The 57671-nt window shown below is 51.1% G+C and carries 57 protein-coding genes, 2 tRNA genes and 1 other annotated feature (1 of these 60 running past the window's edge); of the genes, 36 read left to right on the top strand and 23 right to left on the bottom strand.

The genetic code is table 11. The features are described 5' to 3' along the window. On the top strand, window positions 1-75 hold the final stretch of the coding sequence (rplT, locus tag GN208_RS11530) for a 50S ribosomal protein L20 (protein WP_004235362.1). It extends 282 nt beyond the left edge of the window; the window shows 75 of its 357 coding nt (coding positions 283-357); its start codon lies beyond the left edge, outside the window; the stop codon is at window positions 73-75. Window positions 76-149: 74 nt separating this feature from the next. Here rplT and GN208_RS11525 read toward each other — a convergent pair whose 3' ends face one another. Then, window positions 150-434 (bottom strand): hypothetical protein, encoded by a 285-nt coding sequence (locus tag GN208_RS11525; RefSeq protein ID WP_004235364.1) that lies wholly within the window; start codon window positions 432-434, stop codon window positions 150-152. Next, window positions 221-343, top strand: a sequence feature (Phe leader region). Its footprint overlaps the gene before it by 123 nt. Here GN208_RS11525 and pheS point away from each other — a divergent pair. The 16 genes from pheS to sodC all read left to right on the top strand — a co-directional run bounded on the left by pheS (window position 433) and on the right by sodC (window position 17733). Beyond that, on the top strand, window positions 433-1416 hold the full coding sequence (pheS, locus tag GN208_RS11520) for a phenylalanine--tRNA ligase subunit alpha (RefSeq protein WP_004235365.1): 984 nt from the start codon (window positions 433-435) through the stop codon (window positions 1414-1416). The two genes, GN208_RS11525 and pheS, sit on opposite strands and share 2 nt — an antisense overlap. 14 nt (window positions 1417-1430) lie before the next feature. Then, the gene (pheT, locus tag GN208_RS11515) at window positions 1431-3818 is read left to right on the top strand and encodes a phenylalanine--tRNA ligase subunit beta (protein WP_004235367.1); all 2388 of its coding nucleotides are present in this window, start codon (window positions 1431-1433) and stop codon (window positions 3816-3818) included. A 4-nt stretch (window positions 3819-3822) separates the two neighbouring features. After that, complete coding sequence (gene ihfA, locus GN208_RS11510) at window positions 3823-4119, top strand: integration host factor subunit alpha (RefSeq protein WP_004235369.1); 297 nt, start codon at window positions 3823-3825, stop codon at window positions 4117-4119. 111 nt (window positions 4120-4230) lie between these two features. After that, entirely contained in the window at window positions 4231-5241 is a 1011-nt protein-coding gene (btuC, locus tag GN208_RS11505; protein WP_004239981.1) for a vitamin B12 ABC transporter permease BtuC, read from the top strand. Further along, window positions 5241-6014 carry an ATP-binding cassette domain-containing protein gene (locus tag GN208_RS11500; protein WP_004235372.1) on the top strand — a complete coding sequence of 258 codons (774 nt, stop codon included), beginning with the start codon at window positions 5241-5243 and terminating at the stop codon, window positions 6012-6014. Before btuC ends, GN208_RS11500 begins: the two co-directional genes overlap by 1 nt. Window positions 6015-6157: 143 nt before the next feature. Continuing rightward, complete coding sequence (gene arnB, locus GN208_RS11495) at window positions 6158-7303, top strand: UDP-4-amino-4-deoxy-L-arabinose aminotransferase (RefSeq protein ID WP_004235375.1); 1146 nt, start codon at window positions 6158-6160, stop codon at window positions 7301-7303. Further along, window positions 7304-8293, top strand: coding sequence for an undecaprenyl-phosphate 4-deoxy-4-formamido-L-arabinose transferase (gene arnC / locus GN208_RS11490; RefSeq protein ID WP_004239985.1), 990 nt, complete (start codon window positions 7304-7306; stop codon window positions 8291-8293). Then, window positions 8293-10278, top strand: coding sequence for a bifunctional UDP-4-amino-4-deoxy-L-arabinose formyltransferase/UDP-glucuronic acid oxidase ArnA (gene arnA / locus GN208_RS11485; RefSeq protein ID WP_243828376.1), 1986 nt, complete (start codon window positions 8293-8295; stop codon window positions 10276-10278). The genes arnC and arnA overlap by 1 nt, the downstream gene beginning before the upstream one ends. Beyond that, entirely contained in the window at window positions 10278-11171 is an 894-nt protein-coding gene (gene arnD, locus GN208_RS11480) for a 4-deoxy-4-formamido-L-arabinose-phosphoundecaprenol deformylase (RefSeq protein WP_004235382.1), read from the top strand. The genes arnA and arnD overlap by 1 nt, the downstream gene beginning before the upstream one ends. Window positions 11172-11177: 6 nt before the next feature. Further along, window positions 11178-12839: a lipid IV(A) 4-amino-4-deoxy-L-arabinosyltransferase gene (arnT, locus tag GN208_RS11475; RefSeq protein WP_004235384.1), complete on the top strand. Its 1662-nt coding sequence runs from the start codon at window positions 11178-11180 to the stop codon at window positions 12837-12839. A gap of 6 nt (window positions 12840-12845) precedes the next feature. Continuing rightward, window positions 12846-13196 (top strand): 4-amino-4-deoxy-L-arabinose-phosphoundecaprenol flippase subunit ArnE, encoded by a 351-nt coding sequence (gene arnE / locus GN208_RS11470; RefSeq protein WP_004235386.1) that lies wholly within the window; start codon window positions 12846-12848, stop codon window positions 13194-13196. After that, window positions 13193-13588, top strand: coding sequence for a 4-amino-4-deoxy-L-arabinose-phosphoundecaprenol flippase subunit ArnF (gene arnF, locus GN208_RS11465; RefSeq protein ID WP_170950674.1), 396 nt, complete (start codon window positions 13193-13195; stop codon window positions 13586-13588). The genes arnE and arnF overlap by 4 nt, the downstream gene beginning before the upstream one ends. Before the next feature lie 194 nt (window positions 13589-13782). Then, the gene (arnT, locus tag GN208_RS11460; protein WP_243828375.1) at window positions 13783-15480 is read left to right on the top strand and encodes a lipid IV(A) 4-amino-4-deoxy-L-arabinosyltransferase; all 1698 of its coding nucleotides are present in this window, start codon (window positions 13783-13785) and stop codon (window positions 15478-15480) included. 91 nt (window positions 15481-15571) lie between these two features. Continuing rightward, window positions 15572-16057, top strand: coding sequence for an NlpC/P60 family protein (locus GN208_RS11455; protein WP_004235392.1), 486 nt, complete (start codon window positions 15572-15574; stop codon window positions 16055-16057). 56 nt (window positions 16058-16113) lie between these two features. Next, a complete protein-coding gene (locus GN208_RS11450; RefSeq protein WP_004235393.1) occupies window positions 16114-17130 on the top strand; it encodes a lipoate--protein ligase A in 1017 nt (338 codons plus the stop codon). A gap of 75 nt (window positions 17131-17205) precedes the next feature. Beyond that, on the top strand, window positions 17206-17733 hold the full coding sequence (gene sodC / locus GN208_RS11445) for a superoxide dismutase family protein (protein WP_004235395.1): 528 nt from the start codon (window positions 17206-17208) through the stop codon (window positions 17731-17733). 52 nt (window positions 17734-17785) lie between these two features. Here sodC and GN208_RS11440 read toward each other — a convergent pair whose 3' ends face one another. Further along, entirely contained in the window at window positions 17786-18154 is a 369-nt protein-coding gene (locus GN208_RS11440) for a helix-turn-helix domain-containing protein (RefSeq protein WP_004235398.1), read from the bottom strand. 241 nt (window positions 18155-18395) lie between these two features. Here GN208_RS11440 and GN208_RS11435 point away from each other — a divergent pair, with 241 nt between their 5' ends. Beyond that, a complete protein-coding gene (locus GN208_RS11435; protein ID WP_015422757.1) occupies window positions 18396-19022 on the top strand; it encodes a hypothetical protein in 627 nt (208 codons plus the stop codon). On the opposite strand, the gene GN208_RS11430 is transcribed toward GN208_RS11435, so the two are convergent. The 7 genes from GN208_RS11430 to GN208_RS11400 all read right to left on the bottom strand — a co-directional run bounded on the left by GN208_RS11430 (window position 19019) and on the right by GN208_RS11400 (window position 25259). Then, window positions 19019-19819, bottom strand: a complete 801-nt coding sequence (locus GN208_RS11430) for a heme ABC transporter ATP-binding protein (RefSeq protein ID WP_004235402.1) — start codon at window positions 19817-19819, stop codon at window positions 19019-19021. The genes GN208_RS11435 and GN208_RS11430 overlap by 4 nt on opposite strands. A gap of 1 nt (window position 19820) precedes the next feature. Then, complete coding sequence (locus GN208_RS11425) at window positions 19821-20813, bottom strand: iron ABC transporter permease (protein WP_243828374.1); 993 nt, start codon at window positions 20811-20813, stop codon at window positions 19821-19823. Continuing rightward, on the bottom strand, window positions 20810-21640 hold the full coding sequence (locus GN208_RS11420) for an ABC transporter substrate-binding protein (RefSeq protein WP_004235406.1): 831 nt from the start codon (window positions 21638-21640) through the stop codon (window positions 20810-20812). The genes GN208_RS11425 and GN208_RS11420 overlap by 4 nt, the downstream gene beginning before the upstream one ends. Next, window positions 21637-22704 carry a hemin-degrading factor gene (locus GN208_RS11415; RefSeq protein WP_004235408.1) on the bottom strand — a complete coding sequence of 356 codons (1068 nt, stop codon included), beginning with the start codon at window positions 22702-22704 and terminating at the stop codon, window positions 21637-21639. The genes GN208_RS11420 and GN208_RS11415 overlap by 4 nt, the downstream gene beginning before the upstream one ends. Before the next feature lie 107 nt (window positions 22705-22811). Continuing rightward, window positions 22812-23000 carry a hemin uptake protein HemP gene (locus tag GN208_RS11410; RefSeq protein ID WP_004235410.1) on the bottom strand — a complete coding sequence of 63 codons (189 nt, stop codon included), beginning with the start codon at window positions 22998-23000 and terminating at the stop codon, window positions 22812-22814. A gap of 199 nt (window positions 23001-23199) precedes the next feature. Further along, window positions 23200-24249, bottom strand: a complete 1050-nt coding sequence (locus GN208_RS11405; RefSeq protein WP_004235412.1) for a 3-deoxy-7-phosphoheptulonate synthase — start codon at window positions 24247-24249, stop codon at window positions 23200-23202. A 146-nt stretch (window positions 24250-24395) separates the two neighbouring features. Further along, window positions 24396-25259, bottom strand: coding sequence for a pyruvate, water dikinase regulatory protein (locus GN208_RS11400; RefSeq protein ID WP_004235416.1), 864 nt, complete (start codon window positions 25257-25259; stop codon window positions 24396-24398). A gap of 218 nt (window positions 25260-25477) precedes the next feature. On the opposite strand from GN208_RS11400, the gene ppsA reads away from it, so the two are divergent. Then, the gene (gene ppsA, locus GN208_RS11395; RefSeq protein WP_004239083.1) at window positions 25478-27856 is read left to right on the top strand and encodes a phosphoenolpyruvate synthase; all 2379 of its coding nucleotides are present in this window, start codon (window positions 25478-25480) and stop codon (window positions 27854-27856) included. 474 nt (window positions 27857-28330) lie between these two features. Here the strand turns inward: ppsA and ydiK are convergent, their stop codons facing one another. Next, the gene (gene ydiK / locus GN208_RS11390) at window positions 28331-29446 is read right to left on the bottom strand and encodes an AI-2E family transporter YdiK (protein ID WP_015422756.1); all 1116 of its coding nucleotides are present in this window, start codon (window positions 29444-29446) and stop codon (window positions 28331-28333) included. A gap of 209 nt (window positions 29447-29655) precedes the next feature. Between ydiK and GN208_RS11385 the strand changes: the two genes are divergently transcribed. The 9 genes from GN208_RS11385 to GN208_RS11345 all read left to right on the top strand — a co-directional run bounded on the left by GN208_RS11385 (window position 29656) and on the right by GN208_RS11345 (window position 40327). Next, window positions 29656-32724: an FAD-binding and (Fe-S)-binding domain-containing protein gene (locus GN208_RS11385; protein ID WP_243828373.1), complete on the top strand. Its 3069-nt coding sequence runs from the start codon at window positions 29656-29658 to the stop codon at window positions 32722-32724. A gap of 34 nt (window positions 32725-32758) precedes the next feature. After that, the gene (locus GN208_RS11380; RefSeq protein WP_015422754.1) at window positions 32759-33184 is read left to right on the top strand and encodes a hotdog fold thioesterase; all 426 of its coding nucleotides are present in this window, start codon (window positions 32759-32761) and stop codon (window positions 33182-33184) included. 338 nt (window positions 33185-33522) lie between these two features. Next, window positions 33523-33903, top strand: coding sequence for a Fe-S cluster assembly scaffold SufA (gene sufA, locus GN208_RS11375; protein ID WP_004235425.1), 381 nt, complete (start codon window positions 33523-33525; stop codon window positions 33901-33903). A gap of 15 nt (window positions 33904-33918) precedes the next feature. Further along, the gene (gene sufB, locus GN208_RS11370; RefSeq protein WP_004235427.1) at window positions 33919-35403 is read left to right on the top strand and encodes a Fe-S cluster assembly protein SufB; all 1485 of its coding nucleotides are present in this window, start codon (window positions 33919-33921) and stop codon (window positions 35401-35403) included. Window positions 35404-35454: 51 nt separating this feature from the next. Beyond that, window positions 35455-36201: a Fe-S cluster assembly ATPase SufC gene (gene sufC / locus GN208_RS11365; RefSeq protein WP_004235432.1), complete on the top strand. Its 747-nt coding sequence runs from the start codon at window positions 35455-35457 to the stop codon at window positions 36199-36201. Beyond that, entirely contained in the window at window positions 36176-37480 is a 1305-nt protein-coding gene (gene sufD, locus GN208_RS11360) for a Fe-S cluster assembly protein SufD (RefSeq protein WP_243828372.1), read from the top strand. Before sufC ends, sufD begins: the two co-directional genes overlap by 26 nt. Next, complete coding sequence (sufS, locus tag GN208_RS11355) at window positions 37480-38718, top strand: cysteine desulfurase SufS (protein ID WP_004235437.1); 1239 nt, start codon at window positions 37480-37482, stop codon at window positions 38716-38718. The genes sufD and sufS overlap by 1 nt, the downstream gene beginning before the upstream one ends. An 8-nt stretch (window positions 38719-38726) precedes the next feature. Next, window positions 38727-39146 (top strand): cysteine desulfuration protein SufE, encoded by a 420-nt coding sequence (gene sufE / locus GN208_RS11350; RefSeq protein WP_004235438.1) that lies wholly within the window; start codon window positions 38727-38729, stop codon window positions 39144-39146. Window positions 39147-39244: 98 nt separating this feature from the next. After that, window positions 39245-40327, top strand: coding sequence for a L,D-transpeptidase family protein (locus GN208_RS11345; RefSeq protein ID WP_004235440.1), 1083 nt, complete (start codon window positions 39245-39247; stop codon window positions 40325-40327). Between the two features lie 140 nt (window positions 40328-40467). Here GN208_RS11345 and GN208_RS11340 read toward each other — a convergent pair whose 3' ends face one another. The 5 genes from GN208_RS11340 to GN208_RS11320 form a co-directional block, all read right to left on the bottom strand. Further along, window positions 40468-40704, bottom strand: a complete 237-nt coding sequence (locus GN208_RS11340; RefSeq protein ID WP_004239093.1) for a major outer membrane lipoprotein — start codon at window positions 40702-40704, stop codon at window positions 40468-40470. 325 nt (window positions 40705-41029) lie between these two features. Continuing rightward, window positions 41030-42442: a pyruvate kinase PykF gene (pykF, locus tag GN208_RS11335; RefSeq protein ID WP_004235443.1), complete on the bottom strand. Its 1413-nt coding sequence runs from the start codon at window positions 42440-42442 to the stop codon at window positions 41030-41032. Between the two features lie 388 nt (window positions 42443-42830). Further along, window positions 42831-42907: transfer RNA gene (locus GN208_RS11330), tRNA-Val, on the bottom strand. 29 nt (window positions 42908-42936) lie between these two features. Then, a tRNA-Val gene (locus GN208_RS11325) sits at window positions 42937-43013 on the bottom strand. Between the two features lie 146 nt (window positions 43014-43159). Further along, window positions 43160-44533 (bottom strand): MATE family efflux transporter, encoded by a 1374-nt coding sequence (locus GN208_RS11320; RefSeq protein ID WP_004239095.1) that lies wholly within the window; start codon window positions 44531-44533, stop codon window positions 43160-43162. A 212-nt stretch (window positions 44534-44745) separates the two neighbouring features. On the opposite strand from GN208_RS11320, the gene GN208_RS11315 reads away from it, so the two are divergent. Continuing rightward, window positions 44746-45411 carry a riboflavin synthase gene (locus GN208_RS11315; RefSeq protein WP_004235447.1) on the top strand — a complete coding sequence of 222 codons (666 nt, stop codon included), beginning with the start codon at window positions 44746-44748 and terminating at the stop codon, window positions 45409-45411. A gap of 82 nt (window positions 45412-45493) precedes the next feature. On the opposite strand, the gene cfa is transcribed toward GN208_RS11315, so the two are convergent. Together cfa and punC are read right to left on the bottom strand one after the other, a co-directional pair. Next, complete coding sequence (gene cfa / locus GN208_RS11310; protein WP_004235450.1) at window positions 45494-46657, bottom strand: cyclopropane fatty acyl phospholipid synthase; 1164 nt, start codon at window positions 46655-46657, stop codon at window positions 45494-45496. Between the two features lie 265 nt (window positions 46658-46922). Further along, window positions 46923-48134 carry a purine nucleoside transporter PunC gene (punC, locus tag GN208_RS11305; RefSeq protein ID WP_004239098.1) on the bottom strand — a complete coding sequence of 404 codons (1212 nt, stop codon included), beginning with the start codon at window positions 48132-48134 and terminating at the stop codon, window positions 46923-46925. 121 nt (window positions 48135-48255) lie between these two features. On the opposite strand from punC, the gene punR reads away from it, so the two are divergent. Beyond that, a complete protein-coding gene (punR, locus tag GN208_RS11300) occupies window positions 48256-49158 on the top strand; it encodes a DNA-binding transcriptional activator PunR (protein WP_004235453.1) in 903 nt (300 codons plus the stop codon). Window positions 49159-49161: 3 nt separating this feature from the next. On the opposite strand, the gene purR is transcribed toward punR, so the two are convergent. Then, a complete protein-coding gene (gene purR, locus GN208_RS11295; protein WP_004235455.1) occupies window positions 49162-50187 on the bottom strand; it encodes an HTH-type transcriptional repressor PurR in 1026 nt (341 codons plus the stop codon). Between the two features lie 445 nt (window positions 50188-50632). Next, window positions 50633-51211 carry a superoxide dismutase [Fe] gene (gene sodB / locus GN208_RS11290; RefSeq protein WP_004235459.1) on the bottom strand — a complete coding sequence of 193 codons (579 nt, stop codon included), beginning with the start codon at window positions 51209-51211 and terminating at the stop codon, window positions 50633-50635. A gap of 399 nt (window positions 51212-51610) precedes the next feature. On the opposite strand from sodB, the gene GN208_RS11285 reads away from it, so the two are divergent. Together GN208_RS11285 and GN208_RS11280 are read left to right on the top strand one after the other, a co-directional pair. Next, window positions 51611-51919 carry a hypothetical protein gene (locus GN208_RS11285; protein WP_004239103.1) on the top strand — a complete coding sequence of 103 codons (309 nt, stop codon included), beginning with the start codon at window positions 51611-51613 and terminating at the stop codon, window positions 51917-51919. Between the two features lie 69 nt (window positions 51920-51988). Further along, window positions 51989-52528 carry a DUF2058 domain-containing protein gene (locus GN208_RS11280; protein ID WP_004235472.1) on the top strand — a complete coding sequence of 180 codons (540 nt, stop codon included), beginning with the start codon at window positions 51989-51991 and terminating at the stop codon, window positions 52526-52528. 23 nt (window positions 52529-52551) lie between these two features. Here GN208_RS11280 and GN208_RS11275 read toward each other — a convergent pair whose 3' ends face one another. Beyond that, on the bottom strand, window positions 52552-53250 hold the full coding sequence (locus GN208_RS11275; protein ID WP_032098093.1) for an RluA family pseudouridine synthase: 699 nt from the start codon (window positions 53248-53250) through the stop codon (window positions 52552-52554). Window positions 53251-53391: 141 nt separating this feature from the next. Between GN208_RS11275 and GN208_RS11270 the strand changes: the two genes are divergently transcribed. After that, window positions 53392-53850 (top strand): anti-virulence regulator CigR family protein, encoded by a 459-nt coding sequence (locus tag GN208_RS11270; protein WP_015422752.1) that lies wholly within the window; start codon window positions 53392-53394, stop codon window positions 53848-53850. Between the two features lie 63 nt (window positions 53851-53913). On the opposite strand, the gene rhtB is transcribed toward GN208_RS11270, so the two are convergent. Further along, a complete protein-coding gene (rhtB, locus tag GN208_RS11265) occupies window positions 53914-54534 on the bottom strand; it encodes a homoserine/homoserine lactone efflux protein (RefSeq protein WP_004235477.1) in 621 nt (206 codons plus the stop codon). 283 nt (window positions 54535-54817) lie between these two features. Between rhtB and GN208_RS11260 the strand changes: the two genes are divergently transcribed. Together GN208_RS11260 and GN208_RS11255 are read left to right on the top strand one after the other, a co-directional pair. Beyond that, window positions 54818-55159, top strand: coding sequence for a Grx4 family monothiol glutaredoxin (locus GN208_RS11260; RefSeq protein WP_004235478.1), 342 nt, complete (start codon window positions 54818-54820; stop codon window positions 55157-55159). 81 nt (window positions 55160-55240) lie between these two features. Continuing rightward, entirely contained in the window at window positions 55241-55978 is a 738-nt protein-coding gene (locus GN208_RS11255) for a hypothetical protein (RefSeq protein WP_225903345.1), read from the top strand. A 67-nt stretch (window positions 55979-56045) separates the two neighbouring features. Here the strand turns inward: GN208_RS11255 and rnt are convergent, their stop codons facing one another. Together rnt and gloA are read right to left on the bottom strand one after the other, a co-directional pair. Further along, entirely contained in the window at window positions 56046-56693 is a 648-nt protein-coding gene (gene rnt / locus GN208_RS11250) for a ribonuclease T (RefSeq protein WP_004235480.1), read from the bottom strand. Between the two features lie 109 nt (window positions 56694-56802). Next, window positions 56803-57210, bottom strand: coding sequence for a lactoylglutathione lyase (gene gloA, locus GN208_RS11245; protein ID WP_004235481.1), 408 nt, complete (start codon window positions 57208-57210; stop codon window positions 56803-56805). Window positions 57211-57362: 152 nt separating this feature from the next. On the opposite strand from gloA, the gene GN208_RS11240 reads away from it, so the two are divergent. Continuing rightward, window positions 57363-57599 carry a DUF1289 domain-containing protein gene (locus GN208_RS11240; RefSeq protein ID WP_004235482.1) on the top strand — a complete coding sequence of 79 codons (237 nt, stop codon included), beginning with the start codon at window positions 57363-57365 and terminating at the stop codon, window positions 57597-57599. The last annotated feature ends 72 nt before the right edge of the window (window positions 57600-57671 follow it).

The raw sequence follows: 57671 nt of genomic DNA, 5'->3' as shown, positions 1-57671 counted from the left end.
TTAGCCGATATCGCTGTATTCGATAAAGCCGCATTTACTGCGCTGGTCGAAAAAGCAAAAGGCGCTCTGGCGTAATTGTTCAGACAGAAGAGGGAGCTTGCTCCCTCTTTTGCTATCCGGCAGAAAAAATCTGCGGAATGAATAATTTGTCATTGTATATCCGCATGTTTTTCGCGTAATATGACAAAATACATCCGGTTAACTGATAAATAGTTGAGAAAATGAATAATATCGTTTCTTTCCGCTTCTTTTTTTACTTTAGCGCCTGAACTCAGGGGGCTTTGCGCGTAAAAAAGAAACGAAAAGTAACGCCGTAAGCCTCCAGTTTGGAGGCTTTTTTGTTTCAGGGGCTTGCCGGAACGGGTGAGATAATCACGTCCGGCAGCACCGTCGTCATAATTGAAGACCACAGGGTCAGAGGAATAGGAAAACATGCCACATCTCGCTGAACTGGTTGCTCAGGCAAAAGCAGCCGTCGAAGAGGCAAAGGATGTTGCAGCGCTGGAATCGGTACGTGTTGAATACCTGGGTAAGAAAGGGCATTTAACCTTACAGATGCAATCGCTGCGGGATCTGCCGCCGGAAGATCGTCCTGCTGCGGGTGCAGTGATTAACGAAGCCAAACAGGAAGTTCAGACCGCACTGAATGCCCGTAAAGATTCTCTGGAATCTGCGGCGCTGAATGCCCGTCTGGCTGGAGAGCGGATTGATGTCTCTCTGCCGGGACGCCGCATGGAAAATGGCGGTCTGCATCCGGTCACCCGTACCATTGAGCGTATCGAAACCTTTTTCGGCGAACTGGGCTTTTCTGTTGAATCCGGCCCTGAAATCGAAGACGACTATCATAACTTTGACGCACTGAATATTCCGGCACACCATCCGGCGCGTGCTGACCACGATACCTTCTGGTTTGATGCCAAACGTCTGCTGCGTACGCAGACCTCCGGCGTGCAGATCCGTACCATGAAAGATAAACAGCCGCCAATCCGCATTATTGCGCCGGGCCGTGTTTACCGTAATGACTACGACCAGACTCACACCCCGATGTTCCATCAGACAGAAGGTCTGATTGTGGATACTGATATCAGTTTCACCAATCTTAAAGGCACACTGCATGATTTCCTGAATCATTTCTTTGAAGAAGAAGTGCAGGTGCGTTTCCGTCCGTCCTACTTCCCGTTCACTGAACCGTCAGCGGAAGTGGATGTAATGGGTAAAAACGGCAAATGGCTGGAAGTGCTGGGCTGCGGGATGGTACATCCGAATGTGCTGCGCAATGTCGGTATTGACCCGGACATTTACTCCGGTTTCGCCTTTGGTATGGGGATGGAGCGCCTGACTATGCTGCGCTACGGCGTGAGCGATTTACGCGCATTCTTCGAAAATGACCTTCGTTTCCTCAAGCAATTCAAATAAGGCGGGATACTCTCATGAAATTCAGTGAACTCTGGTTACGCGAATGGGTAAACCCGGCTGTCAGCAGCGACGCGTTATCTGATCAGATTACGATGGCCGGCCTGGAAGTGGACGGCACAGAAGCCGTTGCCGGTCAGTTTAACGGTGTGGTTATCGGGGAAGTGGTTGAGTGCGGACAGCACCCGAATGCCGATAAACTGCGTGTGACAAAAGTGAATACCGGCGGTGACCGCCTGCTCGATATTGTCTGCGGCGCACCAAACTGCCGTCAGGGGCTGCGTGTGGCTGTTGCGACAGTCGGAGCGGTCTTACCGGGCGATTTTAAAATCAAAGCTGCCAAACTGCGCGGCGAGCCGTCAGAAGGTATGCTCTGCTCATTCTCTGAGCTGGGTATCAGCGCTGATCACAGCGGTATTATTGAATTACCGGCAGATGCGCCAGTCGGTACCGATCTGCGCGACTATATGAAGCTGGATGATACCGCGATTGAAATCAGCATCACGCCGAACCGTGCGGACTGCCTGAGCATCCGTGGTGTGGCCCGTGATGTGGCGGTTCTCAATAAGATGGATTATCAGGCTCCGGATATGTCCCCGGTCGCCGCTGTCCATCAGGACACGTTCCCTATCCGTGTTGATGCGCCGCAGGCGTGTCCGCGTTTTACCGGACGTGTGATTAAAAACGTCGATGTGACAGCAAAAACTCCGCTGTGGATGGTGGAAAAACTGCGCCGCGGCGGTATCCGCTCTATCGATCCGGTCGTGGATATCACCAACTACGTCCTGCTGGAGCTGGGTCAGCCGCAGCATGCTTATGATCTGGATACCCTTGAGGGTGAGCTGATTGTCCGCATGGCAGAGCAGGGTGAGAAACTGACGCTGCTGGACGGCAACGAAGTCACACTGACAGATAACATTCTGGTGATTGCAGATCGCCGTGGTGCGCTGGGTATGGCCGGTATTTTCGGCGGCGAGCACTCTGGTGTGTCTGACACCACTAAAAATATCCTGCTGGAAACCGCATTCTTTAACCCGCTGGCTATCACCGGCCGTGCACGTCAGTATGGTCTGCATACCGATGCTTCACACCGCTTTGAGCGCGGCGTGGATCCGCAGTTACAGCGTATCGCGGCTGAGCGTACCACCCGTCTGATTCTGGATATCTGCGGCGGTGAGCCGGGCGAAATCATTGAAGTGGTTTCTGAAGCAGATTTACCGAAAGCGGCAACGATTACACTGACCCGTAACAAGCTTGACCGTCTGATCGGCCATTATGTGGATGATGCGCAGGTAACGGATATCCTGACCCGTCTGGGCTGCGATGTGAAAATTTCTCAGGATCAGTGGCTGGTGACTGCGCCGTCATGGCGTTTCGACATGGAAATTGAGGAAGATCTGGTGGAAGAAGTGGCCCGTATTTACGGCTACAACAATATCCCGGATGTTCCGCTGCGCGCTGACCTGATTATGACCTCCCGTCACGAAGCACATCTGCCGCTTAAGCGTGTGAAAACACTGCTGGTTGACCGTGGCTTCCAGGAAGCTATTACTTACAGCTTTGTCGATCCGAAAATCCAGACCCTGCTGCACCCGGGTCAGGACGCGATTATTCTGCCGAACCCGATTTCTGCAGATATGTCAGCCATGCGTCTGTCATTGCTGACCGGCCTGTTAAGCACTGTTGTGTACAACCAGAACCGTCAGCAGAGCCGTGTCCGTCTGTTTGAATCCGGTCTGCGCTTTGTACCGGATGCGGCCGCAGACCTCGGGATCCGTCAGGAAACCATGCTGGCAGGCGTTATCGCCGGTAACCGTAATGAAGAACACTGGTCATCGGAAAAACAGGTCGTTGATTTTTATGATTTAAAAGGTGATCTGGAAGCCATTTTGGAATTGACTGGCAAATTAGATCGTGTATCGTTTAAAGCAACGACAAATCCGGCCCTCCATCCGGGACAAGGTGCTGAGATTTATCTGGAAGATGAGCATATTGGTTATATCGGTGTGGTTCATCCGGAACTGGAGAAAAAACTGGATCTCAACGGCCGTACGGTTGTCTTTGAAATCCGCTGGGACGCACTGACAAACCGTATTATTCCTGAGGCTGAAGCAATTTCACGCTTCCCTGCGAACCGCCGGGATATCGCCATCGTTGTGCCGGAAAACGTCGCTGCACAAGACATTCTGAACGAATGTAAAAAAGTTGGCGTAAATCAGTTAGTTGGCATAAACTTATTTGACGTGTACTGTGGTAAGGGTGTTGCTGAGGGTTATAAGAGTCTGGCGATCAGTCTGACCTTACAGGATACAGAGCGTACACTTGAAGAAGATGAAATTGCAGCAACCGTAAACAAATGCGTTGCCGCGTTGCAACAGCGATTTAAAGCATCCTTGAGGGACTAAACCTATGGCGCTTACTAAAGCTGAAATGTCAGAAAATCTGTCGGAAAAACTGGACCTGAGCAAACGCGATGCGAAGGACCTGGTAGAACTGTTTTTTGAAGAGGTACGCCGTTCTCTTGAGAATGGTGAGCAGGTGAAATTATCCGGTTTCGGAAACTTTGATCTGCGGGACAAGAATCAGCGTCCGGGCCGTAACCCTAAAACGGGTGAAGATATTCCTATCACAGCCCGTCGTGTTGTCACTTTCCGTCCGGGGCAGAAACTGAAAGCCAAGGTCGAAAAATCGACACCGAAAGAGTAAGACCTGAAACGACCTCTTATGAGGTCGTTTTCTTTTCTGTGGTTTGTCAGACATTAACCTCCTTCTGACTCAGGTATACTATCTCCCGTCTTGATTAATGACAGGGATCTCATGCATATTCACAACCCCATCACGAAGCTGGTACAGACGCGGAAAAAGCGGGATGTACAGCGCATAATTCTTCTTTCTGTTACCTTGCTGATAATGATCGCCGTTGCACTGTGCGCCGGTGAGATGTGGATTTTACCGGACCAGTGGTTATCTGAAACCGCGCAGTTATTTGTCTGGGATCTGCGTTTCCCGCGTGTGCTGGCGGTGATTGCGGTGGGGGCCGGGCTGGCAATGGCCGGTGCGGTGATGCAGGCCATTTTTGAAAACCCGCTGGCGGAACCGGGGCTGCTCGGCGTGAGTAACGGTGCCGGGGTGTTTGTTGTCTTTATCGTCCTGTTTTTCAAAGGCATGCCGCCGCTGTGGGTGCTGGGGGGCGGGGCGGTGATCGGGGCGACACTGCTGACACTGATTTTACTCTGGTTTGCTCATTTCCGGCGGCTGAGTAACAGCCAGTTGCTTCTGGTCGGGGTGGCTCTCGGGGTTATCTGCGGTGCATTTATGACCTGGATGGTGTATTTCAGCACCAGCCTGGATTTACGTCAGCTGATGTACTGGATGATGGGAAGTTTTTCCGGGGCGGACTGGCGGCTCAGTCCGCTGCTGGCAGCGATAGCCGTAGTGGCTGTGTGGCTGCTGTGGCAGGCACCGGTGCTTAACTATCTTGCACTGGGCGAGGTTAATGCCCAGCAACTGGGGGTATCGGCACACCGCTGGCGCAATGTGTTTATTATTGCGGTCGGGTTGCTGATCGGCCTGAGTGTGGCGGTGGCCGGCGCTATCAGCTTTATCGGGCTGATTATCCCGCATATGCTGCGGCTGATGGGTATTACCGATCACCGGACATTATTACCTGCCTGTGCATTATTCGGCGCCGTCAGTCTGTTGCTGGCGGATTTATGCTCACGGCTGATTTTATCCAATGCCGAAATTCCGATCGGCGTGGTGACCGCAACCATCGGCGCGCCGGCCTTTATTTATCTGCTGACCCGGCATCACGGAGGACGCCGCTGATGAATAATCTGTTACTTGATGTCAGCGGGATCCACATCGGCCGCCGTCTTACCTGTGATGCCCTGCAATTTTTTGCCGGACAGCAAATCCATCTGCTGGGACCGAACGGCTCCGGCAAGAGTACTCTGCTGGCCGCACTGGCGGATGCTGTGCGTTATGAGGGGCAAATCCGCTACCGCGGTACGGACTTAAAATCGATCCCCAAACGGCAGCAGGCACAGTTCCGTGCGTATCTGACCCAAACCACCGATTGTGTCCCGGTGATGACGGTGTTTCAGTATCTGCAGCTCTATATGCCGGCGGTGCAGGAAAATACACAGCTTATTTATCAGTTGTGCGGCGATTTTCAGCTGGAGCTGTTACTGCCGCGTATGCTGATGCAATTATCCGGCGGTGAATGGCAGCGGGTGAAAATAGCGGCGATATTTCTGCAATTATGGACAACGGATGACTTGTCCGGGAAATACTTATTACTGGATGAGCCGCGTAACCACCTGGATATTACCCAGCAGGCGATGCTGGATAAATGGATAGCCCGGTTTTGTGAACAGCAGGGAACGATTATTACCAGCGGTCATGATTTAAACCACAGTTATCTGCATGCCGATGCGGTGGTGTTACTTAAAGCCGGTCAGTTACTTGCCGCCGGTGAAACTCAGATAATTATGACTGAAGATATCTTGAGCGAACTTTTTCAGTCTGAAATAAAAAGTATCAGACCAATACAAGAAACACAGTGGCAAATAACAGATTGGCATCAACAACGGCGCTGATTTTTGTTATGCTGTCACATATATTTGTTGTTATGTAGTCGCTGTAAAGATTAAGAATTGTTTAAACGAAGCCCTGGTGTTGAGCGTCAATTGAATCAATTCAGGATATAATCATCACTTCCGATTCTTATTAGGTTGTATTTATGCTTGAGTTTCTTCCGTTTTCCCGGCCAGCTATCGGCGAGTCAGAGATCGCGGCTGTTGAAAAAGTACTGCGTTCCGGCTGGATCACCACCGGCCCGCAAAATCAGCAGCTGGAAGCGGATTTCTGTCAGCGTTTCGGCTGTAAACACGCCATTGCTCTGGCATCCGCAACTGCCGGTATGCATGTTGCGCTGATGGCACTGGGTGTCGGCCCGGGAGATGAAGTGATCACGCCTTCACAGACCTGGGTTTCCACCATCAATATGATCGAGCTGCTCGGCGCGGTACCGGTGATGATTGATGTTGACCGCGACACACTGATGATTCAGCCGGATGACGTCCGTACGGCGATTACCCCGAAGACCAAAGTCATCATTCCTGTTCATTATGCCGGAGCGCCCTGTGATTTGGTTGCTTTACGTGCTATTGCGCAGGAACACAATATTTTCCTGCTGGAAGATGCCGCACATGCCGTTGGTACCCGTTACCGTGACGAGTGGATCGGCGAAAAAGGCACCGCTATTTTCTCTTTCCACGCGATTAAAAACGTCACCTGCGCGGAAGGCGGATTAATTACTACAGATAACGATGAACTTGCACAGCGTATCCGCTGTCTTAAGTTCCACGGGCTGGGTGTGGATGCGTTTGACCGTCAGATGCAGGGCCGCAAACCGCAGGCAGAAGTGGTCGAACCGGGGTTCAAATATAACCTGTCAGATATCCACGCCGCGATTGCGGTGGTGCAGCTGAGCCGGATGGACGAACTGAACGCACGCCGCGCACACCTGGCACAGCTTTACCGTGAAGCCCTGGAGGGGCTGCCGGTTAAATTGTTATCCGTGCCGGATTACCCGCATCTGCATGCCAATCATCTGCTGATGATTCGTGTGGATAAAGCGGTCTGCGGCATCGATCGCGATACCTTTATGGAGCAGTTAAAAGCGGTCAATATCGGGACAGGTCTGCATTTCCGTGCAGCTCATACCCAGAAATATTACCGGGAACGGTACCCGTCATTATCACTGCCGAATTCGGAGTGGAACACCGCGACATTATGTTCGCTGCCGTTCTTCCCGGATATGAAAGACAGTGATGTGACCCGTGTGACAGACGCAATCAGAGCTATTCTTGCGGAGCAGAAATAAGTGTCATTTAACGAAATTAAGAAAGTCTCAGTGGTAATTCCGGTTTACAACGAGGAAGAGAGTCTCCCTCAGTTGCTGGAACGTACAATCAAAGCCTGTCAGTCGCTGAAGCAGGCGTATGAAATTGTGCTGGTGGATGACGGCAGCCGTGACCGTTCAGCAGAAATGCTGACGCAGGCGGCAGAGATCCCTGAAAACCATGTGGTTGCTGTCCTGCTGAACCGTAACTACGGCCAGCATTCCGCAATTATGGCGGGTTTCAGACAGGCCGGTGGTGATCTGGTGATCACCATGGATGCGGATTTACAGAATCCGCCGGAAGAGATCCCGCGTCTGGTTGAAAAAGCAGAAGAGGGCTATGACGTGGTCGGCACACGCCGCGCAAACCGTCAGGACTCCTGGTTCCGCAAAACCGCCTCAAAAATGATCAACAAAATGATCATCGCCGCAACCGGCAGCGCTATGGGTGACTACGGCTGTATGCTGCGTGCGTACCGCCGTCATATCATCGATGCGATGTTACAGTGCCATGAGCGCAGCACCTTTATTCCTATTCTGGCAAATACCTTTGCCCGTAAAACGATTGAGATTGATGTTAAACACGCAGAACGTGAGTTCGGGGACTCAAAATACAGTTTCCTCAAACTGATCAATCTGATGTATGACCTGCTGACCTGCCTGACTACCGCGCCGCTGCGCCTGTTAAGCATTGTCGGCAGTATCATCGCGGCGTCCGGTTTCCTGCTGGCGCTGTTACTGATTATTCTGCGCGTGGCTTTCGGCGCGCTGTGGGCGGCAGAGGGAGTGTTTACCCTGTTCGCCATCTTATTTATGTTTATCGGCGCACAATTCGTGGCAATGGGTCTGCTCGGGGAATATATCGGGCGGATTTATAACGATGTTCGTGCACGTCCCCGGTATTTTATTCAAAAAGTGGTCGGCGCTCAGGCGAAAGAGACCAGTGAAACTGAAACTCAGGAAAAAAACTAATGAAAGCAATCGTATTTGCCTACCATGATATTGGTTGTGTCGGATTGAAGGCCCTGAAAAAAGCGGGCTTTGATATTCAGGCCGTCTTTACCCATACGGACGACCCGGGTGAAAACCATTTCTTCTCATCGGTGGCCCGCGTCAGCGCGGACATGGAATTGCCGGTTTATGCCCCTGAAAACGTTAACCACCCGCTGTGGGTGGATCGCATCCGTGAACTGAAACCGGATGTTATTTTCTCTTTCTACTACCGCGATATGCTGAGCGAAGAAATTCTGGCGCTGGCACCGAAAGGCGTATTTAACCTGCACGGTTCTCTGCTGCCGAAATACCGCGGCCGCGCACCAATCAACTGGGCTGTGCTGAACGGTGAAACCGAAACCGGTGTTACCCTGCACAAAATGGTTGCCAAAGCCGATGCCGGCGATATTGTCGCACAGGAAAAAGTCACTATCGGTGGTGACGATACTTCCCTGATTGTTCACGGTAAAGTCCGTGAAGCCGCAGAAACACTGCTGAACAAAACTTTACCGCTGATTGAGGCCGGTACTTATAAAACCACCGCTCAGGATGAATCTCAGGCAACATACTTCGGCCGCCGTTGTGCGGAAGATGGTCTGATCGACTGGAATCAGCCGGCTGCACAGATCCACAACCTGGTCCGTGCGGTGACAGAACCGTATCCTGGTGCATTCACCTTCCTGGGTGAGCGCAAAATGATCATCTGGCGCAGCCGCGTGCTGGCCGATAACAAAGGCAAACGTCCGGGAACCGTTATTTCTGCGGAACCGCTGGTGATTGCCTGCGGAAACGGCGCGCTGGAAGTGATCAGCGGCCAGGGGGAATCCGGCCTGTATGTGCAGGGTGCCCGTCTGGCAGCGGAAATGGGTATCGTAACTGATGTCCGCGTCGGCCCGAAAGCCACTGCACAGGTTGCCCGCCGTAAGCGTGTGCTGATCCTGGGTGTGAACGGTTTCATCGGTAACCACCTGACAGAACGTCTGCTGGAAGACGGCAACTACGATATCTATGGTATGGATATCAGCTCTTCCGCGATTGATCGTTTCATCGGTGACGAGCGTTTCCACTTTATTGAAGGCGATGTCAGCATTCACACCGAGTGGATTGAGTATCACATCAAAAAATGTGATGTCATTCTGCCGCTGGTGGCGATTGCCACACCAATCGAGTATACCCGTAACCCGCTGCGCGTGTTCGAGCTGGACTTCGAAGAAAACCTGAAAATCGTCCGTTACTGCGCGAAATACAACAAACGTATCATCTTCCCGTCCACCTCCGAAGTGTACGGTATGTGTGATGACAAAGAGTTTGACGAAGATAATTCACGCCTGATTGTCGGCCCGATTAACAAACAGCGTTGGATCTACTCCGTTTCCAAACAGCTGCTTGACCGGGTTATCTGGGCATACGGCGCGAAAGAAGGTCTGAAATTCACGCTGTTCCGTCCGTTCAACTGGATGGGACCGCGTCTGGACAGCCTGAACTCCGCGCGTATCGGCAGCTCCCGTGCTATCACTCAGCTGATCCTGAACCTGGTGGAAGGTTCGCCGATTAAACTGGTTGACGGTGGTGAGCAGAAACGCTGCTTTACTGATATCCATGACGGTATCGAAGCCCTGTTCCGCATCATTGAAAACCGTGACGGCAAGTGTGACGGCCAGATCATCAACATCGGTAACCCGGTGAACGAAGCGAGTATCCGCGAACTGGCAGAAATGCTGCTCGACTGCTTCGAGAAACATCCGCTGCGTGATAACTTCCCGCCATTTGCCGGCTTCCGTAAAATCGAAAGCAGCACTTACTACGGTAAAGGTTACCAGGACGTGGAGCACCGTAAACCAAGCATCAAAAACGCTGAGCGTTTACTGGGCTGGAAACCGACTATCGATACCCGCCAGACTGTGGAAGAAACTCTCGACTTCTTCCTGCGCGGTGCGGTTGAAGAGCTGAGGAACGACGAGTAATGAAAAATGTCGGCCTGCGGGTTGACGTGGATACTTACCGCGGCACACTGGAAGGTGTGCCGCAGTTACTGAAGGTATTTGCGCAGCACGATATTAAAGCCAGTTTTTTCTTCAGCGTCGGGCCGGACAATATGGGGCGTCACTTGTGGCGCCTTTTGCGTCCTAAGTTTCTGTGGAAAATGCTGCGCTCCAATGCGGCTTCATTATACGGCCTGGATATTCTGCTGGCCGGTACAGCGTGGCCGGGTAAGAAAATAGCCCGTGACCTGGGTTACCTGATGAAACAGACGCTGGATGCCGGTCATGAAGTCGGCCTGCATGCGTGGGATCACCAGGGCTGGCAGGCGAAAATCGGCCGCTGGACACCGGCACAAATCACAGAGCAGATTCGTCTGGGTACCGATGCCTTATCACAGGCTACCGGGCAGCCGGTGCAGTGCTCTGCGGTGGCGGGCTGGCGCGCGGATGAACGGGTGATTGAAGCTAAACAGGCATTTGGTTTTGCCTACAACAGTGATTGCCGCGGAACGCATCCGTTTCGTCCGCTTCTTGCAGACGGGACTACCGGAACCGTGCAGATTCCTGTTACACTGCCGACCTATGATGAAGTGGTGGGGCCGCAGGTGGCTGATGCGGATTTTAACGACTTTATCCTCGATGCAATCAGACGGGATCAGGGCGTACCGGTCTATACTATCCACACAGAAGTGGAAGGCATGTCCAAAGCCGCACAGTTTGAGGCATTGCTGGATCGGATTAAAAACGAGGATTTCCGCTTTTGTCCGCTCAGCGAACTGCTGCCGTCTGATTTATCAACATTACCGACAGGCAAAGTGGTACGGGGTGATTTCCCCGGCCGGGAAGGGTGGCTGGGCTGCCAACAAGAGGGATAGCATTACATGCTGAATAACCGGGCGAGTAAAATCGGAGCCTTTCTGCTGGCTCTTTTTTTCGTGTTAACTTACCTTTTCCCGATCAATGATCGTCTGCTCTGGCATCCGGATGAAACCCGGTATGCGGAAATCAGCCGTGAAATGGTGACACAGGGTGACTGGGTCGTTCCCAAATTACTCGATCTGCGTTATTTTGAAAAACCGGTGGCCGGTTACTGGGTGAATAACGTCAGCCAGCTGGTCTTCGGTCATACCAATTTTGCTGTCCGTGCAGGTTCTGTCTTCAGCATCCTTATCAGCACTCTGCTGGTTTACTGGATGACCCTCCTGATGTGGCGCAACCGTCACACGGCATTTGTTGCGTCGCTGGTCTTTGTCTCCATGTTTCTGGTGTTCAGTGTCGGCACATACAGTGTGCTCGACCCGATGTTTGCCATGTGGGTGATTGCCTCGATGGCCTTCAGCTTCAGGGCACTGAAAGCCGAAAATGTGAAAACCAGAATAACCTCCTGGTGCCTGCTTGGTCTGGCCTGCGGTATGGGCTTTATGACCAAAGGCTTCCTTGCGCTGGCGATCCCGGTGGTGGCTATGCTGCCGGTGATGCTGTACCAGCGGCGTTTCCTTGAGTTACTGAAATTCGGCCCGCTGGCGGTTTTCTGCGCAGTGCTGATCAGCCTGCCGTGGGCGATTGCGGTTCATCAGCAGGAGCCGGATTACTGGCGCTATTTCATTGTGGTGGAGCACTTCCAGCGTTTCTCAGGTGAAGATGCCCAGCACGCCTCGCCGGTCTGGTACTACATCCCGGTGATCCTGCTCGGTTGCCTGCCGTGGCTGGCGTTACTGCCCGGCGCATTGTTTAAAGGCTGGAAAGAGCGGCGCAATAATCCGCCGATGTTTTTCCTGTTCTGCTGGTTTGTTGCCCCGTTCCTGCTGTTCAGTATTGCCAAAGGTAAACTGCCGACCTATATGCTGCCGCTGATGGCACCGCTGGCTGTGATGATTGCCAAATACGGCGTTGACTGTGTGCGTAAACACCGGATGAAAGCATTACAGGCGAACGGTATTCTGAACCTGACCTTTGGTGCAGTGGCGGTCGCCGGGCTGATCGTTGCCAGTTATCTGGTGAAAAAACCAATCTATCAGCCGGATGAATGGTCCAAAGTGGTACTGGGCATTGTCGCCTTTACTATCTGGGGCATAATCGGGTATCTCTGTTATCTGCTGAAAGCAAAACACTGGCTGTGGGCGGCTTCCTGCTCACTGGTGATCAGTCTGACATTCGGCAGCGCGGTGCCTGATCGTTCCGTGGATTCCAAACTGCCGCAGGCGTTTATCCGCCAGAATATGACTGATCTGGAAAAAAGTCCGTTTATTGTCAGTAACAGTGTCGGCATCGGTGCCGGGCTGGCCTGGGAACTGAAACGCGGTGATATTTATCTGCTGAATAATTCCGGTGAGCTGACTTACGGCCTGAAATATCCGGACAGCGAATACCGGTTGCTGAATGATGCGACGTTCGCTGACTGGCTGGCGGAAACCCGCAAAAAAGGGCAGGTCGCACTACTGGTAACAGATAAAAATGACACCTACGATGCCAAACTGCCGCCGGCGGACAAACGGACTGAAAACAGCCGGATGACCCTCTATATCTATGATAAACAGCCATAAGGTGTGATGGTGTTCGGGCAAATTGTTTTACTGATTATTGTCAGTTTTCTTACCTGCGGCGGCCAGATCTGCCAGAAACAGGCGGTGGATGTCTGGCAGGCGGCGCAGGAAAATGCAAAACGCAGAGGCCTGTACTGGCTGGCGCTGGCGGTGTTTCTGCTTGGCCAGGGGATGCTGCTGTGGCTGAAACTCCTGCAGGTGATGCCGCTGAATATCGCTTATCCGATGCTGAGTATCAACTTTGTGGTAGTCACCCTGGTGGCACAGTTTTTATACGGTGAGCGGGTGACCCGCAAGCACTGGTGCGGTGTGGCCGCGATTGTCACCGGCGTGATTCTGATGGGAGCGGGACACTGATGCGCGGATATCTCTGGGTGCTCGGCAGTGTGCTGTTTGTCACCGCCGCTCAGCTGCTGCTGAAACTGGGCGTGACACAATTACCCGATATTGCACTGAGCTCACAATGGCTGGATATCCGCTGGCTGTTATCTCAGTGGCAGCCGTTTGCAGTCGTTTTCGCCGGATTGGCGGGGTATGTTCTGTCAATGGTGTGCTGGCTGCTCGCGCTGCGGGATTTGCCGCTTAATAAAGCCTATCCGCTTATCAGTCTGAGCTATGTGTTTGTCTATCTGCTGGCTGCCTTTCTGCCCTGGTTTAATGAAGGTGTGTCGCTGATAAAAAGCATCGGTATTATTTTTATTCTGTTTGGTGTGCGTCTGATCCACAGCAAAGAGAAGCCGGCCGCATAGTCACGGGGCGGTTTACTGTTTTATTAAGCCGCCATTAACCGTTAAGCCTGAATTAATCCTCCCTTTTATTCTTTCTTGTATAACAAAAATATCCTGTTCTTCCGTGAATTATTCTGCAGGGCTCTGGTCTTAATGGAAGTAACAGAGATGGTTACCTTATTGTTATAAAATTGTATCCTTGTCCGGAGGTTATATTGGACGTTAACAGCCGTAAGTCCGCGTTTAATGTGGCGTATCCGTCTGCCGCAATGTGGGCTGTGTTATTTCTGTTGTTTATTGCAGTGACCTATTTTATTCCTTTGGAATTCCGTGCGTTATGGCAGCCGGATGAAACCCGCTATGCGGAAATAAGCCGGGAAATGCTGGCTGACGGCAACTGGGTGGTGCCGCATCTGCTGGATATCCGCTATTTTGAAAAACCGGTGGCGGGTTACTGGGTAAATAACATCAGTCAGATGCTGTTCGGTCACACACAATTTGCAGTGCGTTTTGGTGTCCTGTTCTCGACGATGATCAGCACATTGCTGGTTTACCGGCTGGCAATGAAAATGTGGGATGAGAAAGTCATCGCCCGTACAGCGGCCTTCCTGTATGCCAGTATGTTACTGGTGCTTGCTCTCGGAACCTACAGTACGCTGGATCCGATTCTGACCATGTGGGTCACACTGGTGATTTACCTCAGTTATGGCCTGACTACCGCACAGTCACGCCGTGCATTGCTGGGCTACTGGATCACCTTCGGGCTGGCCTGCGGCATGGCGCTGATGACAAAAGGCTTTCTGGCATTGGTGCTGCCTGTTATTGCACTGATACCGGTGCATATTTTCTACCATCGCTTTAAAACCATGCTCTGTTATTGCTGGGCGGGAATTGCGGCTGCCGGGCTTATCACGCTGCCGTGGGCGCTGGCGATATATCATGCCGAGCCCGATTTCTGGCGCTATTTTGTGATGGTTGAGCATATCCAGCGTTTTATGAGTAAAGAGGCGCAAAACCTCTCGCCGTTCTGGTTCTTTATTCCGATTCTGTTTGCCGGTGTTTTACCCTGGAGTGGTTTTTTATTCGGGGCATTAAAACAGGGCTGGCAACAGCGCCGTGAAAATAAGCCATTATTCTTCCTGTTGTGCTGGACAGTATTACCGTTCTTATTTTTCAGTATCGCCAAAGGAAAATTACTGACCTATATTCTGCCGGTTATTGCACCACTGACGATCCTGATGGCAGCGTATATCCATACTCTGATTAAGAAACAAGCCGTTTCAATCTTTAAACTGAACGCGGTGATCAATATTATTTTGGGCGGTTGCGCCGTTATTGCCCTGCTGGTAATCAATAATCTGGAAAATACCCTGGTGTATTCTGCCGCTGAGCGCGGTAAATTTATCGGCGCCATTGCGATTTTCCTGTTCTGGATTGTGGTTTCAGCGCTAACCCTGATAAAAGGGTGCCGCTACTGGATGCTCGCGGCATTTTGTACCGTGGCGATCAGTTTATCAGTCAGCTCACTGTTACCGGAGCGGACTGAACGGGCAAACTTACCGCAGATCTTTATTCAGAAGAATGCCGCATTGCTGAAAGATGCCCGTTATATTCTGGTCAATAGTGTTGGCATCGGTACATCAGCAGCATGGGAATTGCAGCGCAGTGATATTTATATGTTTGATCGCCCGGGAGAACTGAAATACGGGCTGAGTGACTTATATCCGGATACCCGGGAAAGGTTCATTTCGCATGATGATTTCGAATCCTGGCTGAAAAATGCTCGTAAAACCGGTAATGTTGCGCTGATTCTGCGTGATCGTCACGGGGTGGATGAGAACGATGTCTCACCGGCCGATGAAATGGTCACTGATGAAAACCTGACATTACTGTATTACCGGAAAATGCCTTAACATCCGGTAAAATACGGCAAATATTGACTTTCACCCGCAGATATTAATACAGTAATGCGGGTTGAAGGTCTGCCGCACCGGGGATAATACAATGAAAATCATATTCCGTTCTCTGCTTTTTATCTGCGTATTAGCCGTTGTCGGCTGTTCATCAACGCCGCGTAAATATCATGCACCGCCGATCAAAACAGAATTATCGGACCCGATTATGGTGATTGCCCAGTTGCGGGAACAATTATCGCAATGGTACGGTACGCCATATCATTACGGCGGAATGGATTTAAACGGCATTGATTGTTCCGGTTTCGTCTACCGGACATTTAATGACCGCTTCGCTATTTCTCTGCCGCGCACCACCAAAGCGCAGACAACCTACGGCACCCGGATCGATGTTGAGGATTTACAGCCCGGTGACCTGGTATTCTTTAAAACCGGCGGTGGCGAGAACGGGTTACATGTCGGCATTTATGATTCTGACCGTGCCTTTATTCATGCCTCGACCAGCAAAGGTGTGATGCGTTCCAGCCTGGATAACGTTTACTGGAAAAAAGTCTTCTGGCAGGCGCGCAGACTTTAAAATCACCGGGATAAATATGCTATCTTATCGGCAGCCTATTTTTTCCGGGGGACAACATGTCGTCACTTCGTCTTTTTATTTCTGATTCCTTTGATCCGTGGTTTAACCTTGCCGTTGAAGAGTGTATTTTCCGGCAGATGCCTGCTGACCAGCGCGTGCTGTTTTTATGGCGCAATAATGACACCGTGGTTATCGGCCGGGCACAAAACCCGTGGAAGGAATGTAATACCCGCAAAATGGAATCTGACCATATTAAATTAGCCCGGCGCAGTAGTGGCGGCGGGGCGGTATTCCACGATAAGGGAAATACGAATTTCACCTTTATGGCCGGGAAACCGGAATATGACAAAACGGTTTCCACCAATATTATTCTCAGTGGCTTATCCCGGCTCGGCATTTCGGTATCGGCATCCGGCCGTAATGATTTGGTGGTTAACTGCGAAGACGGTGAGCGGAAAATTTCCGGCTCGGCATACCGGGAAACCAAAGATCGCGGCTTCCATCACGGCACGGTATTAATTAATGCGGATTTAAGCCGTCTGGCGGATTATCTCAATCCGGATCCGAAGAAATTGCAGGCCAAAGGGATCACTTCTGTCCGCTCGCGGGTGACCAATCTGACGGAAATTATTCCCGGGATTGACCATGAGCAGGTGTGCGAAGCGATTAAAGCTGCGTTTTTCGACTATTACGGCGAAAAGGCAGAGGCGGAACTGATTTCACCGGATTCACTTCCTGATCTGCCGGGATTTGCCGAGACCTTTGCCAGACAGAGCAGCTGGGACTGGAATTTCGGCAATGCACCGGCCTTCAGCCATCTGCTGGATACCCGCTTTAAATGGGGCGGGATTGAACTGCATTTTGATGTGGAGCGCGGCATGATCAGCCGGGCGCAGATTTTTACTGACAGCCTTGACCCGGCCCCGCTGGAGCAACTGGCACAACTGCTGACCGGTCAGCGGTACAGCGCTGATGCTGTAACGGCGGTATTCACTGAGCTGATGGCCGGTTATCCGGACATGCACGATGAGCTAATTCAGTTGCGGGACTGGTTGGTGGCAGAGCTTCAGTAAAATATGCCGTTAATCTGAAAGACAATCCGGGTCGGTGCCGTAGGATAGGTGAGGAATAATAAACTGAAGGAGCATATGATGAAAAAACTCATTCCGTTGTTAATCCTGATGGGGGCATCAACCTCCCTGGCTGCAACTGAGCGCGTTACCCTGCATGAAGCGACAGAAAAAGGTGCCGGTAAGGTTATCGGCACTATTGATATTCAGGAAACGGATTATGGTTTGCTGTTTACACCGGCGCTGAATGGGTTACCGCCGGGCGTGCACGGGTTTCACATCCACGAAAATCCGTCCTGTGATGCTGCAGAGAAAGAGGGTAAACCGGTACCTGCCCTGGCCGCAGGCGGCCATTTTGACCCGGCAGGTACAAAAGTTCATGCCGGGCCATATGCTGACGGCCATTTGGGCGATTTGCCGGCACTGTATGTGACTGATGACGGGAAAGCGACCACGCAGGTGCTGGCACCACGCCTTAAAAAACTCAGAGAGATCAAAGGGCATGCCATTATGGTTCATGCGGGCGGTGACAATCATTCAGATTCACCGGCACCATTAGGTGGTGGCGGCGCTCGGATTGCCTGCGGCGTGATAGCAGCAGAATAAAAAATATCCCCGTTTGGCCGGTTGCGGCAGGCGGGGATATTTTTTCAGCTGTTTAGTGTGAACCGCACTCCATAAAACAGCGCGGTTCCGGCAACTGACCGTGATCACGGAATTTTGCCGGTGTGGTATTGAAATGTTTTTTAAAGATGCGGGTAAAGGTTGCCTGTGAGCTGAAGCCATACTGCAACGCGATATCCAGAATAGACATATCGTTATCGCGCAGAGATTTAGCTGCTTCCAGCAGGCGGCGCTTACGGACATACTCACCTAATGTGCATCCCTTGATATCTTTGAAAATACGCTGGAGATGCCATTTTGAATAACCGCTCTTATCCGCAATAGTATCAATCTTGATCCCTTCATTGCGCTGTAACTGGGTTTCCAGCCATTTGATAATATCGTTCACTACACTTTCTGACATGTTCACCTCCCAAAATCGGGCTTACAATCTATAAATTTTAATAGTCACATATGTTATTAACCATATTTTATGAATTTTCCAAGAATTGTGTAGGCAAATCGTGCCTTTCATGATTGAGAATCATTATCAGACCAATAGATGAAACCAATTGTTTTATTACCAGCATATAGCACCATATGTCACCAATTATAGTTTCAATATCGATAGAATCTTCCGACGATAAATATAATTCAGGATGGTTATGTCACAGCAATTTCGGTTTCTTTTTGGGGCAATGGGACGTTTTTTTATGCTGGCACTGATTATGGCTGCCAGTACAGGTCTGTTGTTTATTGATATTCTGGTTCTTAAGAATGATTTGGGTGAAGACTCGGTGACAGAAATTGTTGCTGAGGTGATGCTGCTGGCAGTGATTGTGCTGTTATTTCGCAAAGGGCTGCGGGAGCCGGAGGACAGGGCGGGCTTTTTTCTGATAGCCGGATTTTTTGCCAGCATGCTGATCAGAGAATTGGATCAGATTTTTGACTATATTTCCCACGGAGCATGGTTCTGGTTTGCTGTCCCGGTCTCGCTGATTGCGATTATCTATGCTTTTCTGCATCCGCGCACGGCGGTTAACGGGCTGTACCGTTTTGTCTCTCATCCGGCATACGGCATGATGGTTACCGGTTTGCTGGTGGTGCTGGTTTTTTCCCGCCTGTTCGGTATGGGAATTTTATGGCGCGGTATGATGGGTGATGATTTTAACCGGCTGGCAAAAAACTTGGCCGAAGAAGGCTGTGAATTACTCGGCTACACCTTATGTCTGCTTTCGGCAATCATGTTTTGCCGCAAACAACGGGTTACGGCAAAACCTGATCAACATTAAGGTGCAAGTAACACAGATGTATTGCCGGTAAGCGGATGGCGGAGCGTTATCAGGTCTGCCTGATAAGTTTCCGCCAGTACCGTTTTTTGCAGCACCCCGGCCGGTGTTCCCTGACGGACAATGCGGCCGTTATTCAGCATTATGACGTGATCAGCATATAAAGAGGCCAGATTCAGGTCATGCAGAATGCAGAAGACCGCCAGGGAGGTTGCACTTACACGCTGTTTCAGCATCCGCATCAGGTGTTGCTGGTGATGAAGATCCAGTGCTGCAGTCGGTTCATCCAGTAATAACAGACGAGGGAGAGGCAGCGGACAGCTTAGTTGCATCAGTGCACGCGCCAGATGAACCCGCTGTTGTTCACCACCGGAAAGCTGATACCAGCGTTTCTCCAGCAGTGGTTCACAGGCCGTCAGGTGTATCACTTCATCTGTGGTTGATTGGTGTATGTACTCTCTGTGCAAATCCCCCAATGCAATAATATCTCTGACCCGGTAGGGGGCAGAGATAACACTTTGTTGTGTCATGACCGCCCTGATTTGTGCCAGTGCACCGGCAGACCAGGACGCCATTGGTTTTCCGCGCAGCATGATCTGACCGCTGTCACAGCGATAATAGCCGCTGAGTAAACGAAGAAAAGTTGATTTACCTGCGCCGTTCGGGCCGGTAACCGCAGTGATGGTTCCGCAGTGCAAAGTCAGGGAGATATCACTGACTACCGGCTGTCCGTGACGGGAAAAACTGACATTCTCTGCAACCAGCACCGGTGGCGGATTATTGACGGTTATACGGGGCATATCATTCCTTCACAGAGAAAATCAGCCAGAGAAAATAGGGTGCACCAAGTAATCCGGTCAGTAATCCGACCGGGATTTCTGCTGGTACCACCAGTGTGCGGGCGAGTGTATCGGAGAGCAGTAACAGCAGTGCACCGGCAAGGGCTGATGTCACCAGCAGAAGCCGGTGGTGCCAGCCGAAAATCATACGCATCAGGTGCGGGATAACCAGGCCGATAAAACCGATAATCCCGCTCAGTGCCACGGCAATCCCGGTGAGCAGGGCACTGATCAGCAGGACACACTGTTGTGTCCGGCGGACATTCACTCCGGCATAATGTGCTTCTTCTTCTCCCAACTGAATCATATCCAGCGGACGTGCCAGTCTGAATGCGGCATAAAACACAGGGAGTGCCAGCACGATAGCAGGCAGAAGCAGAGTCCAGCTGATGTGCCCGGTGCTGCCCATCATCCACAGTGAAAACTGACGTAATTCTTTATCATCACTCAGATAATTGAGCACGCCGACAAAGGACATACTGATTGCGTTAACGGCAATGCCGCACAGCAACAGACGCAGCAAAGGCTGACGGCGGCGGTTGAGCAGAAAAATCAGCCCGCTGATACAAAGTGCGCCGCTGAAGGCAGTAATAATATGCAGATACAGTGTGACTGCACCACTCAGATAAGGCGCGATAAAGACAATCCACAGTGCCACCGCAACGGCTGCGCCGCTGCTGATCCCGAGCAAACCGGGGTCTGCCAGCGGGTTGCGGAATAATCCCTGCAATAATACCCCGGCGGTGGCCAGTGCCATACCCACCAGAACTGCCAGAACAATCCGCGGCAGACGGACAGATAACCAGATCTGCCAGAGTTGCGGGGTTACTTCACCCCGCAGGAATGCGCTGACAGAAACCGGCAGTCCGCCGGTATTCATGGCCGTCAATATCATGATCACCAACAGAAAACAGAGGCACAGGCGGCGCAGATGAAAGGCGGGCGGATTATTCATAACACGGCTGCTGCCTCCATCGCTTCACGTAACTGATGCAGTGTATCCGGGGTTTGTAACCCGAAGCCGAGAAACCCCATATCATCAGCCACCAATACCCGCTTATGTTTTCCGGCAGGTGTCTGAGCCAGCCCCGGTAACTGCCAGAGATTGCCGGTGCTGCCGAGAGAAGCCAGACCGCTGCGGGTGATCACCACTAAATCGGGCTGAGCGGCAATCATTCCTTCTGCTGACAGCGGGCGATAACGGCGGAAAGAAGCGGCTGCGTTTCTTCCGCCTGCACTGCGGATAAGGCTGTCTGCCGCCGTATCTGTACCGGCTGCCATCGGAGCAGTACCGGCGTGGCTGAGCAGAAACAGTACATTCACCGGCAGTGGTGTCTGCGGTACAGCATCCAGTTTCCGGTTAATGTCAGCGACCAGTACAGCGGCGGCTGACTGTAAGGCCAGAGCCTCCGCAATCTGACGGACTTTCGCGGTAATAGCCGGTAGTTCTGCCGCAGCACTGACAGTGACGACAGGGATACCCGCCGCGCTGATCTGCGATAAAACGGCAGAAGGATAAGCCAGTTCACTGGCGAGGATCAGTGAAGGCTGAAGCGACAGCAGACCTTCCGCATTCAGAAGCCGCAGATAGCCGACATCCGGCAACTGAGTGACCTGCGGCGGATGCTCGCTGGTGGTATCACGGGCAATTACCCTGTCACCGGCACCGAGAGCAAAAACAATCTCCGTGACATCACCGCCAAGGGTAATAATGCTGCCCTGCATACTGCGTGCAGACGGAAAAAAACAGAGCAGCAGTAGCAGGAGGACATATTTTTTCATGCCGCCGCCTCACCGCTGCAGTCTGTCAGCAGGGCATTAATCTGACTGCGCCAGATCGTTTGTTCCGGTTCACCCTCGGTGCGCTGTCCGAACAGCTGGGCGATAGCCTGACCGTTTTTATCAAATAATTCCAGGCTGGTGACAATACCGTCTTTGGTGGGTTTGCGGGTAATCCAGGATTCCGCAACAGCCGATTCGATCAGATGGAGAGTGAACGACGGATTGAAAATATTGATCCAGTGCTGTCCGTCGCGGGGGCTGATATAAGGTTCAACCCGGCCAATGGCGCCGGTAAAAATCTGTACACAGCCCCGGTTGGCGACAAAGATCATAATGTCATTCTGTTCTTCCGTACACTGAGTGAGCAGGCGTGATAACGCGCTGTTATCCACCCGCTGTGCCAGGGTGTTATCCACACAACGGAATGCCTGCAAGCGGCTGATATTAAATATTTTTAACAGAACAAAAAATTGGTGAACATCCGTCATTTGCTGCCAGTGACGGGTAAATTCAGCCTGCTGCTCCGGTGTCAGTGATGTGCAGGCCGGGATGACGGCCGGTTCCGGAACAACCTGCGGGTTATCATACGCGGCGAACTGTGCTGTCAGGTGATGCCAGACCCCCATATCGGTATCAGCGGTGGTATAAATTTTGTGGACGGCATCTCCGTGGCGGTCAAAAAACTGAAGGCTGTGGCGCAGACCGCGCGGAGTATTTTCCGCGAAGGCAAATACTGTCTGCCACTGAGACAGAAAAAAGCGTAAATCCAGCCCGTACGGGTTCAGCAGCAGGCAGGCGTGTTCCCCGAATTCAGCATTATCATAGGTGCCGGTATGTTCATGTACCGCGTGGTCATTGCGGGTGATGCCTTTCAGCTCCCCGGCGGTACCCAGCATCCGGAAAATGGCGGGGATATCCCGGGTGAGGCGGCAGGCGTCATAACCGGCCCGGCAGTGTGCCAGTTCTGCCTCGGATATGCCCATCTCAGCGGCGATATCACGGGCGTGGATAAGATGTCCCTGTTCTTTCAGGGCAAGGTAACGGGAGAGTGTTTCACTGTGCATAGCAGATCCTTACTTTTTCGTGATCTGCACCAAACCGGCGCAGACCGGATAACCGGTATTAAAAAGTAAGCTGGCTGCCTTAAGGAAACAGGTGGCTGGCCTGTGTGTTATTTGGTCAGAATAAGTTTTCCGTTTTTAGTCCTGCGCAGGTGATATTCCTCATTCTGATGGCGGATAATAATCCGCTGCTGCGGCCCCAGGAGTGCTTCACTGCTGATAACCGTGATTTTATCTGTTGCTGTATTTTTATATCCGGTAAGTACGGATATCACATAATTCTGATTATTTTCAGTCATATAATTTTATTTGATATCAATTCGCATTCGCAAATTATTATCAGCAGCTGACGAGAGTGGTTCAAGTGATTTTTTCCGAGAGAGGGAATTTACACGGAAAAAGTGAGCGGCATCTCAACTATATGGGGAAGGAATGATAACTGCGGGTGATGAATAAACAGGATGCGGGTGCATCCTGTTTCGTAACAAGGGAATAGTTTCAGCTGAAACGGGCATCCGCCGCATCAGCCAGAATATCCAGCATGGTGACGGTATCTGCCCAGCTCAGGCACGGATCGGTAATTGACTGCCCGTAAACCGGCGCTTTGTGATTCACCAGTTTTTGTGTGCCTTCCTGAATAAAGCTTTCGGCCATAACACCGGAGATAGCCCGCGAGCCGTCTTTAATCTGCTGTGCGACATCTTTGGCGACATCCAGCTGACGGCGGTGGATTTTCTGACAGTTGCCGTGGCTGAAATCAATCACCAGATGTTCCGGCAGATCAAACTGGCGCAGTTGATCACAGGCGTGAGCAATATCACCGGCAGCATAGTTCGGTGTCTTACCGCCGCGCATAATAATGTGCCCGAACGGATTGCCTTTGGTCTGATAAATCGTCATCTGCCCGTCTTTATCCGGTGACAGGAACATATGACCGGCCTGTGCGGCGCGGATGGCATCAATCGCAATTTTGATATTGCCGTCAGTACCGTTTTTGAAGCCGACCGGGCAGGAGAGTGCGGAGGCCATTTCGCGGTGGATCTGGCTTTCCGTGGTCCGGGCACCGATAGCCCCCCAGCTGATAAGATCCGCAATATACTGCCCCGTGACCATATCAAGAAACTCGGTGGCTGTCGGGACATTCAGTGCATTAACGTCGATCAGCAGTTTGCGCGCCAGCCGGATACCTTCATTGACCTGACAGGAGTTATCCAGACGCGGATCTGAAATCAGTCCTTTCCAGCCGACCACGGTACGCGGCTTTTCAAAATAGGTGCGCATCACAATTTCAAGGCGTGAGCTGTATTTCGGCAGCAGTTCGCTCAGGCGCTGTGCGTAATCCAGTGCGGCGATCGGGTCATGCACGGAGCAGGGGCCGACAATCACCAGCAGACGCGGATCATCGCCGGTTAAAATACGTTCAATGCGGGTTCGTGATGTGGTGACATTCTTATTAATTGCTTCTGTGGCCGGAAACTCACCGGCCAGCGCAGACGGGGTGATCAGTTTGTCTATCGCCCGTGTGCGCAGTTCATCCGTTTTTTCCATAGATTAGTGCTGTCTCTGAATTCGGTCAGTTGCTGTGTTAAACCACAGTGATACCGATCACAATAAACGAAAACGTGATGATTACAAGATACAATTGCAGAAAGTGGATCACCGCGGGAATGTGATCCACTTAACCGTTTCCGCTGTCAGAACATACGGCGGTTTAATCCCAGAGAATCGATGATTTTTGTCGATATCTCTTCCACCGAATAGTTGGTGGTATTGAGGTAGCTGATTTTGTGTTTGCGGTACAGCGCTTCCACCTCTGCCAGCTCCATCCGGCACTGACGGATTGAGGCGTAGCGGCTGTTTTCACGGCGCTCTTCGCGGATAGCAGCCAGACGCTCGGGGTCAATGGTCAGACCGAATAACTTATTATTATACGGCTTCAGGGCCGCAGGCAGCTGCAGGTTATCCATATCATCTGCGGTGAACGGATAGTTGGCGGCCTGGATACCGAACTGCATGGCCAGATACAGGCTGGTCGGGGTTTTACCGCAGCGGGAAACGCCGAGCAGAATAACCTGCGCCTGATCCATATTGCGCAGGGAGACACCGTCATCATGTGCCAGTGCGAAATCAATGGCCGCGATACGGGCATCATACTGGCTCAGATTGCGCTTGGATAAGCCGTGGGTCCGGTTGAATATCGGCTGCGGATCCATCTGAATCTCTTTCTGAATCGGCGCGACCAGGGTTTGCACTATGTCCTGGCAGCAGCCCTGACTGCCGGTGATGGCTTCGCGCACGTCCTGACAGATAATGGAGTAGAACACCAGAGGGCGTAACCCGGTGGTTTCAAAAATGGTATCGATTTTTTGTCTGATTTCCAGCGCGCGCTCGACAGTTGCCACGAACGGCAGGGTGTAAGCGATAATATCAATAGGGAATTGTGACAATACAGCATGACCTAATACTTCCGCCGTAATTGCCGTTCCGTCAGAAATAAAGAAGACACTCCGTGTTTCTTTATTTTGTGTATCAGAAGATGAGCCGGTTGTGATAGACATGTTATTTATTTTCCTATGTTTTTTGCTGAATCGATAATCCGGAGCAACGGCACAAATAAATTAAAACATGATTATAAAGGATAAAAAAATATTGTAATCGGGTTGATCGATTCACCTGTCTATATTCTTACAAACATTGTGATAATCTGTTTCTGATGCTCAGCAGAGCCCGTATTTCCGATTTTACCTTCTTTTGAATGTTAAAAGGATTGCTTGCAATGTCCAACAATGGTCAAACCCCGTGTAATGTACTTTGGTATAACCAGTTAGGTATGAATGACGTACCCCGTGTCGGTGGTAAAAATGCGTCTTTAGGCGAAATGATAACCAATCTTTCCGGATTAGGCGTGTCTGTTCCCAATGGTTTTGCCACCACGGCACAGGCCTTCAATGACTTTCTTGAGCAAAGTGGCGTCAACCAGCGCATTTATGAGCTGCTGGATAAAACGGATGTTGACGATGTCAACCAGCTGGCGAAAGCCGGTGCGCAGATCCGCGCATGGGTAATTGATACCCCGTTCTCCGCGGAATTTGAGCAGGACATCCGTCACGCGTATGAGCAGCTGTCCGAAGGCGAGAAAGGCGCATCTTTTGCTGTGCGTTCTTCCGCAACGGCTGAGGATATGCCGGATGCCTCCTTCGCAGGACAGCAGGAAACCTTCTTAAACGTGCAGGGTATTGATGCGATCATGGTCGCCATCAAGCACGTATTTGCCTCATTATTTAATGACCGCGCGATTTCTTACCGCGTGCATCAGGGCTATGACCACCGTGGTGTTGCACTGTCTGCCGGTGTTCAGCGCATGGTGCGTTCTGACCTCGCGTCTTCCGGCGTGATGTTTACTATCGATACCGAGTCCGGTTTTGACCAGGTTGTCTTTATCACATCCGCTTACGGGTTGGGTGAGATGGTGGTACAGGGCGCGGTAAACCCGGATGAGTTTTATGTCCACAAACCAACCCTGGAAAAAGGCCGTCCGGCTATTGTCCGCCGCACCATGGGTTCCAAGAAAATCCAGATGGTTTATGCGGATGACACCAGCCACGGCAAACAGGTGCGTATTGAGGATGTGGATGCAGAAAAATGCAAACGTTTCTCACTGACCGACAGCGAAGTGGAAGAACTGGCAAAACAGGCCGTTACCATTGAAAAACACTACGGCCGTCCGATGGACATCGAGTGGGCGAAAGACGGTAACAACGGCAAACTGTATATCGTTCAGGCGCGTCCGGAAACCGTCCGCTCTAACCAGCAGGTGATGGAACGTTATCAGCTGAACGGCCAGAGTAATGTGCTGGTTGAAGGCCGTGCAATCGGTCACCGTATCGGTGCCGGTGTGGTCAAAGTTATCCATGACCTGAGCCAGATGGATCGTATTCAGCCGGGTGATGTGTTAGTCACTGATATGACTGACCCTGACTGGGAACCGATCATGAAGAAAGCGGCGGCGATTGTTACCAACCGCGGCGGTCGTACCTGTCACGCGGCAATCATTGCCCGTGAGCTGGGGATCCCGGCGGTGGTTGGTTGCGGTGATGCCACCGAACTCCTGAAAGAAGGCCAGGAAGTGACTGTTTCCTGTTCTGAAGGGGATACCGGTTACGTCTACGGCGGCAAACTGGATTTTGATATCCACTCTTCTGAAATCGATAAAATGCCGGAAGTGGGCACCAAAATCATGATGAACGTCGGTAACCCTGACCGTGCATTTGACTTTGCCTGCCTGCCGCATGAAGGTGTCGGCCTGGCACGTCTGGAATTTATCATCAACCGTATGATTGGTGTGCACCCGCGTGCACTGCTGGAATTTGATCAGCAGACTCCGGAATTACAGGCTGAAATCCGCAGCATGATGCAGGGCTATGATGATCCGGTTGAATTCTATATCGGCCGTCTGGTTGAAGGGATTGCCACTATTGCTGCGGCGTTCTATCCGAAGAAAGTGATTGTCCGTCTGTCTGACTTTAAATCCAACGAATATGCCAACCTGGTCGGCGGGGATATCTACGAACCGCATGAAGAGAACCCGATGCTGGGCTTCCGTGGTGCAGGCCGTTATGTGCATGATGATTTCCGTGATTGTTTCGCGCTGGAATGTGAAGCAGTGAAACGTGTGCGTAATGATATGGACCTGACTAACGTCGAAGTGATGATCCCGTTTGTCCGTACTGTGGCACAGGCAGAAGCCGTGGTGAATGAACTGGCGGTTCATGGTCTGAAACGCGGTGAAAACGGCCTGCGTCTGATCATGATGTGTGAAATCCCGTCAAACGCACTGCTGGCAGATCAGTTCCTCGAGTATTTCGATGGCTTCTCTATCGGCTCCAACGACATGACACAGCTGACACTGGGTCTGGATCGCGACTCCGGTGTGGTTTCCACTCTGTTTGACGAGCGTAACGATGCGGTGAAAGCGCTGCTGTCGATGGCTATCAAAGCGGCGAAAGCACGTAACAAATATGTGGGAATCTGTGGTCAGGGGCCATCCGACCACCAGGATTTTGCTGCCTGGCTGATGGAGCAGGGAATCGACAGTGTTTCTCTTAATCCGGATACTGTAGTGAAAACCTGGATTTCATTAGCAGAAAATCACTGATTCAATCATTTAAAATGATTAAAAGCCCGGATTATTTCGGGCTTTTTTTTCGTATTCAGTGTTAGAATGTCTGTGCGCACTTAAGGCAAATCAAAATAAAACCAAATCAGATACCCTGAATTACAGGCAAAAAAAAAGCCTATCATGGGCTGACAGGCAAAGACTACACACAGCAATATTTGTATTCGGAAGGTATCATTGTAATGAATAACAATACCTTTTAATTCGTTACTTGATGGCTGATATATTAAAATAATTAAGATATGCCTGCATTAAGAATTGTCTCAATATATATATTTACTGATTGTTAGATAAGTGAAATATATTCAGAACCTCTGTCCGTATCCGGAATAAGTCCGGTGCAATTCTCTCAATGTATATTAATATTTCAAATTATTAATGCTATTTATGAACCATATTTGAATAATTAATTAAATATATCAGAGGTGCACTTCTGCACCTCTGATTAAAAACTTATTCTTTTTCTGAGAGTTGTTCTTCCATATAAGCGCGAACCTCGGTCAGGTCATCTGACGGCTTCGGCACATCATTCATCCACGCTTTCAGCAGTGTGTAAGAAACTGCCAGCACGACAGGGCCGATAAAGAGCCCGATCATTCCGAGCGATAACATCCCGCCGATAACGCCGGTCAGAATCAGGACCATCGGTAAATCCGCCCCCATTTTGATGAGGTACGGGCGCAATACGCCATCCATGGTGGCAACAATACCGGCCCAGACAATCATGACGACAGCCCAGGTGGTATCTCCGGTCCAGAACAGATAAATGATGGACGGGATCATAATCAGCAGCGGTCCGAGTTGTGCCACACAGCAGATAAAAATAAGCACCGTCAGGATGGCGGCAAACGGCACACCGGCCAGCCCCAGCCCCAGACCACCGATAATTGCCTGAGTTAGTGCGGTGACCACCACACCCAGTGCCACGGCGCGTACAGACATCGCTGCCAGCAGTACGGCGGCATCGCCGCGCATGCCGGCGAGGCGCAGAGCAAAGTGACGGAAACCGCGCATCGCTTCTTCACCCTGAAGATAGAGCAGAGCACTGAACAGCAGCATAATCGCCAGATGGAACAGGAATTTACCGGCACTCAGCAACTGAGTCAGGAACCAGGCCGCGCCCTGTCCGAGGTAAGGCTGGATTTTGGCCATCATCGCGTTGCCGCCGCTGGCGACCAGGGTTGTCCAACTGGCAAACAATTTCGGCCCGATAACCGGGATTGAGTCAAGCCAGTAGAGCTCCGGCAGTGTCAGCTGCCCCGGGGATTTGACCCAGCGCATCAGCGGCTCGCTGTTCTCGACAATACTGTTGATAAGCAGCGCCAGCGGAAAGACAAACAGCAGAATAATCAGCATGACCATCACAGATGCGGCTATCCAGCGGCTGTTACGGACACGGCGGCGGATTGCGGTATAAACCGGCCAGGTGGCAATCACTATCATACCCGCCCAGACGAAGCCCGGAAGAAACGGACTTAATACCCAAAAACTAATGACAATGAGAATTGATATCGCTCCGACGGCGAATATTAGTTTAGGTAAATCATAACCCGGTTGCGATTTTTCCACGGATAAGTTTCCCTTTGTAAATGAATTAACTGGTTGTTCCCGATAAAGGAGCGCAAATATTGCGTTATTTTATTGCAGGCGCAAAATGAATACATTGTGTGTTAAGGTGAATATTCTCGCATGAATCATGCATCAGAATGAAGAGTTAACCACATAATTATATTGTCAGATTTGCAATGTGACCATTTATGATAAAAGAGCCGCAGATAATGATCCCACGATTAACGCAATCCCCACAGGTAAGCCCGGCGGTTGAACGTTATATTCACGCCCTCAATGAAAGCGGATTTACCGGCGATACCACCACCCGCTATGGCGATCGGCTGACACTCGCGACCGACAACAGTATTTATCAGCTTCTGCCGCAGGCAATCGTTTTCCCGCGTTCGACCGCTGATGTGATTCTGGTGATGCGCCTTGCCGCACAGGATGAATTCCGTTCGGTTACCTTTACCCCGCGCGGCGGCGGTACGGGCACTAATGGTCAGTCGCTGAATAACGGTGTGGTGATCGATTTATCCCGCTATATGAACCGCATTCTTGAAATTAACCCGGAGCAGGGCTGGGTGCGGGCGGAAGCGGGTGTGATTAAAGATCAGCTCAATGCGTATCTGAAACCGTACGGCTATTTTTTCGCGCCGGAGTTATCCACCTCCAACCGCGCCACTCTCGGCGGAATGATTAACACCGATGCTTCCGGCCAGGGCTCGCTGGTGTACGGCAAAACCTCTGACCATGTGCTGGGGCTGCGCTCGGTACTGCTTAGCGGTGATCTGCTGGATACCGCGCCGCTGCCGGTCAGCGAGGCGTGGCGCTGTGCACAGGAGGAAAGTGCGGCGGGGGAACTTTACCGCACCACACTGGAGAGTTGCGAAACTCACCGGCAGACCATTCTGGACAGCTTTCCGAAGCTCAACCGCTTTCTGACCGGTTATGATCTGCGCCATGTCTTCAGTGATGATATGCAGACCTTTGATCTGACCCGCATCCTGACCGGCTCGGAAGGCACTCTGGCGGTGATCACTGAGGCAAAACTCAATATCACGCCGATCCCGGAAGTGCGCCGCCTGGTGAATGTCAAATATGATGCATTTGATTCCGCACTGCGCAATGCCCCGTTTATGGTGGAGGCTCAGGCGCTGTCAGTGGAAACCGTGGATTCAAAAGTGCTGAATCTGGCGCGAGAAGATATCGTCTGGCATTCCGTCAGTGAATTGATCACGGATGTGCCGGATAAGACCTTGCTGGGATTAAATATTGTCGAATTCTGCGGTGATGATGAAGCACTGATTGACGGGCAGGTTGCGTCACTGTGTGAACGCCTGGATTCATTAATGGCAAATAATGAAGCGGGTGTGATTGGCTATCAGGTCTGCCGTGAACTGAGTGGTATTGAGCGTATTTATGCAATGCGCAAAAAAGCGGTGGGTCTGCTCGGTAACAGTAAAGGGGCGGCAAAACCGATCCCGTTTGTCGAAGATACCTGTGTGCCGCCGGAACATCTGGCGGATTACATCACAGAGTTCCGCGCGCTGCTGGACAGTCATCACCTGGAATACGGCATGTTCGGTCATGTGGATGCGGGCGTATTGCATGTGCGTCCGGCGCTGGATATGTGCTCTCCGGAACAGGAAATGCTGATGAAGCAGATTTCCGATGATATTGTCGCGCTGACTGCCAAATACGGCGGGCTGCTGTGGGGTGAGCACGGTAAAGGGTTCCGGGCACAGTACAGTGAGGCTTTTTTCGGTGACACGCTGTATCGCGAACTGCGCCGTATCAAAGGGGCATTTGACTCGGAAAACCGGCTCAATCCCGGCAAAATTTGTGCGCCGTTAACCAGTGACGCACCGATGATGCAGGTGGATGCGATCAAGCGCGGCACCTATGACAGAACAATCCCCGTTGAGGTCAGAAATACTTTTTCCGGCGCGATGAACTGTAACGGCAACGGCCTGTGTTTTAATTTTGATGTCAAAAGCCCGATGTGTCCGTCAATGAAAGTGACGCAATCACGCTTTCACTCGCCGAAAGGCCGTGCCGGGCTGGTGCGCGAATGGCTGCGGCTGCTGACAGAGCAGGGCACGGACCCGGCGCTGTTATCACGGGCCGTACCGCAGAGCCGGATCTCTCTGCGTGGTCTGATTGAAAAAATTGGCAATACGCGGCGGGCATCCCGCGGGGAATATGATTTCTCCCATGAAGTGAAGGAATCGATGTCCGGTTGTCTGGCCTGCAAAGCCTGCTCCACACAGTGCCCGATTAAAATTGATGTACCGGAATTCCGCGCCCGGTTTCTGGCGCTCTATCACGGACGCTATCTGCGCCCGCTGCGCGACCATCTGGTGGCGAATGTGGAAGCCGGTGCACCGCTGATGGCGAAAGCGCCGAAGATGTTTAACTTTTTCCTGAAACAGCCGTGGGTGCAGAAACTCAGTGAAAAAGCAGTGGGTATGACCGATTTACCGCTGCTGTCGTCACCGTCACTGAAACAGCAGCTGGCGGGGAGCAACGCGGTTTCCGTCACCCTGGAAATGCTGGAAAGTATGAGTGAGGAACAGCGCCGCGCCGGGCGCTATCTCTTTATCGTTCAGGATCCGTTCACCAGCTATTTTGACGCAAAAGTGGTGGCCGATTTTGCCGCACTGACGGAAAAGCTTGGTTTTCAGCCGGTGCTGCTGCCGTTCAGCCCGAACGGAAAAGCGCAGCATATTAAAGGTTTTCTCGCCCGCTTTGCCCGTACGGCAAACAAAACGGCGGATTTCCTCAACCGGGTGGCACGGCTCGGCTGTCCGATGGCGGGTGTCGATCCGGCGCTGGTGCTCTGTTACCGCGATGAATACAAAACTGTTCTGCCACCGGAGAAACAGCAGTTTCGCGTGATGTTAGTCCATGAATTTCTGACAGAATATGCGGATTTATTACCGGTGAAAGATATCAGTGAGGATACTCCCCCCTGGTATCTGTTCAGCCATTGTACCGAGGCCACTGCACTGCCGGACAGTGTGAAAATCTGGCAGAATCTCTTCCGCCGTTTTGGTGCCTCACTGCAGTCTGTCAGTACCGGCTGCTGCGGTATGGCGGGGACCTACGGTCATGAGATGCCGAACCTGGCGCGCTCGAAAGGGATTTATCAGCTTTCCTGGGCGCAGCCGTACCAGTCACTGCCATCAGAGCGCTGTCTGACCACCGGATATTCCTGCCGCAGTCAGGTAAAACGGATGGAAGGCAAAGTGATGCTGCACCCGTTGCAGGCGCTGCTGACACTGGTATCCTGACAGCGGGATAAAACACGACGCGGAGAACTGATTAATGATATGGAAACGACCTGCAACACCGGCAGAACTGAATCGCATCTCGGAAGGGAATATGCTCAGCCACCTGGGCATTGTCTTCACGGCAGTGGAGCCGGAGCAGTTAATCGCGACGATGCCGGTTGATGAGCGGACAAAACAGCCGCACGGCCTGCTGCACGGCGGGGCATCGGTGGTACTGGCAGAAAGCCTCGGCTCTGTGGCCGGTTATCTGTGCAGTGAAGGGGATGAAACCGTGGTCGGTGTTGAGATTAACGCCAACCATGTGCGTGCGGTGCGCAGTGGTGTTGTTACCGGTTATTGCAAGGCGATACACCTCGGACGCAACCAGCAGGTCTGGTCTATTGAGATTTTTGATGAGCAGCAGCGGTTATGCTGTATTTCCCGTCTGACCACCGCGATTCTGCGCGGGTCAAAAAATTAACACCTGAGCAACATGTCAGCCGGTATTGCGTGAATTCCGCCCGGAATTTCCGTGTACCGGCACTTCTCTTCAAAAGTCGTATTTATAATGATCCTTTTGTGCCATTGATACTGTACTGGCTGGTACGGTAATAAGTATTTATCATTGATAAATAATCTCTTTTATAAACAAAAGATTAATTCATTTTCCGCTCAAAAATGATAACGCCCGCCCGACATGTTTGTCTATTATTTAAGCAGCAATCGGAATATCCTTTCAAAGCAAGTGGTTGAAGTGAGAAATATTATCATTAACATGATGTTTACGGAGAGCTCCCGTCGAATTTTATGAGGTCAATAATGACAACGCACAGCACCAACCCGGTGGAAACTTTTTCACTGAATGATAATGACTGGACAGGTATCACACTGACAGCGGCCGCTGCAAAGCAGATTGTGACACTGATGAAAAACACCCCGGACAGTATCGGGCTTTGCCTGAGTGTCAAACAATCCGGTTGTGCCGGGTTTGGTTATGTTTTTGAAATGATTAATCAGGCGGATGCAGAGGATATGTTGTTTGAGCGCGACGGCGCCCGGCTGTATGTCCCGCGCAAAGCCATGCCGTTTATTGACGGCACGGAAGTGGATTTTGTCCGTGAAGGGCTGAATCAGATATTTAAATTTAATAATCCGAAAGCTCAGCATGCCTGCGGGTGTGGTGAAAGCTTCGGGGTTTAAGAGCGAAGCCATATTATGTCTCAGAGCAATGCAGAGATTGGTGAAGACGTCCAGACCTGGCTGAATGACGGACGCTATAAAGAGGGCTTCTTCACTAACGTCGCCACGGATGAACTGGCGAAAGGGATCAACGAAAATGTGATCCGCGCCATTTCCGCCAAACGAAATGAACCGGAGTGGATGCTCAATTTCCGGCTGGAGGCTTTTCAGCACTGGCTGGGGATGGAAGAGCCGCACTGGCTGAAGGCGAAGTATCCGCAGCTGGATTATCAGGATTACAGCTATTACTCCGCGCCGTCATGCGGCTCGTGTGATGATACCTGCGGCTCACAGCCGGGGGCGGTGCAAAGCCCGGCGGGCAGTTTCCTGACCAGTGAAGTGGAAGAAGCCTTTGAAAAACTCGGCGTGCCGGTTCGCGAAGGGCAGGCGGTGGCGGTGGATGCGATTTTTGACTCCGTATCCGTCTCAACCACTTACCGTGATGAGCTGAAAAAACACGGTGTGATTTTCTGCTCGTTCGGGGAAGCGATTCACGACTATCCGGAACTGGTGCAAAAATACCTCGGTACCGTGGTATCCAATCACGATAACTTTTTCGCCGCACTTAACTCGGCGGTTGCCTCTGACGGCACCTTTGTTTATGTCCCGAAAGGGGTGCGCTGCCCGATGGAATTATCCACCTATTTCCGCATTAATGCAGCCAAAACAGGCCAGTTTGAACGCACCATTCTGATTGCGGATGAAGGCAGTTATGTCAGCTATATCGAAGGCTGCTCCGCACCGGTGCGTGACACTTATCAGCTGCATGCGGCGGTTGTGGAAGTGATCATCCATAAAGATGCGGAAGTGAAGTATTCCACTGTTCAGAACTGGTTCTCCGGCGGTGACAGTGAAGGCGGCATCCTCAACTTTGTCACCAAGCGGGCACTGTGTGAGGGTGAAAATTCCAAAATGTCATGGACACAGTCTGAAACCGGCTCTGCTATCACCTGGAAATACCCGAGTGTGATCCTCAAAGGGGATAACTCTGTCGGTGAATTCTTCTCTGTTGCCCTGACCAACGGCACACAGCAGGCGGATACCGGTACCAAGATGATCCACATCGGCCGCAATACCAAATCCACAATTATCTCGAAAGGGATTTCCGCCGGGAGAAGCCAGAACAGCTACCGGGGACTGGTGAAGGTGCTGCCGGGGGCGGAAAACGCCCGTAACTTTACTCAGTGTGACTCAATGCTTATCGGCACAGAGTGCGGCGCACACACTTTCCCGTATGTGGAAGTGATGAATAACAGTGCGCAACTGGAGCATGAGGCCACCACCTCGCGTATCGGTGAAGACCAGCTGTTTTACTGCTTACAGCGCGGTATCAGCGAAGATGACGCCATCTCAATGATTGTAAACGGTTTTTGTAAAGATGTGTTCTCTGAGCTGCCGCTGGAATTTGCCGTGGAAGCACAGAAACTGCTGGCGATAAGCCTGGAACACAGTGTCGGTTAATCCATCAGAATCAGCGCCTGCGGGATAACCGGCGGGACGGAGTAGTACATTATGTTAAGTGTAAAAGATTTGCATGTCAGCGTGGAAGGTAACGAAATCCTCAAAGGGTTATCACTGGACGTGAAACCGGGGGAAATCCACGCCATTATGGGGCCGAATGGTTCTGGTAAAAGTACCCTGTCTGCCACACTGGCCGGCCGGGAAGAGTATGAAATTGACAGCGGGTCGGTCACTTTTAAAGGTAAAGACCTGCTGGAGCTGGCACCGGAAGATCGTGCCGGTGAAGGCATTTTCCTCGCCTTTCAGTACCCGGTGGAAATTCCCGGGGTAAGTAACCAATTTTTCCTGCAAACCGCAGTTAATGCAGTGCGCGAGTATCGTGGTGAAGAGGCGCTGGACCGCTTTGATTTCGCTGATTTTATCGAAGATAAAATTGAGTTGCTGAATATGCCGCAGGATCTTCTGACGCGTGCGGTGAACGTCGGGTTCTCCGGCGGTGAGAAAAAACGTAATGATATCCTGCAGATGGCCGCCCTTGAGCCGTCACTCTGCATTCTTGATGAAACGGATTCCGGGCTGGATATTGATGCCCTGAAAACCGTGGCCAACGGCGTGAATCAGCTGCGCAGCCCGGAACGCGCCTTTATTATTGTCACTCACTATCAGCGCATCCTGGATTATGTGAAGCCTGACTTTGTTCATGTGCTGTATCAGGGCAAAATCATCAAATCCGGTGATTTCTCACTGGCGAAAAAACTGGAGGAGCAGGGATATGGCTGGCTTATTGACCAACAGTGAACGCGCGCTGAAACGCCGCGAAGTCAGTGAGCGCAATCTGGCCGCAATGGGGCGGATAGAACAGCTTATCGCGCAGCATCCGCTCTCCGGGCACGCCGCGCAGCACTGGCAGCAGGCACAGAAAACCGGCTTCCCGGCCTTTCATCAGGAAGACTGGCATTATACGTCGCTGACACCATTGCTGGAGGCAGATTATCAGGATAAGACCGGAACACTGAACGTCTTACCGGAGGTGGTGCTGACCTCACTGAATGCATACCGCATAGTGCTGGTGGACGGTGTATTTGCGCCGCAGTGGAGTGATACTGATACAGGTGTGTTTGAGTTGTCAGTGGCTGACCGTCACAATGAATTCCCGGCACCGGTTAACGGCGAGATTTTCCTGCACCTGACTGAAAGCCTGGCGCAGACACCGTTAATGATCCGCGTGAAAGCCGGCGCACAGGCGGAAAAATCCCTGTACATCGTGAATATTTCAACGGCACATAATGATTCTCTGAATATGCGCCACAGCCGCTATCACCTCGATATCGGTGTGAATGCGGCTGTCTCTGTGATTGAGCACTTTATCAGCCCGGATGAACAATCAGCCCATTTCACCGGGGCGCGGATGACCGCGAACGTGGGAGAAAACAGTGATTTCCGCCATCTGAAACTGGGGTTTGAAAACCCGCAGGCGTACCATTTTGCCCATAATGATTTGGTGATCGCCGCCCATGCCCGTGTGGAAAGCACCAGTTTTCTGCTCGGCGGTAAACTGACCCGGCATCACACCAGCACACAGCTTAACGGCGAAGGTATTGTGCTGGCCATGAACAGCCTTGTGCTGCCGAAACACGGCGAAATCGCTGATACCCGCACGTACCTGGAACATAACAAAGGGTATTGTGAAAGCCGCCAGCGCCATAAAACCATTGTGATGGATAACAGCCGTGCGGTATTTAACGGCATGATTAAAGTGGCACCGCATGCACTGAAAACAGACGGCCAGATGACCAACAATAACCTGTTACTGGGCCGGAAAGCGGAAATCGATACCAAACCGCAGCTGGAAATCTATGCCGATGATGTGAAGTGCAGCCACGGTGCGACGGTCGGGCGGATTGATGAGGAACAGCTGTTTTATCTGCGCACACGCGGGATCGCGGAAAAAGCCGCGAAGCAGATGATCATCCTCGCGTTTGCTGCAGAACTGACGGATGCGATCAGCGATGAAGTCCTGAATAACGTGGTGATGGCGCGTATCCGTCAGTCGCTGGATCAGGGGGATAAACAGTAATGAGTTATTCAGCACAACAGCAGCGGGCAGACTTCCCGGTACTGGCCGGGGAGGTGAACGGCAAATCACTGGTCTACCTCGACAGTGCCGCCAGCGCCCAGAAACCTCAGCAGGTGATTGATGCGGTGAGTGATTTTACGGCTCACCATTATGCCGCGGTTCACCGCGGCATTCACACATTAAGTGCAGAGGCCACGGCTGCCACGGAAGCCGTGCGGCAGAAAGCGGCGGCGTTTATCAATGCGCCGCAGACGGAAGAGATTATTTTTGTCAAAGGCACCACCGAAGCCATCAATCTGGTGGCAGACAGTTTTGGTCGCGCATTCTGCAATGATGGTGACAATATCATTATCACGGAGATGGAACATCACGCCAATATTGTGCCCTGGTATATGCTGGCAGAGAGCGCGGGGATTGAAATCCGTGTATTGCCGATGGCGGATGACGGCACTCTGGTGCTGAGTAAACTGCCGGAACTGATCGATAACCGCACCCGTCTGCTGAGCTTTACCCATCTTTCTAATGTGCTCGGCACCGTGAACCCGGTGAAAGCGATTATTGCGCAGGCGCGTGAATTGAGCCGTGCTGCCGGGGGAGAACTGGCGGTGCTGGTGGACGGTGCTCAGGGCGCCATGCATCAGCCGGTGGATGTGCAGGCGCTGGATTGTGATTTCTATGCGTTCTCCGGCCATAAGCTGTACGGACCGACCGGCATCGGTATTTTGTGGGGACGCAAATCTCTGCTGGATAACATGCCACCCCGCGAAGGCGGCGGTGCCATGATCGCAGAGGTCAGCCTGACGAACGGTATTACCTATGCGGATGTACCGTGGCGTTTTGAGGCGGGAACGCCCAATATCCAGGGTATTATCGGCCTGGGAGCTGCGCTGGATTACCTGAATAACATCGGTATGGCGGAGATAGCCGCGTATGAACACACTCTCATGCAGTATGCGCTGACGCGGCTGGCAGAGGTGCCCGGCATTATTCTGTACGGCAATGCACTGCGGGAAGGGGTGATCGCCTTTAACCTCGGGACGCATCACGCTTTTGATACCGGCGCATTTCTGGATCGCTACGGCGTGGCTGTCCGCACCGGGCATCACTGCGCACAGCCGCTGCTGGCGCATTATGGTGTCAGTGCCATGTGCCGTGCCTCACTGGCGCTCTACACCACGGAAACGGATATTGATATACTGACGGACGCACTGAAACGTACCGCAAAACTGCTGGGTTAAGGATCCTGATGAAAATTACGCTGCCGGATCAGGCAAAATTACTGCGCAATTTCTCCCGTTGTCATGACTGGGAGGAACGTTATCTGTATCTGATTGAGCTGGGCGAAAAATTACCGGCGCTGACAGAAGCACAGCGGCAGCCGCAGTATAAAATATCGGGTTGTCAGAGTCAGGTCTGGATCCTCATGCAGCAGGACGAGGAAGGGCGGGTCTGGTTCGCCGGTGACAGCGACGCCGCGATTGTCAAAGGCCTGGTAGCGCTGGTTATCGCGCTGTATCAGGGAAAAACGCCGGCGGAAATCCGTGATCTGGATATCGCGCAAATCTTCTCGGAACTGGCACTTTCTGTCCATCTGACCCCGTCCCGTACTCAGGGACTGAACGCCATGGTCAGAACAATCATACAAAACACGCAGCAAATGAGATAAAACATCGTTCCCTTTTACTTACTCTGCTAATAATATATTACTTGGCGTGGCCGGAAAGCGGCCACGTATTTTTTTATACCATCAGCTGAGGATCTGGAATGAAACGAATTCTCCCGTTGCTGGGCGGGCTGTTGTTAGCGGTTACTGCGTTAACAGCCCGGGCAACCGAATATCAACTCCCTGCGGATAAGGGCCGGGTCATCGGTGAAAACGTCACCTATGTTGTGCCGGATGACGGACGCTCACTGGAAGCGATTGCCGCCGAATACGGTATCGGCCTGCTGGCGATGCTGGAAGCTAACCCGGGGACGGATCCGTATCTGCCGAAACCCGGCAGCGAACTGATTATCCCGTCACAACTGATCCTGCCGGATACCCCGCATCAGGGTATTGTGATTAACCTGGCGGAACTGCGTCTGTTCTATTACCCGCAGGGCACCAATACCGTACGGGTCTACCCTATTGGTATCGGTCAGCTGGGGCGTGATACCCCGGTTATGACCACCTCAGTTTCCCAGCTGATCAAAGATCCGACCTGGACACCAACCGCGAATATCCGCAAAGCCTATGCGGCTCAGGGGATCACGTTACCGGCAGTTATCCCGGCCGGTCCGGAAAACCCGATGGGGCTGTTTGCTCTGCGTCTGGCGCACGGTCGCGGTGAATACCTGATCCACGGCACCAATGCGGACTTTGGTATCGGTATGCGTGTCAGCTCCGGTTGTATCCGTCTGCGTCCGCATGATATTGAAGCACTGTTTAAAACCATTCCGAAAGGTACACGGGTTCAGATCGTGAATGAGCCGGTGAAATATGCCGTTGAACCGGATGGTCAGCGCTATGTGGAAGTACATCAGCCACTGTCCCGTAATAAAAATGACGACCCGCAGACTATGCCGATTGCGCGTTCTGCCGGACTGACCAGCTTTATTCAGTCTCCGGACACTAACAGCGCCATCGTTGAGCAGGCGATTGCCCGCCGCTCCGGTATGCCGGTGAATGTCAGCCGTGATGCGGAGTATAAGCAGGAAGCGGCACCGGCAGAGAAAACCAACTTTGCACCGGTGGAAATGGACGAAGAAGCGGAAGTGAAGGCACTGAACCTGAAACCGGCCGATTTTGCACCGGGTCAGTTAACCCAGCCGGGTCCGATTGTCCGTGAGGAAAACAGCGCAGAGTAATATCGCTTTTACGCTGTGACAGATGAAAACCGCTTCCGTTGTGAGGCGGTTTTTTTACGCCCGGCATAAATCGCAGGCATAAAAAAATGGCGTAACATAATTTATGCTACGCCACCTGTTCTTCAGATCGTGATTACAAATTATTTTTTGTAAGAACGAACCTGGTTGTCTAAGCGCTGGTTAGCGCGTGCTGCTTCGTCTTTAGCCTGCTGAACATCAGCGCGGATTGCGTTAACGTCGTTGCTCAGTTGATCAACTTTGGCATTCAGCGTCTTAACGTCGTTGTCCAGTTGGTCAAATTTAGCGTTAGAAGAACAACCTGCTAATAATGCAGAAGCTAAAACTACAGCACCTAATACAATCTTAGAACGACCCATTTTAATACCCTCTAGATTAAAGTTAATCACCAAGTAGCAGTAATGATATTACACATTTCAATAGGGAAAGAGAATAGAAATTCAGCGTTTACAAAGATTATTTTCCTGAAACCGCAAAATAAATCAAAAAAAAACGGCAATTGCGTAATTCTCAACCAAATAATCTGATGCGGAGACAGATACAGCAGTGCGGTATTATCCCGTATTCAGAAAGCGGCAATTATTCTGCGGCCCGTTGCTTCATTTCATGTTCCCCTACAGTTTAGAATAAAAAAAGCACCCGTGCAGCGGGTGCTCTCATTAATTCAGATAATGCTGAAAAATATTACAGTAATTGTACGGATGAGGTATTGGTGGTGCCGCTTGGTACTAACGCACCGGATACCATCACCACGATTTCACCGTTGGTGGCCAGACCGCTTTCCAGCGCGGCTTCGCGGCCGATACGGTAGAAATCATCGGTTGATAAGATTTCGTTCACCAGTTTGGTGGTCACACCTTTCACCAGCAGTAACTGACGGGCAGTGGTTTCGTTGGTGGTCAGCGCCAGAATCGGGGCTTTCGGGAAGTATTTACGGACAGACTTCGCGGATTTACCACCGGCGGTTGCCACAACAATCAGCGGGGCATCCAGGTTTTCTGACATTTCAACCGCACCACGGCAGACTGCTTCAGTCACACGCAGTTTTTTACCGGCCTGTAAATCGCCGAGACGGCTGTGCATCACGCGATCAGTACGCTCACAGATAGTTGCCATGATGCTGACAGCTTCAACCGGATATTTCCCTTTCGCACTTTCACCGGACAGCATAACCGCATCGGTACCGTCGAGGATGGCGTTGGCAACGTCACCGGCTTCCGCACGGGTAGGGCGCGGGTTTTTGATCATGGAGTCAAGCATCTGAGTCGCGGTAATGACCACTTTACGTGCAGTATTACATTTTTCGATCATCAGTTTCTGCGCGAAAATCACTTCTTCAACCGGAATTTCCACACCCAGGTCACCACGGGCAACCATGATACCGTCAGAGGCTTCGAGGATTTCATCGAAGTTGTTCATCCCTTCCTGGTTTTCAATCTTGGAGATGATCTGGATATGTTCGCCGCCGTTGGCTTTGAGGTGAGCACGGATTTCGTCCACATCGGCACGTTTACGGATAAAGGAGGCGGCAACGAAGTCAACATTCTGCTCGCAGCCGAAAATCAGATCCTGTTTGTCTTTTTCTGCCAGAGCCGGGAGGCCGATAGACACATTCGGCAGGTTAACCCCTTTGTTTTCACCGAGGTCACCGTTATTCAGAACTTCACAGATAACCTCTGTTGCGGTGGTTTCTTTGACACGCATGCCGATCAGACCGTCATCGACCAGAACGATATTGCCCGGTTTCAGATCCTGCGCGAAGCCCGCATAAGTGACGGCAACACGCTCATTGTTACCGATGACAGATTTATCCGTGGTAAAGGTAAAGGTCTGACCCGCCACCAGCGCGACATCATTGCCGCCTTCCAGTTTAATGGTACGGATTTCAGGGCCTTTGGTATCCAGTAAAATGGCTGCTTTCTTACCGGTACGCGCACAGACAGCACGCAGATTTTTGATGCGCTGACCATGTTCTTCGTAATCGCCGTGGGAGAAGTTCAGACGCATAACATTCATGCCGGCATCTAACAGTGCTTCGAGTTTCTCTTCTGATTCGGTTTTAGGTCCGATAGTACAAACAATTTTGGTCTTTTTCATGACAGCCCATCTACAGTTATTGAGAGTAAATAGTGAACAACCGCCTGTATTCACACCGCATGAGTAAGAACAGGCAATTGTCGTGATCCCCGGTTATTAAAATTAGTCGTTTTTGTAAAAAAACAGATTCAGTATAGCGTGTTTTTTATCACGCCTCTCTGTTTCAGTGCTTGTAAATCAGCAAGCTGAATCCATTCAACAACTACGCAGGCATTATAGAGGGTTATTAGTGTGATTTGAATCATAAAATCAGAAATAAATTAACATTCTTGCGGTAACGCAAGAAAACAGCTGTATTGATACGCAGAAGTACAATGAAAACAGAAGAGGGTAACTGACTGAAAATCGGATGAACTGAAAAGGGAGGTAAAACGGAACTGCTGAGAAATGGTGCGTCCAAGTGGACTCGAACCACCGACCCCCACCATGTCAAGGTGGTGCTCTAACCAACTGAGCTATGGACGCACTGTGTGAAAATTGCTTTGCGAAGTAAATGGTGCGTCCAAGTGGACTCGAACCACCGACCCCCACCATGTCAAGGTGGTGCTCTAACCAACTGAGCTATGGACGCATTCTTTAATATCTTCGCTGACAACGGGGACGAATATTAACGATCCGAACCGACTCTTGCAAGGGGAAAAACACATTTTCTTGTCCGACTGCTCGTATTTAATGCTATCGGACTGAAAACTGTGCATTTCCCCCGTCAAAAAGCCGTTAACGACCGGCGCGTTGCAGGATAAAACTGTCCGGCTGTTTCTGTAACCACAGGATCCGGCATGCCATACCGATGGCTGCGGCGGTTAATCCGATGATAAAACCGATCCAGAACCCGGCAGGGCCCATCGCCGGTACCACCAGATCTGTCAGTCCGAGAATATAACCGGACGGCAGGCCGAGGATCCAGTAAGCCGTAAAGGTGACATAGAAGATGGCGCGCGTGTCTTTATAACCGCGCAGCACACCGGCACCGATTACCTGAACGGAATCCGACAGCTGATAAATACCGGCAAACAGCATCAGGCCGGAGGCCATAATCACTACTTCCGGATTGTCGTTATACAGCAGCGCGATAGGTTCACGGAACAGCACAGTAAAGAGCGCCGTCACCGCCGCGATCATCAGCCCGACACCCAGCCCGGTATAGGCGGATACACGCGCTTTCTCCGTGGAACTTTTTCCGAGGTTAAAGCCGATACGGATAGTGGTGGCGATCCCCAGTGAAATCGGGAACATAAACATCAGCGAGCTGAAGTTCAGGGCAATCTGATGTCCGGCCACCGCCGTCACACCTAGTGGCGCAACCAGCAGGGCAACAATGGCAAACAGCGTGACCTCAAAGAACAGCGCCAGAGCGATTGGGAGACCGAGCTGCGTGATCCGTTTCATTACCGCCCAGTCCGGCGGGGTAAAGCGGCTCTTCGGCTGCACATCACGCTGCGAACGGGCATGTTTCACATACCAGCGCATAAACAGGAACATTGCCCAGAATACGGAAGCGGTCGCGACACCACACCCGACACCGCCGAGAGCAGGCGCGCCGAATTTCCCGTAAATAAAGATATAGTTGACCGGGATATTCACCAGCAGGCCGAGAAAACCAATTACCATCCCCGGTTTGGTTTTCGACAGTCCTTCACACTGGCTGCGCAGCACCTGATAAAACAGGTAACCCGGTGCCCCCCACATAATAGCGTGGGTGAATCCGACGGCTTTTTCAGCCAGGACCGGGTCAATATGCGGCATATTTTCAATAATGTAGCGGCTGTTATAGAGCACCGCGATGACCAGGACGGATAAAAATGCCGCCAGCCACATACCCTGGCGGATCTGATTGGCAATCAGCGGACGGCGGCCGGAGCCGTTGAGCTGCGCGACCACCGGGGTCAGCGCCATCAGCAGACCGTGGCCGAACAGGATAGCGGGCAGCCAGATGGAGGTACCGACAGCCACGGCGGACATATCTGTCGCACTGACTCTGCCGGCCATCACAGTGTCAACCACGCCCATCGCTGTCTGTGTAAACTGCGCGATAATAACGGGAATACCAAGAGCCAGCAAAGTACGCGCTTCTTTCAAATACTTCTGCACGTAATACACCTTATTTATTCTGATAAAAGGAGGAGGAAAGACTTTCCGGGATTCGTAACACATTTACCGGATCAGGCGGAAAAATCATTCTAGCGATTAATCAAATACAAGCCAATACAATTAAATGTGCGGGATGTAACGGGAAGGGCTGTTTAATTCTCTGTTTCAGGATAAACTGCATAAATCTATCCGAATACTGACTGGAGATCCGCATGTTTACCGGGATTGTACAAGGCAAAGGCCCCGTCGTCGCCATCGAAGAAAAAGAAAACTTTCGTACTCACACTGTGAAATTCCCGCCTGATATGCTGGCCGGGATAGAAACGGGCGCATCAGTGGCACATAACGGCTGTTGCCTGACAGTCACAAAAATAGACGGGGATTTAATCAGTTTTGATCTGGTTAAGGAAACCTTAAGACTAACCAATCTCGGCAGCATTAAAACCGGAGATGTGGTCAATCTGGAAAGAGCCGCTAAATACGGTGATGAAATCGGCGGGCATATTATGTCCGGTCATATTGTCACCACGGCGGAAATTGCCAAAATCTTTGTCTCTGAAAATAATTATCAGATCTGGCTGCGCATCGAAGATAAAGCCCTGATGAAATATATCCTGCATAAAGGCTTTGTCGGTATTGATGGTATCAGCCTGACTATCGGGGATGTGGTGAATAACCGTTTCTGTGTGCATCTGATTCCGGAAACCCGTGAGCGCACCACGCTGGGTAAAAAACGGCTGGGCGATAAAGTGAATATTGAGCTGGATCCGCAGACACAGGCCATTGTTGATACCACCGAGCGGGTGCTGGCGCAGAAAATGCAGCAGTTGCAGGAAAGCCTGACGCCGCCGGTGCCAATGGAAAAACCACAGGCCTGACTTTATTGAGATAAAAAAATCCGGTACTGATTTTTGTCAGACCGGATTTTTTATTGCGGATAGTTTATTGCGGATATGATATTCAGCGCGGAACGCGTAATCCGCCCTCACAACCCTGCGGGCTCCATAATATCTGCCATAGCTGGATATCACGGGCACGGAATGCACCGGCACAGGCGTTGAGATAATAGGTGAACATCCGCTTAAAGCGCGGTGTGTAATTATTTTCCAGTGACGGCCAGGCTGCCTGAAAACGGGAATGCCATGCCATTAGTGTCCGGTCATAATCAGCCCCGAAATTATGCCAGTCTTCCATTACTAATTTATTTTCACTGCTGTCGCCGATATTCTGCACAGACGGCAGACAACCGTTCGGGAAAATATATTTTCCGATCCAGGCATCCACATTCACTTTATTGCGGTTTGAACCGATGGTGTGCAGTAAAAATAAACCGTCCGGTTTCAGATTACGTTTGACCACATCAAAATAGGTGGCGTAATTTTTCGGCCCGACGTGCTCAAACATCCCGACAGACACAATCCGGTCATATTGCTCATGCAAATCGCGGTAATCTTCCAGGATAATATTTACGTCAAGATCCTTACAACGCGCCTGAGCATATTTTTGCTGCTCAGCGGAAATGGTCACACCGGTCACCGACACACCGAAATGTTTCGCAGCATACGCCGCCAGTCCGCCCCAGCCGCAGCCGATATCCAGCAGTTGCATACCCGGTTTCAGCTGTAATTTTTCACAGATGAGATGCAGTTTCTGTTCCTGCGCCTTCGCCAGATTGGCGGGGTCATCACTGAGACCTTTCCAGTAGCCGCAGGAATACTGCATATACGGGTCGAGCATCAGCTCAAACAGGTCATTACCCAGATCATAATGTTCTTCGCCGACAATCCGCGCCCGTTTTTTGGTTTGCAGATTACGCAGACGAGCCATGGCGATTTTTATAATATCGTTGATATTCTGCGGCAGTTTATTTTCCAGCCCGGCGCGTAACACCCGCTGAAAGAAAATATCTAACCGCTCACAGTCCCACCAGCCATCCATATAGCTTTCACCCAGTCCCATAGAGCCCTGCTGCAAGACCCGTTTAAAGAACTGCTGGTTATGCACCTGAATATCGAAAGGGCGGGAACCATTAATCTCAATGCCGGCTTCGTCTAAAAGATCGGAGGCAATCCGCTGCCAGGAGTCGGCAGGCGTTTTTTGATTTTCGACACAATCAGAACTCATATTATCTCCAATTTTTATCAAAGCGGGATTCTGAGTGCTTTATTTATGACGTTTTGCGCGGGAACAACAGAACCGGTGTAATTGGCCGTCATCGGGTGACAGTCTGCGTATTAACGTGATCGTTAAAACAAAAACAAAGCTCAAAATCCGGATTTAAAACGAATTGTCAGAAAAGTATAGGAGCCTGAAATTAAAATTCAATGACAAAAAAGGCCGTACCTGAGTACGGCCTGTAATTAGGAATATTCTTAATAGGAGGTGCAATCTATTGATTTTGTTCCGCAATAGTCACGGAGGTGCGCGAAGGGCGGCGCTGGATAATATAACCGCCGATGGTCAGTATCACCGTTGCCGCCATCACTGCTGTGGTGGAGAGCAGTGGCTCATGCATCAGGGCAGAAACGAGGAAACTGATCGCGGAGCATAAACCGAGCTGAATGGCATTCTGTAATGCTGCTGCTTTACCGCTGTGTTCCGGGTAAACCGCCAGGGCGTTTGATACCGCAATCGGGTAAGACGCGCCATTCATTGCTGCCATAAAGCAGAACGGGATCAGGATCGCCACCAGTGACGGGTTACCGAATTTTGCCATAGCATACAAGCCCACCATACTGACGGCGTAACCGGCCAGCAGGAACGGTAATAATGTTTTGCCGTTAATCCGCGACAACAGGGCACGGCAGCCGTAGCCCCCGACCATAAAGGCGATAGTCTGCGGAATGTAGCTCAGACCGATATCATTCGGGTTATAACCCATATCGCGCAGAATAAACGGCGAACCGGTCAGCCAGGCAAAGAAACCGGCGCTGCACGCGGCATAAATCAGCACGTTACCGCTGTAAACCGGGGATTTCAGCAGACGGAAGAAGGAAATTTTCTGTTTTTCCGTTTTGACCGCATCCGGCGCGATATGATGCTTTTCTTTCAGCATCAGGGTCGGGATCAGCACCAGCAGGGTGATACCGCCGAGCACGAGGAAAATTTCATGCCAGCCGCCGTGGTTGAGCAGCCATGCGCCCAGTAACGGTGCCAGTGCCGGAGAGAGTGCCACCAGCGGCATAATTGCGGCGAAAACACGCTGTGCGCGGTGATCGTCATAACGGTCGATAACCAGCGCCTGCCAGGTGACAGCGGCAGAGCAGACACTGACGGCCTGTACAAAACGCAGTAATAATAACTGGGCAGGGGTGGAAACCCAGACCATGGCCAGACAGCTCAGGGCAAACAGGCTCAGGCCCATCAGCAGAACCGGCTTACGGCCGATTTTATCGGAGAGCGGTCCCCATAACAGCTGACCGATGGCAAAACCGACCAGGAAGATACTCAGACTGGCGCTGATTGCGCTGGCTGTGGAGTTCAGAGAGTCCTGCATCATACCGAATGCAGGCAGATACATATCAATCGCGAGATAACCCAGCATGCTGAGTCCGGCGAGATAAAAGAGAAAGCCGCGGGAAGGCGATTTATTGACAGTCACAGAGAAATACCTGAATGTTAAATAAGTGTAATGCGTGAGTTAGTATTTTAACTATTCGAGTTTTCCCTTGTAAAACGTTATTATTTGCACACTGCTGTGAAATTTTTTGAAAGGAAGGATTATGTGGTCAGAATATACGCTGGATGTGGTGGATGCTGTGGCGCGGACAGGCAGTTTCAGTGCGGCGGCAGAGGAACTGCACCGGGTGCCTTCTGCCATCAGCTACAGTGTCCGCCAGCTGGAAGAGTGGCTGGCGGTTCCGCTGTTTGAACGGCGTCACCGCGATGTTGAACTGACACCTGCCGGGGCGTTGTTTGTCAAAGAAGCGCGTGATGTCATCAAAAAAATGAAATCCACACGTCACCAGTGCCAGATGATTGCCAACGGCTGGCGCGGACAATTCAGCATCGCCGTTGACTGTATCGTAAAACCGGAACGGATAACGCGACTTCTGCTGGATTTTTATCATCATTTCCCGGATATCGAGTTGTATATTTATCCGGAAGTGTTTAACGGGGTGTGGGATGCGCTGGTGGACAGACGGGTGGATGTGGCAATCGGTGCGACACGCGCATCCCCTATCGGCGAGCGCTATAATTTCCGCGATATGGGCTTTATGCCGTGGCGTGCGGTGGTCAGTCCGGATCATCCGCTGGCCTCTGCCGGTCATGTCCTGACCAATGAGGAGATGGTGCCGTACCCGAGTTTGTGTCTGGAAGATACCTCACGTTCTCTGCCGAAACGCGATACGTGGGCACTGGATAATCAGCGCCGCCTGGTGGTGCCGGACTGGGATCGCGGGATTGCCTGTGTGGAATCGGGATTATGTGTGGCAATGATGCCGGCGCACCGCGCCGATCCGCTGATTAAAGCGGGGCGGCTGGCAGCACTGAAGATAGAGCAGCCATTGCCGGACAGCCCGTGCTGTATCACCTGGGTGGATAAAGACACCTCTCCGGCACTGAGCTGGCTGCTCGATTATCTCGGGGACAGCAACACGCTCAATGCCGAATGGCTGCGCTGATCCTCAGCGGCGGTAATCGATAAACGGACCATCCGCTACAGAGCGGCGTTCCACCAGGCGCGGATGCACCTCAATGGTCTGCGCATCTTCGCGTTTGTTGACGATGCGGTCGAGCAGCATGGTCAGTGCCATTTGTCCCAGCCGCTCTTTCGGCTGGTGGATGGTGGTCAGGGCAGGGGTAAAGTAACGGGCGTTACGGATATTGTCATACCCGATCACAGAAATATCCTGCGGCACGCGCAGACCCATTTCATCAGCCGCGCAAATTGCGCCCATCGCCATAGCATCACCGCCGCAGAATACCGCTGTCGGGCGCTGTTTGCCGGATAAAATCTGTGTCATGGCCTGATAACCGGAATCCGGTTCAAAATCGCCCTGGACAATCCATTCATCGCGCACCGTAATACCTGCTTCTTTCATGGCTTTGCGGAATCCTTCCAGACGGTTGCCGCCGGTGTTCCGCTCAAGCGGCCCCGGAATAACCGCGATATCACGGTGTCCGCGTTCAATCAGATAACGGCCGGCGAGATAACCGCCGTGCAGGGCGTTATCAATGATCGCATCGGTGAAATCCCCGCGCGCTTTGCCCCAGTCCATCACAACCATCGGGATATTGCGGTAGCCTTCCAGCATGGCAATCAGCTGATCCGGGTACTCTGAACACATCACCAGCAGACCATCGACACGTTTCTGTGCCAGCATCGCCAGGTAGGCTTTCTGTTTGTCAGGATTATTGTGAGAGTTGCACAGCACCAGGGTATACCCTTTGCTGTAGCAGCTGTTTTCCACCGCCTCAATCACTTCCGCAAAATACGGCGCTTCACTGGAGGTGGCCAGCAGCCCGATGGACTTGGTGTTATTGACTTTCAGACTGCGCGCCACGGCGCTCGGTGAATAGTGCAGTTCTTTGATAGCAGCCCAGACAGCCGCCTTCGTTTCTTCCGCAACGAAACGGGTATTATTAATGACATGGGAGACGGTTGTGGTGGAGACGCCCGAGCGCTTAGCCACATCTTTAATCGTTGCCATGATGAAAACAACTCCTGACCTGCCGGTCTGTATTTTATTATTCGGTTAATCGATTGCTATTATAGTGCCATTATGCGGTAACAATAGAAAAATTTCTGTAAAAACAGGCATTGTTGTCTGATCCGGGTCAAAAGTAAAAAATATTACCTGTGCTATGGTTATTGATATGGTCAGCTATTCGGGTTTTCCGGTCAGACCATCCGTTTTAATTAATTTGATGATTCAGGATGTCAGGTAATCATCATCAGGTCACTAAGCAGCTATTTTGGAGATAAGAATGGATACAGATCTGAAATATGGTTTGTCAACCGCGGTTGCAGCACTGGTTATGATCGTATTATTTGCAACAATGCTTTTCTGATTCACCCCTTACAGTACAAAAGGGCGGAAAATTCCGCCCTTTTTTGATCAACTGTATTGTGTTACCGGATAATGTGTTTCCGGATTACGCCAGGTTTTCTTCCGCAAATTTCCAGTTCACTAATGCCCAGAAGTTTTCCAGGTATTTAGGACGGGCATTACGGTAGTCGATATAATAAGCGTGTTCCCAGACATCAACGGTTAAGATTGGTTTGTCGTTACCGCTGACCGGGGTTGCCGCGTTAGAGGTATTGACGATAGCCAGGCTGCCGTCTGCTTTTTTCACCAGCCATGTCCAGCCGGAACCGAAGTTTTTCACTGCGGAATCGGTAAACTGCTGTTTGAATTCGGCAAATGAACCGAACGCTTTGTTAATCACGTCAGCAATTTTACCGGTTGGTTCGCCACCGGCATTTGGTGCCAGGCAGTGCCAGTAGAACGTGTGGTTCCAGACCTGAGCAGCGTTATTGAAGATACCGGCATCAGAGGTTTTGATAATCTCTTCCAGTGATTTACCTTCAAATGCGGTGCCTTTGATCAGGTTATTCAGATTAACCACATAGGTGTTGTGGTGTTTGCCGTAGTGGTATTCCAGTGTTTCTTCAGAAATATAGGGCGCTAATGCATTTTTTGCATAAGGCAGTGCAGGTAATTCAAACGACATTGCATTCTCCTTGTTAAGGTTAAATCAGTAACCTCATCACAGACGGGTTACTGTTATTATTCTGCGAATTATCTTAACAAGTTTTGTCATAAAAAACAGCGTGAAATACCGGGGGGGGGTGTTATTCACATGGTGAAAGACAAAATCGCCCACAGAATGATATCCGTGATAATAAAGGCGATAAGCAGGGTGTACAGCTTATGGCGGCAGATCCAGTTATAATAGCGTTTCATTCTGTCTTCCCCGTATGACTGCGGAATCTTAAATATAACGGGTTTACCGGCTGAAATCCGCGCAAATTTAACAATTTTACAGAAAGCGTGACAACGACCGCCGTTTGTCAACCGGCCGCAGACCCTTTACAATCTCCGCTATGACAAAAGTACAAGAATGATCACGATGCTGGCAGACTATATTTCCCGCGCGATACAAAACCATACTGATTGCAATGTTATTTGTGACCATTATCAGAAAGATGAGCTCTCTGAAGTGATCCGGCGTGTCCGCAAATGGCAGTTCCGCGATGGTATTGAGCTGATGTGCAGTGAAGAGATAGAAACTACCGTGCAGACCGGTGACGAACAGTGCCCGGAACAGTGGATTGTCTGGACGGTCACGGGGGATAAAGCGAAAACAATTTCTCCGCGGCACAAAGAATTTTTCAGTCTGTGCCAGCAGGGTTACTGGCTGAAAATGCAGCTGGCCTGACGTGCCGGATACAATCCTGAAAATTACCGGTATAATTACCTGCAATATTAAACTGATTCAGAAAAGACAATGACAAAACTCACATTACAAGAGCAGATGCTGAAAGCCGGACTGGTGACCAGCAAAAAAATGGATAAAGTCCGCAGAACAGCAAAAAAATCACGCGTTCAGGCCCGTGAGGCCAGAGAAGCGGTGGAAGAGAATAAAAAAGCGCAGCTTGAGCGTGATAAACAGCTGAGTGAGCAGCAAAAACAGGCTGTTTTATCCAGAGAATATAAAGCTCAGGTGAAGCAGCTGATTGAAATGAACCGGATCATTATTTCAAAAGGCAGCATTGATTTTAATTTCACCGACAACAACGTGATTAAAAGCATTGCCGTGGACAAAACCACACAGTCTCAGCTGATCAGCGGCCGTCTGGCGATAGCCCGGTTAAGCACGGAAAACAGCAGTGTGAGTGAATATGCCATTATCCCGGCGGTTGTTGCAGATAAAATCACACAGCGTGATGCGGAAAGCATTGTGTTAAATAATGCGCTGGCGCAGGACGAAGCGGATGAAGACGATCCGTATGCTGATTTTAAAATCCCGGATGATTTGATGTGGTGATCCGCATCTGCCTGCTTCCCTGTTCAGAACGGACAGGGACTGCGGGCATTAACCGGTTCGCCGCTGACCGGATGCACAAAATCCAGTTCCCCGGCGTGCAGCATCAGCCGCGGAATATTTCCGGTGCCCGGCAATAGTTTCCCGCCATAGAGATCACACCCTAAAATCGGATGGCCCAGATACTGACAATGAATGCGGAGCTGATGCGTGCGGCCGGTTTCCGGTGTCAGTGCCACCCTGGTGACCGGCAGAGAGAGCCCGTCCTCAGTTTCATAATAAAAGCGCTCAGTCACCTGATAATGTGAACGGGCCGGTTTCCCCCGGACAGCACATATCGTCATGCGCGGAAACAACGCCGGATCTTTGGTAATCGCCGCATCAATTATTCCTTCATTCTCATTCAGATGCCCGCACAGCAGGGCACTGTAGCCTTTCTCCACAGTCCGTTCACTGAACTGACGGCAAAGCGCGGCATTAATGGCTTTGTTACGGGCTACCAGCAGCAGCCCGGATGTGCCGAAATCCAGCCGGTGTACCAGTGTGCAGCCGGGAAACAGCTGTACCAGCCGGTAATGCACGGAATCCAGATTCTGCGGATTCTTTCCCGACAGACTGAGCAGCCCTGCAGGTTTGTTAATCAGCAGCAGGTGCTCATCCTGATAAAGAATGTCAATCTGCTCCGGGCACGGCGGGGCGATAAAGGTATCGGTAATGTCAGACATCGGGTTATCCGGGTAAAAAGCGGAAGGGGATGATAACCAATTTTCAGTACAGTGGCGAATCATGTTGTCCGGTTATCCTATTGCGTAATTTTGCGGAATGATCAACGCTTACCATTAGTATTAATACGCAGAGGTTGTGTTATGCGCAGATTTACACAGGTATGCAATGCTGTATTGGTTATCACCGGACTTTTAGCGGTGCCGCTTTCATCTTATGCTGACCCGGGAAACGGCAAAGGGCATGGCAATCCTCACGGACAGTCCAAAAAACAAGGACATAAAGGCAACGGAAAAGAGAGCAGGGAGTTTGCGGATTCCGGCAACGGGATATCGCTGACACTGACTTACGGAGATGCGCGGAGAATTGCACTGGGAAGCGGATTGACCGGATACAGTGCGTTGCCGCCGGGAATAGCCAAAAATCTGGTCAGAGGAAAACCACTGCCGCCGGGTATTGCAAAGAAAGCGGTTCCTGCCTCTATGCTTGAGCAATTACCGCATTATCCGGGGTATGAATGGCGTATCGCCGGTAACGATTTAGTACTTATTGCGGTGAGTACCGCAATTGTCACATCAATTATTAATAATGTTTTTGATTAAGATATTAGCTTTATAGTTATAACGCCCCATAATGATGCGGGGCGTTATTTATATATGTTTATCTCATGCCGGACGGGTAAAGGCCAGCAGGGCACCGACCAGCATAAATAATGATCCGAACACTTTATTCATGGCGCGGGTCTGTGCCGGGCTTTTGATAAACACCGCGATTTGCCGTGCCAGTACGGCATACCCTGTCATGACAATAATATCAGCGGCAACGGTGGTGACACCCAGAATCAGATACTGCATCAGCTGAGGCTGGTGCGGCATAATAAACTGCGGAAACAGTGCTGCGAGAAAAACAATGCTTTTGGGGTTCGAGATATTCACCAGTACGCCATTCTTATACAGCTTTTTGTGTGACAGCGTTGCCGCCTGTGCACTCAGCTCAATAGTTCCCGCTGCCCGCCACTGGCGGATCCCCAGCCAGATAAGATAGGCCGCCCCGGCCCATTTCAGTATTTCAAAAGCAAGAACCGATTGTGACAACAATGTCCCCAGCCCGACACCGACCAGGATAATCAGCATCATCAGGCCGGTCTGCAACCCGGCAATGGCCGCAATCGCGCCCCGGTAGCCGTGATTGACGGACGTCGTCATGCTGTTAATGGCACCTGCGCCGGGAGACAGACTGACAATTACGGATGTCATCAGATAGGCAAACCACCACTCAAAGGTCATTTTCAGCTCATCAGATTGTTAACAGGATATAAAGTGCGGATTATGGCATCATTGCGTAAGATAAAAAATGACGGAGGTCTTGTTTATCAGAGGAAAATACCGTAACTAACAGATGTAATGATCGGTTTTGACCGGGGGTGTTTTCAGCTGAAAATACACCGGATTGATCTCTCTGCCCGATTTTAACAGTATGTTAAAACCAATATCGCTTTGCAGTGAAAAGTGGTATTCTGCGGGTAAGTTAACACCGGTACTAACCGATCTGAAGTGAAGGACGTTTTACATGACGACGACTATTGAAAAAATCGAACGCCAGATTAAAGAAAACCCGATTCTGCTGTATATGAAGGGCTCTCCGAAGCTGCCGAGCTGCGGTTTTTCCGCGCAGGCTGTGCAGGCGCTGGCTGCCTGTGAAGAGCGTTTTGCTTATGTGGATATTCTGCAGAATCCGGATATCCGTGCTGAATTACCAAAATACGCTAACTGGCCGACGTTCCCGCAACTGTGGGTTGACGGTGAGCTGGTCGGCGGCTGTGATATCATTATGGAAATGTTCCAGCGCGGTGAATTACAGCCACTGATTAAAGAAACCGCAGCAAAATACCGGACTGAAAACGAAGAATAATCACGTCCCGTACTGTTTAGAAAAGCCCTGCAGTGTCACCGCTGCGGGGCTTTTGCTTTTCTGATGGCGGTGAAATGAAAGTTGTCCGGGCGGTTATTTTCTAGAGTGGGGGCGTTAATTACACAGAAAGGAAAAAAAATGCAGCCAACATCAGCAGGACAAAATGTTATTTTAACCGGGTATATTTCATACAGCGGGCCGGGACCTGCGCTTGGTACACTGACTGAAGATACGGCAGCAAGAGTCCCCGGGCTGGCTGAGCGATTCAGCGGCATTTGCAACAGCGTGGCAGATTTTTTTATGTCAGCAAAAGGGAAAGTGAATAACTCACTGCATCAGTTAGGTGACCGGATAAAAAATATCTCTTTCTGTTGCGAAAAAACGGAAATACGAGCGGAAACGCCGCCCCCGCCTGTGCAGATTCCGTTGTTTTCTCAGATTTTACTTGAGTCAGCAAAAGAATGTCTGCCAAAGCATCTGGATATACTGGCAGGTAAACTTGAGAATAACGAACCTCTGCAACCGGACATGCTGGTGAGTATCTCAGGTGGTCCGCTGAGGGGGATTATTACCCAGCTCAGCTCCATAAACGGGAAAATATATGAACCGGGTTCTGAAGGTATCCGTGAAGAATCGGGAAATCTGCTGAGAAAGGAAGTGGCTCAGGAGGAATTCTCTCAGCTTGGCAGTATCGCTGATTTGGGCAAAGCAAAAGAGTATCTTGCCAGACCGGGATTTGAAGCGATATTCCGTGAAAGCGTTGGTCAGGTGATATCCGAAATTAGCGGGAAAATTCTGCCGGAACTGATGAAACTTTAATCAGCGGATATATTGCCCGCATTAATGACAATATAGCGAAAAACGCCACCCTGACGGTGGCGTTTTCTCACTGATTACTGTCTGCCGCCGGCGGCCAGCCGCCCAGTTTCTTCCAGCGGTTGACGATGTCACAAAAGAGCAGGGAGGTACGGTCGGTATCATAAGCCGCACCGTGGGCTTTTTTGCTGTCAAACGGGATACCTGCGGTGATACAGGCTTTTGCCAGAATGGTCTGGCCCAGAGACAGTCCGCTTAATGCGGCGGTATCAAAGGTGGCAAACGGATGAAACGGATTGCGTTTCAGTCCGCAGCGTTCTGCCGCTGCCATCACAAAGCTGTGATCAAAATTTGCATTGTGCGCCACGATAATCGCCCGCTTGCAATCCGCATCTTTCATGCCTTTGCGGACCATTTTGAAAATGGCATGCAGCGCTTCATATTCTGTTACCGCATTACGCTCCGGGTCGGCCGGATTAATACCGGTAAATGCCAGAGCGGCGGGATCAAGGTTTGCACCCTCAAAAGGCTGCACATTAAATTCAAGCCGCTGATCCGGCATCAGCCAGCCGTTGTTATCCATTTTGACGGTAATGGCGGCAATTTCCAGCATCCCGTCCGTTCTGGCATTAAAACCGCCGGTTTCAACATCAATAACGACAGGATAATAGCCGCGGAAACGTGCGCTCAGAGTATTGTGATTTTGATTTTCAGACATGGGACTCTTAATTAAACAAACAAAACGCACTATTCTAGCGCGGCTTGCCGGAGGGAGAAAGGGCTGAGCCGGAAAAGAAGGATCGTTCTGATCCTTCTTACGGAGTCACTCAGTTACCGAGAGCAGCCCCGGCACTTTTATTTTCAATTAATTCAATCTTATAGCCGTCCGGGTCTTCCACAAACGCGATAATAGTGGTACCGCCCTTAACCGGACCGGCTTCACGGGTCACATTCCCGCCCGCCTTGCGGATAGCATCACAGGTCGCCGCGACATCATCCACGCCGAGTGCGATATGGCCGAATGCCGTTCCCATCTCATAGGAATCCGTGCCCCAGTTATACGTCAATTCGATAACAGAGCCTTCACTTTCGTCACTATAACCCACGAAAGCCAGAGAATATTTATATTCCGGGTTTTCACTGGTGCGCAGTAAACGCATGCCGAGAACCTTAGTGTAAAAATCGACAGAACGTTGCATATCACCCACGCGGAGCATGGTATGGAGTACACGCATAAAGTAACCTCTCAGAGTGCTTTCAGTTATTTATCAGTAATGGCTCACACTATAACGTGATAATTGACTACAATTCAAATTATCAGGATGCTGATGGTTACAGGATAACCATTACCTGTCCGGCAGGGCATCAGACAAAAGGACATCAGCCGATGGCAGAACAACTTCACTTTTTTGATATCCCTTCACCTTGTGTGGGAATATGTCAGATGAATGAAAAAGGCTACTGCCGGGGATGCTACCGGAGCCGTGATGAGCGTTTTCAGTGGCTGTCACTGAGTAACGCACAAAAAGAAAATGTGATTCGGCTGTGCCGTCAGCGTCGTTACAGAGCCGCAAAAGGGGACTCACCACCGGAAGCGCCATCCGGACAGCTGGATTTATTTTAAATAAATAATTATAAATCTATATATTAGACATGAATTAATGTATGGATGTTATTTAGCACAAAGGATTTATGT

This window comes from Morganella sp. HSTU-ASny43 (genome assembly GCF_022819185.1).
Lineage (GTDB): Bacteria > Pseudomonadota > Gammaproteobacteria > Enterobacterales > Enterobacteriaceae > Morganella > Morganella morganii.
Note: the sequence above shows the minus strand (reverse complement) of the source record. Positions and strands in the feature narration are given on the sequence as shown.

Bases quoted from the DNA above. Each gene is read 5' to 3' on its own strand.
- pheS (WP_004235365.1), top strand. From the start codon at position 433: ATGCCACATCTCGCTGAACTGGTTGCTCAGGCAAAAGCAGCCGTCGAA.
- GN208_RS11525 (WP_004235364.1), bottom strand. From the start codon at position 434: ATGTTTTCCTATTCCTCTGACCCTGTGGTCTTCAATTATGACGACGGT.
- pheT (WP_004235367.1), top strand. From the start codon at position 1,431: ATGAAATTCAGTGAACTCTGGTTACGCGAATGGGTAAACCCGGCTGTC.
- ihfA (WP_004235369.1), top strand. From the start codon at position 3,823: ATGGCGCTTACTAAAGCTGAAATGTCAGAAAATCTGTCGGAAAAACTG.
- btuC (WP_004239981.1), top strand. From the start codon at position 4,231: ATGCATATTCACAACCCCATCACGAAGCTGGTACAGACGCGGAAAAAG.
- GN208_RS11500 (WP_004235372.1), top strand. From the start codon at position 5,241: ATGAATAATCTGTTACTTGATGTCAGCGGGATCCACATCGGCCGCCGT.
- arnB (WP_004235375.1), top strand. From the start codon at position 6,158: ATGCTTGAGTTTCTTCCGTTTTCCCGGCCAGCTATCGGCGAGTCAGAG.
- arnA (WP_243828376.1), top strand. From the start codon at position 8,293: ATGAAAGCAATCGTATTTGCCTACCATGATATTGGTTGTGTCGGATTG.
- arnD (WP_004235382.1), top strand. From the start codon at position 10,278: ATGAAAAATGTCGGCCTGCGGGTTGACGTGGATACTTACCGCGGCACA.
- arnT (WP_004235384.1), top strand. From the start codon at position 11,178: ATGCTGAATAACCGGGCGAGTAAAATCGGAGCCTTTCTGCTGGCTCTT.
- arnE (WP_004235386.1), top strand. From the start codon at position 12,846: ATGGTGTTCGGGCAAATTGTTTTACTGATTATTGTCAGTTTTCTTACC.
- GN208_RS11455 (WP_004235392.1), top strand. From the start codon at position 15,572: ATGAAAATCATATTCCGTTCTCTGCTTTTTATCTGCGTATTAGCCGTT.
- GN208_RS11450 (WP_004235393.1), top strand. From the start codon at position 16,114: ATGTCGTCACTTCGTCTTTTTATTTCTGATTCCTTTGATCCGTGGTTT.
- sodC (WP_004235395.1), top strand. From the start codon at position 17,206: ATGATGAAAAAACTCATTCCGTTGTTAATCCTGATGGGGGCATCAACC.
- GN208_RS11440 (WP_004235398.1), bottom strand. From the start codon at position 18,154: ATGTCAGAAAGTGTAGTGAACGATATTATCAAATGGCTGGAAACCCAG.
- GN208_RS11435 (WP_015422757.1), top strand. From the start codon at position 18,396: ATGTCACAGCAATTTCGGTTTCTTTTTGGGGCAATGGGACGTTTTTTT.
- GN208_RS11430 (WP_004235402.1), bottom strand. From the start codon at position 19,819: ATGCCCCGTATAACCGTCAATAATCCGCCACCGGTGCTGGTTGCAGAG.
- GN208_RS11425 (WP_243828374.1), bottom strand. From the start codon at position 20,813: ATGAATAATCCGCCCGCCTTTCATCTGCGCCGCCTGTGCCTCTGTTTT.
- GN208_RS11420 (WP_004235406.1), bottom strand. From the start codon at position 21,640: ATGAAAAAATATGTCCTCCTGCTACTGCTGCTCTGTTTTTTTCCGTCT.
- GN208_RS11415 (WP_004235408.1), bottom strand. From the start codon at position 22,704: ATGCACAGTGAAACACTCTCCCGTTACCTTGCCCTGAAAGAACAGGGA.
- GN208_RS11410 (WP_004235410.1), bottom strand. From the start codon at position 23,000: ATGACTGAAAATAATCAGAATTATGTGATATCCGTACTTACCGGATAT.
- GN208_RS11405 (WP_004235412.1), bottom strand. From the start codon at position 24,249: ATGGAAAAAACGGATGAACTGCGCACACGGGCGATAGACAAACTGATC.
- GN208_RS11400 (WP_004235416.1), bottom strand. From the start codon at position 25,259: ATGTCTATCACAACCGGCTCATCTTCTGATACACAAAATAAAGAAACA.
- ppsA (WP_004239083.1), top strand. From the start codon at position 25,478: ATGTCCAACAATGGTCAAACCCCGTGTAATGTACTTTGGTATAACCAG.
- GN208_RS11385 (WP_243828373.1), top strand. From the start codon at position 29,656: ATGATCCCACGATTAACGCAATCCCCACAGGTAAGCCCGGCGGTTGAA.
- GN208_RS11380 (WP_015422754.1), top strand. From the start codon at position 32,759: ATGATATGGAAACGACCTGCAACACCGGCAGAACTGAATCGCATCTCG.
- sufA (WP_004235425.1), top strand. From the start codon at position 33,523: ATGACAACGCACAGCACCAACCCGGTGGAAACTTTTTCACTGAATGAT.
- sufB (WP_004235427.1), top strand. From the start codon at position 33,919: ATGTCTCAGAGCAATGCAGAGATTGGTGAAGACGTCCAGACCTGGCTG.
- sufC (WP_004235432.1), top strand. From the start codon at position 35,455: ATGTTAAGTGTAAAAGATTTGCATGTCAGCGTGGAAGGTAACGAAATC.
- sufD (WP_243828372.1), top strand. From the start codon at position 36,176: ATGGCTGGCTTATTGACCAACAGTGAACGCGCGCTGAAACGCCGCGAA.
- sufS (WP_004235437.1), top strand. From the start codon at position 37,480: ATGAGTTATTCAGCACAACAGCAGCGGGCAGACTTCCCGGTACTGGCC.
- sufE (WP_004235438.1), top strand. From the start codon at position 38,727: ATGAAAATTACGCTGCCGGATCAGGCAAAATTACTGCGCAATTTCTCC.
- GN208_RS11345 (WP_004235440.1), top strand. From the start codon at position 39,245: ATGAAACGAATTCTCCCGTTGCTGGGCGGGCTGTTGTTAGCGGTTACT.
- GN208_RS11340 (WP_004239093.1), bottom strand. From the start codon at position 40,704: ATGGGTCGTTCTAAGATTGTATTAGGTGCTGTAGTTTTAGCTTCTGCA.
- pykF (WP_004235443.1), bottom strand. From the start codon at position 42,442: ATGAAAAAGACCAAAATTGTTTGTACTATCGGACCTAAAACCGAATCA.
- GN208_RS11315 (WP_004235447.1), top strand. From the start codon at position 44,746: ATGTTTACCGGGATTGTACAAGGCAAAGGCCCCGTCGTCGCCATCGAA.
- cfa (WP_004235450.1), bottom strand. From the start codon at position 46,657: ATGAGTTCTGATTGTGTCGAAAATCAAAAAACGCCTGCCGACTCCTGG.
- punR (WP_004235453.1), top strand. From the start codon at position 48,256: ATGTGGTCAGAATATACGCTGGATGTGGTGGATGCTGTGGCGCGGACA.
- purR (WP_004235455.1), bottom strand. From the start codon at position 50,187: ATGGCAACGATTAAAGATGTGGCTAAGCGCTCGGGCGTCTCCACCACA.
- sodB (WP_004235459.1), bottom strand. From the start codon at position 51,211: ATGTCGTTTGAATTACCTGCACTGCCTTATGCAAAAAATGCATTAGCG.
- GN208_RS11285 (WP_004239103.1), top strand. From the start codon at position 51,611: ATGCTGGCAGACTATATTTCCCGCGCGATACAAAACCATACTGATTGC.
- GN208_RS11280 (WP_004235472.1), top strand. From the start codon at position 51,989: ATGACAAAACTCACATTACAAGAGCAGATGCTGAAAGCCGGACTGGTG.
- GN208_RS11275 (WP_032098093.1), bottom strand. From the start codon at position 53,250: ATGTCTGACATTACCGATACCTTTATCGCCCCGCCGTGCCCGGAGCAG.
- GN208_RS11270 (WP_015422752.1), top strand. From the start codon at position 53,392: ATGCGCAGATTTACACAGGTATGCAATGCTGTATTGGTTATCACCGGA.
- rhtB (WP_004235477.1), bottom strand. From the start codon at position 54,534: ATGACCTTTGAGTGGTGGTTTGCCTATCTGATGACATCCGTAATTGTC.
- GN208_RS11260 (WP_004235478.1), top strand. From the start codon at position 54,818: ATGACGACGACTATTGAAAAAATCGAACGCCAGATTAAAGAAAACCCG.
- rnt (WP_004235480.1), bottom strand. From the start codon at position 56,693: ATGTCTGAAAATCAAAATCACAATACTCTGAGCGCACGTTTCCGCGGC.
- gloA (WP_004235481.1), bottom strand. From the start codon at position 57,210: ATGCGTGTACTCCATACCATGCTCCGCGTGGGTGATATGCAACGTTCT.
- GN208_RS11240 (WP_004235482.1), top strand. From the start codon at position 57,363: ATGGCAGAACAACTTCACTTTTTTGATATCCCTTCACCTTGTGTGGGA.